The organism is Candidatus Electronema sp. PJ (assembly GCF_048287395.1).
Lineage (GTDB): Bacteria > Desulfobacterota > Desulfobulbia > Desulfobulbales > Desulfobulbaceae > Electronema.
Genome location: NZ_JBLWEO010000080.1, coordinates 1 through 52,972, shown reverse-complemented (window position 1 = coordinate 52,972; position 52,972 = coordinate 1). Strand labels below are relative to the sequence as shown.

Here is a 52,972-nt window from a genome sequence, read left to right as displayed (position 1 = left end):
CCCTCAAGAGATACCATAATGACTCCATAGGAGTCAGCAGAGTATCTCATATAGAGTCATTAGAGTGTCTCCACCAGAGTCACTCTAATGACTCCACTGGAGTCAGCCTAGTGACTCCACCAGAGTCAGCGTAGTGTCTCCGCTGGAGTCACTATGGTATCTCCGACAGAGGGTGCCTGCGGGCGGCGGCAAGCAAGAAGATACTTTGCCCGCCCTGCGCCTAAACTTGCTTGCCCAATCGCACTGAAGCGAATACCATACAGGAAAAGCAGAGGCATGTGCAGGAAAGACCATACGAGGAGGAAAAGATATGCAGGCTCTGGAAATGCAGGCAGAGGTGACAGCACATCGTGAGATACACCTGAAACTTCCTCATGACATCCAGCACGGCACAGTCAGGGTGATTGTGCTCTATGAGCAGGCGGAACCGCCAGCGCAGGTGCCGACTCAGCGGCAGTTCGGCCAGTTCAAAGGGCAGATAAAGATCAGCGAGGACTTTGACGATGCGCTGCCCGATGCGTTCTGGTCAGGTGATGCCGCAACGCTGTCCTTGCGCTATATCTTGACTTCTCGAGCTTGTCTCTGTGATAATTAACTATTGCCCGCTGTTTATCAGTAGTTAATCACACAAGGTGAAATCATGAAACCAAATGACTTTTATGTCGGCATAATCCATTTCTTCGCTATTCTTGTGCCTGGATCGATCGCATCAGCACTCCTCGTCCAAGAACTGCATAGAGAGTTCTTTTTTATGTTTAGTGTTGTCCTACAGCATCAGGCCGCAGTGTGGATATCCTTCCTTATCTGCTCCTATTTTATTGGCCACTTGATATTCCTTGTTGGCTCATGGCTGGACATGCTCCATGATCGCATCAGAAAAAGCTTATATAATTATTGCCAGAATGATCAGAATCTCTTGGCAGGAGTATTTAACGGCATCTTGAAATTGAAAGCCAACCAAGCTGCGTATGAGCGTCTCGAGGCGATCAGAGATACTTTCTTGCAAGCTGCTAAGACTGGAGCTATGAATCCCATCCAATGGGGAAAGGCTGTACTGCTGATGAAACATCCTGCCGCACTTGATGAAGTGAACCGGCTTGAGGCGGATTCCAAATTTTTTCGCAGCATGGTTGTTGTCTGCCTGCTGGCCGCAGCTCTGTTTTCCTGCTCTACAAACTGTCATTGCTCATCTCCAGCCTTGCTCGTGGCGGCGTTGTGCTACATCCGATATGCTGAACGTAGGATCAAGTCAGATTCACATACTGCATTCTATATCATCACGATGGAGAGCATAGGTTCTTTGAAGCCGCCATCGCCACAGACATCAGCTTGATCGATCTGAGTGCCTGCGCCTATGGTACTGCGAAGCATGGGTGCAGCGGAAAGGGAATAAGGAATGAGGGGCGTTAGCTCATAAAATACAAAAGGAACGACACCATGCTTCCACGCATCAAAGATATTCTTCACACCGCCCCGGCGGAGCAGCTCATTGAGGTGCAAGGCTGGGTGAGAACCTGCCGCGACTCCGGCAGCTTGTGCTTTATCGAGGTGACGGACGGCTCCTGTCTGGCTGGTCTGCAAGTGGTGGCCGAGCCGAATCTGACCAACTACGAAAGCGAAGTGCGCCGCCTGAGCACGGGCTGTGCGGTCAGGGTCTGCGGCAGGCTGACTGCTTCGCCTGCGAAAGGCCAGGCCGTAGAAGTGCGGGCGGAGAGCCTGACTGTGGTCGGCCCAGCAGACCCAGAGCGCTACCCGCTCCAGAAGAAGCGGCATAGTGTTGAGTTCCTGCGCTCGATCAGCCACCTGCGACCGCGCACCAACTCCTTTGGGGCCGTGGCGCGCATCCGCTCCGAGCTGAACTTCGCCATCCACCGCTTCTTCCGCGAGCAGGGCTTCTTGCAAGTGCACACGCCTGTCATCACCACTTCGGACTGCGAGGGCGCAGGCGAGATGTTCACGGTCACCGCCCTGACAGCGGAGCAGCTGCGCGGCCCGGAGCCGTTCAGTCAAGACTTCTTTGGCCGCAGGGCGGGCCTCACGGTGAGCGGCCAGCTCCAAGCCGAGATATTTGCCCTCTCGCATGGCCGCGTGTATACCTTTGGCCCCACCTTCAGGGCGGAGAACTCCAACACCGCCCGGCACTTGGCTGAGTTCTGGATGCTGGAGCCGGAAATGGCCTTCTGCGACCTTGCCTGCGACATGGCCGTGGCCGAGGCCCTGATCAAGGACTTAGTTGCAACTGTACAAAGCAATTGCGCCGAGGAGCTGGAGCTGTTTGAACGCTTTGTCAGCAAGGGGCTGCTGCACAAGCTGGAGGCGGTGCAGGCGCAGCCCTTTGCCCGCATGAGCTACACCGAGGCCGTGGAGGCACTGCATCAATCAGGTAAGAAGTTTGAGTTCCCGGTGCAGTGGGGCAATGATCTGCAATCAGAGCATGAACGCTTCTTGTGTGAGGAGCTGGCGGGCAGACCGCTGATTGTCACGGATTACCCCAAGCAGATCAAGCCGTTCTACATGCGCCTGAATGACGACGGCACGACCGTGGCGGCGATGGACATCCTCGTGCCAGGCATTGGTGAGCTGGTGGGCGGCAGTCAGCGCGAGGAGCGCCTGAAGCTGTTAGAAGGACGAATGCGGGCGGCTGGCCTTGATCTGGAGGAGTACAGCTGGTACTTGGACTTGCGGCGGTTCGGCTCTGTGCCGCATGCCGGGTTCGGTCTCGGCTTTGAGCGTCTGGTGCAGTTTGTCACCGGCATTGGCAACATCCGCGACGTGATTCCCTTCCCCCGCACACCCGGCAGTGCGCCCTGTTAACGTCGACCTACGGCTTCTTCTTGCCCCGCACGGGCAGCACGTGGAAGCTGTTGAGCTGAAAGGCGTAGCTATCTACGCCAGTTAGGATGCTGACATAGATGGCGTAGTCTTCGTAAAGGTCGCCTTCGGTGGATGACCAGTAATAGAAGGACTGCATACCCGTAAAGGCTTGGCCTGCCTGACAAGGCTCCTTTTGCGAGGACTCCTTGGCAATGGCGAGGAGTTCTTCACGGGTAGGCAAGCGCCAATCGCCTTCCTTGGAGCTATCCTTAAGGCCGCAGAAGCCGTTAGCCAGTTTACTGACTGCGACACTGGCATCAGGCCAGGAGCGACTATTCCTATTACCACTGCGATCTCCCTCAAAGAAGGTGCTGCAGTTGGCGTTTTTCAGCCAGATCAGACCAGTACGGCTGTCAGTTAGAGTGCCGTCTCCGTTGTCCTTAAAGCGAACAGGCAGCTGCTTGTCATCAGCCTTTGCCTCAGCTCCGTTGCTTTCAATAGAAGACGTTGTTTTCCTGGCGATCAGCTCCTTAAGCGGCGTGATCCAGTCAGAGGAGGCTGCGGAGGTGGCCCAAAAGGGCAGCAGCAGGATAAGCACCGTAGAGATTCGGGAGGTCTTTTGCATTCTTGTCATCCTAACTTAAGGTTCAGACGGCAGAAATGTAGCTTAACCGGTTAGAGGCATTTTTCAAAGGAGAAAAATCTGTTTCCTGCTTGGCTTGCAAAAGCAGCATGAGACAGTTATGCTGATCCAAAGAACAACTTCTGACTGCAAAGGAGGATATCATTTCCATCGTTGGTAGCACAGCCGGTCTCAAGAGCAGCCAGCTCCGGCAGCTGGAGCAATTGCTGCGCAAGCGGAGCAGCCCGGAGGAGGTGATCGGGCGTGAGCTGGCCCGCACTCTCGCAGTCTTGTCTGCTGAGTTGAACCGGCAGCTTGGTCTGCTCATCCAGCGGTCAGGCGAGACCGAGACCGTCATTGTTGGCACGCATGACCGGATTGAGATTCCGGTGCTCGAGCGGGTGCGCACTAGCGGAGGTCGCCTCTGCGGGCTGCGCTGTGTCCACACGCATTTCAGCGCGTCCGGCCCAGATGATGAGGACATCATGGACATGGTCTGTCTGCGCTTGGACATGATGTCTGTGCTGACTCTCCGCGATGGTCAGCCTGATCTCTTGCATACCGCTCATGTTCTGCCTGGCAGTGAGAAAGGCTGGCGGCGGCTGGAAGCGGTGCCTCCTGTTGCGCCGCAGCCTTCCTGCCTGGCTCTGATTGAGAGCATTGAGGAGCAGCTTGCCCGCAGCCAGCTACTGCGCGAGGTAGATAAGGGCCAAGAGCGAGCCATCTTGATCTCGGTTAGCACGGGTTCCAAGGCGGAAGCCGCAGACTCCATGCTGGAGTTAGCCGAATTAGCCCGCGCCGCCAAGGTACAGGCTGTGGAGCGCGTCATTCAGCACCGCAAGAACGTTGATCCCCGCTTCATTCTCGGCAGCGGCAAGCTGATGGACATCATGCTGATGAGCATCAGCACCGGAGCCAACCTGCTGATCTTTGACCAGGAGCTGACTCCCTCGCAGGTGCGCTCAATCACCAGCCGCACTGACCTGCGCGTGATTGACCGCACCCAGCTCATCCTCGACATCTTTGCCTCCCGCGCTTTGTCACGCGAGGGCAGGCTGCAAATCGAGATGGCCCAGCTCAAGTATCTGCTGCCCTTCCTGGCCAGCCGCGACGATGCCCTTTCCCGGCTTACCGGCGGCATCGGCGCACGTGGCCCTGGTGAGACCAAGCTGGAGATCGACCGCCGCCGCATCAAAGACCGCATTGCTCGGCTGGCTGATGAGCTGAAAGCCGTAAGCAGCCAGCGGTATCACCGCCGAAGCAGCCGCCGCAAGAACGAGGTGCCCGTGGTCTCGCTGGTGGGCTACACCAACGCGGGCAAATCGACTCTGCTCAACACCCTGACTGGCTCGCACATTCTTGCCGAGGACATGCTCTTTGCCACCCTTGATCCCACCTCGCGCCGCTTTCGGCTGCCTAGCGGCACTGAGGCAGTGCTGACCGACACCGTGGGCTTTATCCGCAACCTGCCTGCCGAGCTGCTGAAAGCCTTTGCCTCAACCTTGGAGGAGCTGTCTGAGGCAGACCTGCTCCTGCATGTGATTGACCGGGCCAACCACGCTTGGAAAGAGCAGGCCGAGGTGGTGGATGAGCTGCTGCGTGAGCTGGCCCTGGAGCAGCTTCCCTGCTTGCGGGTCTATAACAAGATGGATATGCTGGAGGATGCGCACGTGCAGGCCGAGGACGGCTTCTGCGTCAGCGCGAACAGCCCGGCAAGCCTGGCCGGGCTGCTGAGGGAGATTGAACAACGGCTCTTTCCTTGTTGACAGTGGCAGTCCTGGTGGTTACATTTGACCGATCAATACAACAAACATGGTGAATGTATTTGTCTGTTGAGACAAAGGCAAGATCAATAACTAACCTTCTTGACTCTATCTAGCCGTGTACAGTGAGGAAGGAAGATTTCAGAGTGCAACTACACTCTGGATTGCGGTCTAGTAAACCGCTAAAGGTGCGGAGCTTGTGAGGACAGAGTGCAGGAGTACTCTTGTACCTTAATTCAGTGGAATGGTAAAACTCATGAACCGTGCTGCTGCTCAAGGCCATTCGCGGTAAGCCGAGGGCCGCGCTATGCAACGGCGCGTTATAAATGCCAACCTAATAATAGTTGGCGGTGCCGCCATCTCTTTCATATGAGGTTTATATGATAAAGATGACAATGGAAATCCGAATTAGCTACAAGCAAATAGTGCAAATCATCGTGCTTTTGCTCACGCTTCTTCGGTAGTTCTGAAAACCGGCCCCGAAAGGGGCCGGAACTTCTTCTGGGTTTCGTTCTCAACCCAGCCTACCTCTCGCCCTCCCTGCTGCTCCCGGAAAAACATCAAGCGAGCTTTTTCTAAAACATCGCTCGATGTCATCCTACGCCCTCGCTCGATGTCGTAGTACGCTCTCGCTCGATGTTTTTTCTGAGATCGAGCGATGTCTTGGTACGAGATCGAGGGAGGTTTTCCTACGGCATCGAGCGATGTTTTCTGACGACCTCGCTCGATGTTTTTTCCCGACTTCGAGAGAGGTTTTTTCTGCGCACGGACGTTGCCTGCATTCCTGCACTTCAGTCATAGATAATGCTGCTGTGCCGCTCCAGCTCCTTCTCTGTCTCTTCATCCAGCTCCGCTGCCAGCTCGTGAATCTTGTGCTCTTTGCCGCAGCTCTCGCAGCGGAGACGGACTTGGCGGCACCGCCTGACCACCTCGATCTTGTCATGGCCGCATCGCTTGCACTGCATGGCGGGCCTCTCAGCCGATAAGCTGGGTTCGGGTGAACACGCTGTGCAGCGGATAGCCAGCCTGAGCCAGCACTTCCGCGCCGCCTTCCTCGCGATCAATCACGGTCAGCACCATCCCCACCTTGAAGCCCTCTTTCTCCACCCGCTCAATCACCTTGAGCAGCGTGCCGCCGGTCGTGACCACGTCCTCCAGCAACGCCACGGCACAGCCCGGCTGAAGGTTGCTCTTGCCTTCCAGATAATTGCCTGTGCCGTGCCCCTTGGCCTCTTTGCGGACAATAAAGGCCGGAATCGGACTGCCCGCTAGATGGCTGACTATAGATACAGCCGTCACCAGCGGGTCTGCACCCAGGGTCATGCCGCCTACGCCGCTGATTGGCTGCGGAGCCTGTTGGATCAGCGCAAAGAGCAGCCTGCCGCAGAGATAGCCGCCTTCCGCATCCAAGGTGGTCTGCTTGCCGTCAATGTAGAAGTCCGAGGTTTTGCCTGATGTAAGCGTGAACGTGCCCTGGCGGTACGACTTGGCCAAAAGTAATTCCTTAAGCCGCTGCCGTTCAACATGCTGCACCGCAGCGTGGCCCACGCTGCGGAATATCTCTGGCAGCAGGGCGGCTGCCTGAGAAACTGGCACCCACTTTCTTTCCCTGTCCTTCTCCCAAGTGTCGGCCTCGCCGTTTTCTGTTGCCAAATAAAAGGTGAAGCGGACGGTCTTGTCGCTATTTGCAGTATCCTCTAGTGCTGCCAGCTGCTCCCCGATCTTGACGCAATAGCCAGACTCCTCCACGCATTCCCGGGCAGCTGCTTCTGGCAGAGACTCGCCTTTTTCCACGCTGCCAACCGGGAAGACCCAAAAGCCTGGCCGCTTGCGAGAAGTGACCAGGAGTACCAGCGGCTCTGCGCCTGACACCTGCTTATAGACCACTACTCCGGCTTTCTCTTTTACCGATTTCTTTGCCGATTTCATTACTCTTCCTTCTGGAAAATGCTGCGGTTGTGAGAGGTATTCTTGGAGTTCTATCTGTACCAGAACCTCTGCCTGAAAAGCAAGGACTGATTTGCACTTTGATGCGGTGAGCCTATCTCGCAAACGAAGTAACAAGCACTGCTTACGAAGGGCAACAGCGAGGAGTAGCAGTCGCTACGAGAGGAGTTGTACCGAGTTGCAAAGGAGTTCGGCTTGGCCAAAGAGGAGTTTTGCCGACTAAAACTCCTTTGCAAGTCGGCCAAACTTCTTTCCGGCTTGGCAACAAAGGAGTTTGGTTCAGCCGCACTCCTCTGTTGCTTGGTAAGAAAGGAATGCGGCTTGGCAAAACTCCTCTGCAAGTCGGCCACACTCCTTTGTTGCCAAGTTAGAAAGGAGTGTGACCAAGCAAGTTTTCAGTTGATCAGCGCAGGGCTTTTCTTTTTTTCTCTATCTGTTCAACAATATCTGCAACAGAAAGGTTATCGAGCCATTCGTGCCGTTCTTGGGTATAATCGCCATGTCCTCGTTCATATTGCTGTAGAGTTTCATTTTCCTTCGCGCAAAATATAGCGAAAGGCTTGGGTATTACTTTCACTGCCCAAGATTTCTTCTTCCTTTTCTTCATTAGTTAGCCGTCTGCGAGGGAAAGCTTATGCAGCCTGCAACGATCTGCTGCTACGTTTCGAGATCAGGGGCTTCTTGATCCATTTCTTTATCTGCTTCAGCAAACACACCGGTGAGATAAATACGTGTTAACAGATAACCACCAAGCAAGCCAACAATCATATGCAGAATGATAATCGCGGTGATCATCTGCTGAATGCCAACAATCTTCTCTAGCCCTTGAGCGAAATATCTTGAAATGTCTCGCAAGTAGATCTGCGTGTTATGGAGCTGAGTTAATCCTGCACCAACTAATATTTTGGTGAGCCAATCAGAGACAACTTCTAAATTCGTGTTAACGCGATATCTTGATTTATCTCCTGCCGCTTTGCTTTCTTTGCTAGATTCATCCCTTTTCCTTTTCTGATCTGTCTTTTCTGGGTTACTAGGGCCAACTCTCGGGATGCCAAACATGAATCCTACAAACGCGCCAGCAAATGCCGATGCCCAACCAAGCATAGTCAGGAGCGAAAATATCCTTAATTTAGAAAATACTATTGGTACTGCAAGGGAAAAGAGCAAAATAAAAGCGGTGTACGTTGTTATGATGAGAATGAGATATCCTATAAGACACGCAGCATGGCGATGTTTTACCGGAAGCGCAAGAAATATTGCCTTGATCTCCGAATAATTCATATCAATTCACCTGTTATGCTTGATACAGCATGGCTCAAACAAGAAGAAGTGTTCGTGTTCCGCCCGCAGTTTTTCCTCTGCGGACGGAGTTTACCTTAGCTCCTACAACTCCAGCACCGCATCAAACAGCTCCTCGTTAGCTCTGATCTTCTCTGCGCTGCCAATGGTGGCCCGGAAGCTGTCACTGATGAGTTGCTCAAACAAAGGGGCAAGATCGCGTAAGGCTTCGGCCTCAGCGTCAATAACCTGCGCAAGAATCTGCTGCCGCTGCTCTGGCGTGATGCCACTGAGGTAGGCATCACGGACCTTCACGCCCTCAGCAGCCGGTGAACGCAGCGGATTTAAGCTGCCATAGGCCCCGATAATCAGTTGATCCAGTTTAGCCCTGCTCAAATCCAAATCCTTAACAGCTGCGGCAATGGCATCATAGGCGGCATAGGTCTTGCTCACTTGGGGGTCGCGGTAACTGACCACTGCGAAGTTGCCTGTCACCGGATGAAATTGAACAAAGCAGCCATAAGCACCGCCGAGCTGGCGCACAGTGTTCCACAGGTAGTCCCGTGACAGCCAGGTTTTGAGTACCTCGAAGGTACCGTTGTACTGGCTGGGTTGGGCAAACAAGTTGCAGCCTTGCACGTTATAGACCACATCCGCAGAGGTGGTGAAAGCCTGAAGACAGGCAAAGGGCGGGAAGAGCAGCTCCGTAGCTTGCAGGGCCGTGCCGCTTAAGCTCTTGCTGATCTCGCCTGCATAGTCTTTGACCTTGCCAATATCCGTACTCGAGCCAGTGACGGCAATGGTTAAGCCCACAGGCTGCAAGACTGCCTGGCGCAGGGCCGCTAATTTGCCCAAGAAGTCCTCTTCTAGCGCATCATAATTGGCAGCTAGTTCTTTGAGCTTGAGATAAGCAGTGCTGCCACTGACCTGCTCGTTGATCTTGCCAGCCCGACTGAGATGAGAAAACACATGGGCGGCGGCAAGCTGATAGCCTTCGCTCTGCACAGAATGTTCAGCCCAGGTGAATTCCCGCAGGACAATCTCCTTAATCCTTTGTCGGTTGCTGAGATTGAGATCAACAAAGACCTCGCGCACGAGGTCCAAGGCTTGGGGCAGATAAGCTGATAAGGCCTTGGTCTGAAACCAGAGCAGAGAGCGCAGCGGCACTGTTGGATCGATATGACTATAAGTAGAGAAGCTATGGGTAAAGCCACCAGTCCAGATGTTGATGTCTTTAGCAAAGCGAACATAGTCACGCTGGCTGGTGCCGATCTCAGTGGCAATGGTGGCAAAGAGATCAAGGAATGGCAGCAGATCAAGACCAAGGGTTGAGCAGTCTAAGCCGAATTGGATATAGGTGATACCGTTGGTCGCCAATTCGCTGCTGAGACACGTTACGCCACGGCATTCTTCAGGGCAGACGCTGTGTATTGGCGGCTTGCGCTCTAAGTCCTGGCGCGACAAACGCGGTAAGAGAGCCAGCTGCTCCTCGCTGTTGGCAGTCTGTTGCAACTGCATTAGCTCCTGGGTATGGCTAATCAGGGCTGCTATCTGCTGCTGGTCAAGGGTTTGGGCATAAGCTGCTAACCTGCGCTGCTCTTGCTGCTGGGTGCGGGCGGCTTTATCTGGATCTGGCTTCAGGGTAACACTTGCAAAGGCCGGGTTGTCCAGCAGCTTACTCTTGATCAGTTGCTCAAAATACCCCTCCTCCAAGGCCTTTTTGCGGATAGAGGCGAACAGCTCCTCGATCTCCAAGGCAGCAAAAGGATCTGCCCCGTACTGAAGTGCCGACAAGGCCTTGCCGATCAGATCTAAGCCACGCTGGGCATGAGTTAATTCTTCACGTACAGAAAACTCATAATGATTCAGCTCAGAAAGTACCAAATCATGCTCAAGGCCTTGCTCGGCAATCTTGCTTAACGTTTGGCGATGTAGGTCTAGGAAGCGGTCGCGCTTGTCTGGATCAGAGCCAATCAGATAGGTCAGCATTAAGGTCTTGCTGCCAGAATCAGTAATAAACGTACCGCCGAAATCCTTGCCCAAGCCCGCCTCGACAATCGCTTTCTTCAGCGGCGACGCATCTGAATTGTAGAGGATGTTGGCAATAATCTGAAAGGCGGTGTTCAGTTCTCGTTCCTGTACCGTACCAACCGCTGTCCCTACCGCCAAATAGGTTTTGCCCTTCAGTTTGCTGCCTGGCTGTACGGCATAGGTATCTTCTTTAAACACTGGCTCCGTAATGCTGCGGCCTGGCACGATCTTGGCCTTTTCGCCTGCGCTGGTGTAGTTGCAGAGAAAGTTGTCCTGCACCGCTGCCAGTTCCTGGCTAAGATCAGCATCACCATAAAAGAACAGCATTCCATTTGAGGGATGATAATGTTTGCGGTGAAAGGCGACAAACTGCTCGTAGCTCAGATCAGGAATGCAGGCTGGATCGCCGCCTGATTCATGGGCATAGGTTGATTCAGGCATTAAGCCGCCAAAGATGTTATGAAAGATAGAGCGAATAGGATCACCAAAGGCCCCTTTCATCTCATTTAAGACCACACCCTGGAATTGCAGTTCTGCCGCCTCACTTTCCTGGTGATAATGCCAGCCCTCTTGCTCAAAGGTGCTACGCGGCAGGAGTGGATTCAGCACCACATCACAATAGACATCCATGATGCTGAAATACTCGCTCAAATTGCGGGTGGCGAACGGATACCAGGTCGTATCAGCACCGGTCATCGCATTGAGAAAGGTCATCAGGCCGCCCTTATGAATCTCGCCAAAAACATCATGCACAGGATATTTCTTTGATCCCATCAGCACTGAATGTTCCAGGATGTGAGCCACGCCAGTTGAATCCTCTGGTACGGTCTGGAAGGCAAAACAGAAAGTCTTATTTGGATCGCTGTTCTTGATTGCCAAGGCCGGGGTGCCAAGCACCTGATGCTCGAACAGATACACATCTGAGCTGATGTCAGCAACATGCTCCTTGCGCCGGAGAATAAAACCGTGATGGATGGAACCAAGGGCAAAGTCTGTCATGGGAGAAATATTTTTTCGGGTTGGGGTTAGGGCTGGTACTGCTTCCGATGTGGCAGGCCATGTCGAAGAGACATGGCAGGCCATGTCAGAGTGTCCTAAGCATTATGGACGAAGTGTCCTAAGCATTATAGTCTTCCTGGCTTGTAGGGCCTGGTCTGCTGGTTGAGAGGATTTTGGCAGCGGTGAAAATGATCAACATCTATTGTCCTAGAATTTCTTCTGAGAATCAAGAAGAATAGTCACTGGCCCGGAATTGATCAAGCTGACTTCCATCATCGCTTGAAATTCACCGCTGGCCGTGCTGATACCGTAGCCCTTGATCACTTCGATAAAGTCGAGGTAGAGCTGTTTGGCACGCTCTGGAGGCGCGGCTTCAGACCAAGAGGGGCGGCGGCCTTTCCGGCAGTCACCGAGGAGAGTAAATTGCGAGACAATCAGCATCGCACCGCCCGTATCGAGCAGGGAGCGATTCATCAGCCCTGCTGCATCGTCAAAGATCCGCAGGTTAATAATCTTATCTGCCAACCAGTTGATATCTTTTTGTTCATCAGCATTATGTACGCCCAACAGCACGAGCAAGCCTGCGCCAATAGCCCCAGTTGTATGGCCTGCTACGGTCACGCTGGCAGAACTGACCCGCTGAATTACCGCTCGCATGATTCCTCCTCCAGTAGAAGTTCAGCTTTGTTCTGAACAGCATAGAGTATGCTGCTAGTAAAAGGCAAGCCTGATTTTTCCAGGTTGGCAAGAAGCAGGGGACAGAGTATATTCGGAACTTTTCCTCATTGCTTGCCGCAGCTTTTTAGAATGATAATTTCCCAGACAGTGGAGTGTTCCATGAGCGACCTAAAAAAGATGTACACCACCATCCTCGGCGATTCTTTCCCGATGGAGATGACTATTTCCTTTGGCAACCAGACGTTAGTTTATCGCAAGCGGACTTGGGCCATTCCTATGGAGGATGGCACTGTTGATGAGCGAGGCCTACGTTACGGCGAAAACCCAGATCAGGAAGCAGCGTTATATGAGCTGGTCAATGGCAACTTAGTCCTGGGTGATTGCAAGTTTATTGAGCCAGGCAAGGCCCTAGTCAGCGGTATCAAGGTAGAAGACATGCTCCAAGTGGGCAAACATCCTGGTAAGATCAACCTGACAGACGTGGACAATGGCCTAAATATCATCAAGTACCTGATGGATAAACCCGCAGCCGTTATTCTCAAGCATAATAACCCCTGCGGTGCCGCAATTGGCACGACTTTAGCTGAGGCCTACAATCGGGCAAACCGGGCTGATCGCCTTGCGGCCTTTGGTGGCGCGGTAGTCATCAATAGGCCGTTAGATAAAGACACGGCCACCTTAATGAGCCAGAGTTATCTGGAAGTAGTGTGTGCCCCTGAGTTTGAAGCAGGCAGTTTAGAGATCCTGGCTAAGGCCAAGAACCTGCGGGTTATTCGTATCGATGGCATTCAGCAGCTCGCGCAGTTTGAGCGATATCGTTTTGTTGACTTCAAGTCCCTAATAGACGGCGGCATCATTGTGCAACAGTCTGCCGTGAACGCTATTCGCACGGTTGCAGACCTCAAGCCAGCAGTAGCAACCTGGAAGGGCAAGGAATATCGCTGTGAACGCCAACCCACACCACGTGAGTTGGAGGATATGCTTTTTGGCTGGGCCGTAGAACATGGCGTGACCTCCAACTCAGTCATTTACGTCAAAGATGGCTGCACTGTTGGCATAGGTACAGGTGAACAAGATCGAGTGGGCGTGGCAGAGATTGCCATTCACAAGGCGTATATCAAATACGCAGACATCACTTGCTTTGATCGGTTCGGGATTCCCTATGCAGATCTGGCTTTGGCAGTAGAACAAGGCCAACGGAATGCCGCAGATAAGGCCGAGATTGATGCAAAAGTGCAAGCAGATCGGGCGGGCCTGCCTGGCTCAGTGATGATTTCAGATGCCTTCTTCCCTTTCCGCGATGCCGCAGACGTAGGCATCAAAGAGGGCATCACCGCAATCTTACAAGCAGGTGGTTCAATGCGGGATTATGCTTCTATCGAAGCCTGCAACGAGGCCAAGCCGCAGGCCGCCATGATGTTCACCGGCTGCCGGGCGTTTAAGCACTAAGATCGGCTGATTTCACTCCTTTTTGGCTCGATAACAAAGGAGTGCGGCTGACTTGCAGAGGAGTTTTGCTTGGCCAAACTGCTTTCCTGCCAACTTGCAAAGGAGTCTTGCCGAGTAGAACTCCTTTGCTGCCGAGCCAGAAAGGAGTGTGGCCGACTAAAACTCCTTTCCGGCTCAACAGAACTCCTTTCTGGCCGAGTACAACTCCTCTTCTGCCGACTCAAACTCCTTTGCAAGTCGGCAAAACTCCTCTCGTAGCGACTGCTACTCCTCGCTTTTGTCCTTCTCAAGCACGGTATCTTGGCTAAAGTGCTGGTCATCTTTGTTAGGAAAATCAGTAATGAAGTGCAACCCGCGTGATTCCTGGCGCAGGCCGGCACTGCGGATGATTAACTCGGCGATCAGGACGATATTGCGCAGTTCAACCAGATCGGGCGTGAGGAGGTAGTCGTGAAAATGCTCTGTGGTTTCAGCCAGAATTGGGGCCAGCTGCCTGGTTGCCAGTTGCAGCCGCTTTCGGCTGCGGACTATACCGACATAATCCCACATCAGCTGCCGCACCTGGTCCCAGTTGTGGCTGATCAGCACGTTTTCTTCGATGGAACGGGCGAAACCCGTGCGCCAAGCCTGTACTTTCGGCAGAGACTGGGTGTGCAGTTCCGGCCAGTTATTCTGCACCCACTGCGCTCCCCGGTGCGCAAATACCACGGCCTCTAAGAGTGAATTGCTGGCGAGTCGGTTTGCGCCGTGCAAGCCGGTACAGGCGGTCTCACCCAAGGCCAGCAGATTGCCCACCGAGCTACAGCCCCAGGCATCAACCTTGACCCCGCCGCACATGTAATGGGCTGCTGGCACGACCGGAATAGGCTGGCTGCTGATATCTACGCCGTATTTTAAACAGGTGCCATAGATGTTGGGAAAGCGTTGTTGGAGGAATGCCCGGCTTTTATGCGTGATATCAAGATAGACACAGTCTGCGCCACTCTTTTTCATCTCCGCGTCAATGCCGCGTGCTACTGCGTCGCGCGTGGCTAAGTCGCCCCGGTTGTCGTACTGCTGCATAAAGGCGAGGCCTTGCTGGTTGCGCAGAATGCCGCCTTCGCCGCGCACCGCCTCAGAGATGAGAAAATTCTTGGCCTCGCGGTTGAAAAAGCAGGTGGGATGGAACTGGACAAACTCCAGATTGGCCACTTGCGCCCCAGCTCGCCAGGCCATGATTACACCGTCGCCCGTGGCGATGTCTGGGTTGGTGGTATAGCGATAGACCTTGCCGCAACCGCCGCTGCACAGCACTGTCACCTTGGCCCGCCAGGTTTCAACCTCGCCAGTGCTGCGCTTGAGGACATAAGCTCCGAGGCAACGGTCTTGCCCTTCTTTCCGGCCCGTGGCCTTGGACTCTAATAACAGATCAATGGCCATGTGATCTTCCAGCACCTCAATCTGCGGGTTGGCATAGACCTGAGCGAGCAGGGCTGTTTCGATCTCCCGGCCTGTGAGGTCTTTGGCATGGGCAACTCGTCGGGCAGAATGGCCGCCTTCCATGCCCAGATCAAATTCCTCGCCTTGCGCGCCGTGCTGAAAGTTTACGCCAAGGGTGACAAGTTCCCGTACTCGCTCTGGTCCTTCGGTTACTACGAGGCGAACGATCTCTTCATTGCAAAGACCATCGCCAGAAATGAGCGTATCGTTGACATGATCCTCTAGTCGGTCTTCCGCCGAAAGCACGGCGGCCACGCCGCCCTGGGCTAAGTTCGTGGCCGTGTCTGCTTGCTTCTTTTTGGTGATTAAGGTGACGCAAGCAAAAGAGGCAACCTTCAGGGCAAAGGAAAGCCCAGCCACGCCACTGCCAATGACTAAGATATCTGTGGTAAACATAGCTGCTCACTCAGCCTGCTGTTTCATTGTTCTGCTCTGGTGCTACTGCGGTTTGCTGCTGCGTCACCAGCACCTTATCTACCCGGCGGCCATCCATGTCCATTACTTCAAAACGCAGATCACCCCATTCAAACCACTGCCCGGCTGTGGGGATGCTGCGGATCTGCGCCATGACCAAGCCGCCCACAGTCTGATAATGGCCGTGTTCTTCCTCTGGCAGCTTTTCCAAATCAAAGATTTCCTTGAGTTCATCAATGGACAAGAGGCCGTCAAGCAGCCAGGAACCGTCCTCGCGCTGAATCGCCTGCGGTTCTGAAGGCTCTCCAGCAGAGGAAAAGGGAATATAGCCGGTAATATCCTCGAGAATATCGTTGTGGGTGATCATGCCGTGGATGCCGCCGTATTCATCGGCGATGAGGGCGATATGCGTCCGCATCTGCTTGAACAGTTCCAGCACTTTGAGGGCAGACATGCTTTCTGGTACAAACAGCGGCGGTTGCAGCAGTTCTTTCAAATCAAGCGGCTTCCCGGAAAGGCTTTGATTGAGCAAGTCTTTGGCCCGCACAATGCCCAGCACATTGTCGAGACTATCCTTGATAACCGGGAAACGGGAATGCTGACAGTTTGCCACCTTGCCCCGGATGTCTTCAGGTGTGTCATCTACATCGAACCAGACAATCTGGGTGCGGGGAGTCATGAAGGCACTGATTCGCCGTTCATCCAACCGCAGCACATTTTCAATCATGTCCTGCTCGCTTTCCTCGAACACCCCGCTCTCTGTGCCTTGTTCGATCAGCACCTTAATCTCTTCCGGGGTAATGGATGGTTCGGTGGAGGGTTTGATCCTTAACAGCCGGATAACGATCTCGGTGGAGACACTAAGCAGCCGCACAGCCGGACCAGCGGCGGCGGAAAGGGCGCGCATCGGCCCGGCCAGATTGGCGGCTATTTTTTCCGCGTTGTTGAGTGCTAACCGTTTCGGTACTAGCTCACCGATGATCAGGGAAAAATAGGTGATAGTCAGCACCACGAGGACAACAGCGGCAGTGTCGGCGTAGGGGGCGAGAAAGGGAATCCAGCGGAGATACACTGCTACGGTCTCAGCCAGCGTGGCTCCGCCGAACGCGCCTGCTAAGATGCCCACCAAGGTGATGCCGATCTGCACAGTGGCAAGAAACTGATTCGGATCGTTCGCCAGCTCCAAGGCAGCACGGGCTTTGACACTGCCTGCTTCAGCAAGCTGTTGCAGACGTGCCTTCCGAGCTGAGACAACGGCGATCTCAGCCATCGCAAAAACACCGTTAGCGACCAGCAAAAGAAAGATGATCAGAATTTCCCACGCAGAACTGCTCAAAGCGATTCTCCTTGCTCAAACTCAGGATGTTTGTTACAGGCTCTCCAGCCAATCAAGCCTGCAAACAGAGGAAGATAGACAATCTTGCGTGAAAATATAGCAAGTTCTTGCGCAAGTGACCAGAATAAATTCACCGCAGCCCGGGCTACAGTAATTCTTGTTGACAGCTTTTCTTCGACCTGCTTACATTACCGCCTAATAGTGATGCCCTCAGTTTTTACGATCTCGGCAAGGAGCAGACGGCAATGAGAAAAAAGTTCAAACTGCGCAAGACCCCGTTTATTCTGCTCTGCTTCTTTCTCCTGCTTTGGCTGATCGGGATTGGTCTGCATGAACCAAGCCGGGTGCTGGAGCAGGCCAAATCCATCTGCCTCAGCTGCATTGGCATAGGATAACCTATGAGACTCGCACGAAAATGGTTTCAGGCCATCTGCTTTTTTTTGGTAAACGGTTTCTGGGGCTTCCCCTTTACTGGCACCATCTATCAAGGGCCGATGAAGATCATCTGCTCACCTGGCCTGAACTGTTACTCCTGCCCATCTTCCACGGCCTTTTGCCCTATCGGTGCTCTCCAGCAGCTCTTGCTCAACATTCGCTTCTCCATTCAGAGCGGGCAGTATTACTTCGGCGGCTTTGTCCTTGGCTCTATCGGCATGATCGGGGCAGTGTTTGGGCGCTTTGTCTGCGGCTGGGCCTGTCCCTTTGGCTTTTTTCAGGAGTTGCTATACAAACTGTCGTCTCGTAAGCTCTCTATCCCTAAACTGTTCAACTGGCTCAAGTATGTTATTTTTTTTCTGCTGGTTATCCTCTTTCCACTGATTTTTGTCAGTAAGGCAGGTATGGGCCAGCCGTGGTTCTGCAAATACGTCTGCCCAGCAGGCACTTTTCAGGCTGGCATTCCGATGCTGATTCTTGACCCAAATCTACGCGGGGCAATCGGCTGGCTTTTTGTCAACAAGCTGACCATTGCCCTTGGTTTCACCTTCTGGTCGGTATTCTCTTCCCGACCCTTTTGTCGAGTTGCCTGCCCACTGGGTGCCTTCTATGCCCTATTCAGTCGCTGGCAGCTGATCAGGCTTCAGCTCAACGAAGAGAACTGCACTGAGTGCGGGGCCTGTCATAAGGTGTGTCCAGTGGAGATCAAGTTCAACGAGACTCCGAACAGCGGTGAATGCGTCAATTGCATGAAGTGTATGACCGAAGCCTGTGCCTTTGATGCTATTTTTGTTGAGGTAGCTGGCTTTCCAATGTTTGGCCCTGATTTAGGCAAAACCAACAAATGCCTCTTGCCGAGAAGAAAAATCTGAACTAAAGAGTCTGTTATGCCCAAAATGTCCTCCCATCTTTTTCTCTCTGTCCTATTTTTCCTGCTGACGCTGAACGCAGGAGTAGTCTTGGCCGAAATGGCTTCTGTCAGCCGCGACAACGTAAACATCCGCTCTGCTCCTGGCATGAAAGAACAAGTGCTGTGGAAGCTTGGCCAAGGCTTTCCTTTGCGGGTATTAAAACGTTCCGGCAAATGGCTCCAGGTGCGCGACTTTGAAGGCGAGTCAGGCTGGATACCCAAGTCTGCTGTTAGCAAGGAAGGGCACATGGTGGTCAAGGTGAGGAAAAAGGTCAGCCTGCGCAGTAGCCCAAGCGTCAATAGCAACATCGTCGCCAAGGCCGGTTATGGGGTGGTGTTGAAAACGCTGGGGAAAAGAAAAGGCTGGGTCAAGGTCGGACAAGGTGGCGTGACCGGCTGGGTGCGGGAAGATCTGCTGTGGGGATTCTGATGTGACAGTCTCTGCGGTCAACGAAAGAACCCGTTCCTTTCCAGGAACGGGTTCTTTGTACTTCATGGCGGAGAGAGAGGGATTTGAACCCTCGGTAGAGTTTTACCCCTACACTCGCTTAGCAGGCGAGCACCATCGGCCACTCGGTCATCTCTCCGGGATATGTCGATCTTGGCGGAGGAAGTAGGATTCGAACCCACGGTGCTTTCGCACAACGGTTTTCAAGACCGCCGCCTTCAACCGCTCGGCCATTCCTCCAGCTTCTCGCAACACTGGATATACCATGCAGCATAACTCTTGTCAACAATCTCCTGCACCTGATTCGCCATGAATGCTGATACCAGAACCTCCTCAGACGACCAGGAACTTGCCCTCCAGGATCTTTCCTGCTTATATGAAATTACCAGAAATCTTGCGGCTGCGACTGATCTTCAGGATGCCTTGGACAAGGTGGTCGGCATTCTGGCAGAGATGAAAAAAATGCAGAACGGTACTGTCACTATTGTTAACCCAGTGACACGCGAACTGGAAATCGAGGTGGCCTGTGGGAGTACAGCCGCAGCCCGGAAAAAAGGTCGCTATAAATTAGGTGAGGGCATTACTGGGCGAGTGGTAGCTATTGGTGAGCCAGTGATTGTCCCTCAAATCGCCGAGGAACCGCTCTTCCTGAATCGTACCGGGATGCGCAGTGAGGAGCAGAAGCGGAAAAGCTCTTTCATCTGCGTGCCAATCAAGGCAGCAGTGGAGACCGCAAGCAAAGGCCCGCATCTTGCCGCAGAAAGCCTGGCCATTGGTGCCCTGTCCGTTGATCGCTGCTATACAAAAGAATTCGGGCCGCAGTCGGAACAAGACCTCCGCTTTCTCACCATTGTCAGTGCCCTAATTGCCCAAACCGTACACCGCATCCAGAGCGTTAGTCGCGAAAAGGAAGCTCTGTGCCGGGAAAACCAGCAGCTCCGACGCGAATTGTCAGCCAAAAACCGGATTGAGGAGATCATCGGTAATTCCTCAAGGATGCAGGAGGTCTTTTCGATGGTGCACCGGGTGGCGAATTCTAATGCCACAGTGCTCCTACGCGGCGAATCTGGCACTGGCAAATCAATGGTGGCCAAGGCCTTGCATTATAATTCAAGCCGGGCCAAAAAGCCCTTTGTAATCGTCAACTGCTCGGCTTTGCCGGAAACCTTGCTCGAAAGTGAGTTGTTTGGGCATGAGAAGGGTGCCTTCACCGGCGCAGGAGAACGTAAGACAGGCCGCTTCGAGCAAGCCCAGGGCGGCACACTCTTTCTTGATGAGATCGGCGAAATCAGCACCACCGTGCAGGTTAAGCTGTTGAATGTGATTCAGGAACGCACGTTCCAGCGACTGGGTGGTGCAGAGCTGCTCAAGGCAAACATCCGCCTTGTTGCGGCCACCAATCGTGATTTGGAGATGGCAGTACGCGAAGGTCGCTTCCGCGAAGACCTGTACTATCGCCTCAACGTCTTTCCCATTTACCTGCCGCCCTTGCGCGAACGCCGCACCGACATACTCCTCTTGGCTGATTACTTCCTCGAACAATATAGCCGCGAGAACGGTAAGAAGATTGAACGCATCTCCACATCCGCGATTGACCTGCTGATTAAATACCACTGGCCAGGCAATGTGCGCGAATTGCAAAACTGCATGGAACGGGCTGTGTTGATCTGCGATTCGAGCACGATCACCTCGGTGCATCTCCCACCCACCCTGCAAAGCGCGGAGAGCGTCGGCGGCAGCGGTAGTCCGTTCTCCTTTACCCAGGCTGTGGAGAACTTCGAGCGTGATTTGATTATTGATGCCCTCAAGCAGTGCAATGGCAACCAAACCAAGGCTGCGGAACGCTTAGACACCAGCTTGCGGATCATTAACTACAAGATTCATAATTACGGGATTGACCCAAAGCAGTATAAGGTGAAGTGAGGGGGATTCTCGTTTAGGCATGGAAGTATAGTTGTTGGCACGTACATCTAGAAAAACAAAATTGGGGGCAAAATAATGCTTGAAGATTTACTTCTAAAAGTGGTTGCCGGAGTAATTGGCGCAGGAGTAATGTATTTATTACAGCGAGTCTATGGGTTTTTGGTTGAAAATAAAGCTCCTTATACAGGAACTTGGTACTCAAAAATTTCAGATGGCTATGGCTCGATAATAAAGCAAGACACTTGGATCATCAGGCAGCGTGAAGATACTCTAACCGGTTTAATCAAAAGAACATTTCCTGTTGATCAGAAGCATAGGCAATGGAAGTTTAGCGGCAAGATGCGAGGACACGATTTTATTGGTGTATTTTGGGCGGCAAGCAACGACATTCGAAGCTATGGCAGCTATGTTTTACGACAAACGGGCGATGATAAATTTGAAGGATATTATCTCTCTATGCAAAGAACAGTCAGTGACGACAATGGAACTATTACAGAAGTGCTTCATCCCGTCCAAATTTCTCTCCATCGAATCAGACACTAGCGGTGAGTACGCTGAATGTACCCAGAAACTACTGGACAAGAGCGCGGTAGTTTTTAATGATTTTATGGCCATACATAAAAAAGCAGGCTCTCGTTGTTTAATAGCGCGTCGTGGCAAATAAAAATCGGTCTGTCGATTTTTTAAATCCAGCCATTGATTTTTAAACGCGGAGCCTTGATTCTAAAAATCGGGCTATGGATATTTAAAACTGGGCCGAAGATTTTTTAAATCGAGCACTTGATTTGAAAAATCATGGCTTCGATTTAAAAAGGCAAACTGCCGATTTTTTAAGCAGAGACGGCAGCGATAATGGTCTGCACCACGAAAATACCGCAAAATCACACAATGCCAAGCTATGTTACGGGATTGACCCAAAGCAGTATAAGGTGAAGTGAGGGGCATGGTGCCAGTTAACCTTTGCATGAGAATACGCTGATGACACAAGAAATCATAGTAAGAGACGAAAAACGTGCTGATATTGCTGCCATCTCTGAGGTCACTATGGCGGCCTTTAAGAGCTTGGAGATCAGCCACCATACAGAGCAGTTCATCATCGAAGCCCTGAGAGCTGCCAACGCCCTTACTCTGTCGCTGGTCGCGGAAATCCAGGGCCGAGTTGTTGGGCATATCGCGTTCTCGCCTATAACCATTTCAGATGGCAGCCCAAATTGGTACGGCTTAGGTCCAGTTTCGGTATTACCAGAGTACCAACGGCGCGGTGTTGGTAAGTCCTTGATTCGAGAAGGGCTGGCCCGATTGCACAATCTCAAGGCCAAAGGATGTTGTTTGGTGGGACATCCGCAATACTATAGGAAGTTTGGCTTTGAGAATGTTGTTGGTCTTGGCCTCGAGGGTATTCCTGTAGAGGTGTTCTTCGCGCTTACATTTAACGGACACTTTCCCCAAGGCAATGTCCTCTTTCATGAAGCGTTCAGCGCAACTGGCCAACAATAACCTCCTGCGCCTGCTTGTGAGTGTGCAGGCTGGGTATAGCATTTGGGCTGCTGCTTTACCCTCCCGCATCTCCCCCAAAAACATCCTAGATAGTATCGCCAATACATCCTAGCATGTTTCAGTAATACCATCTAGCATGTTTCGGAAAACATGCTAGCATATATCGGTGGTACATGCTAGATAGTATTCCCAATACATGCTAGCATGTATTTCGCCACCCTTCTCCTGGCTGCACATTCGCAGCCATCTTCAGGCATCGCAGCTATTTTGTTGACAAAGAGCAGGCCAGTATGGTGCGTTCTATGCACCTTTGTCAGATAAGACGATACAGCTTGTTCAGGCAATCTGATAAGACAAATCAAGGTAAAATATATTTATATCAGGAGTAATTATTATTCATCTATCTATAAAATATACTTTTACTTTCTCATTGACTCTAGGATCGAAAGGTGTTAGCATTTGTTATGAATAATAATTGGTAAGCAGTTCAGTGTGAGCTGTGTGGTCATCCTGTTAAGTGGATAACCAGTAATATATCCATCATCAGTCTGATGGATATAATGTGCCTAAAACAGCACTCAAAGAAAGGAGAAAAAAGATGAGCAAGAAAGTTTTAGCAACATTTGTCCTTGAACTGTTGATGGTTGGCGTTGCCAGTGTATCTCAGGCAACTACGATTAATGCTAATTTAACTGTAGATAATGGGTTTGAACTCTACATTAGCACAGATGACTGTCAGCTAGGTACACTTATCTGTAGCGATGATTCCTGGTACGATCATGCAAACTGCACCATTCCGCTCACGCCTGGTGTAACTAATTACCTTCATATTGTAGGTAGTGACTGGGGTGTAATTGCCGGTGTTCTTGGCGACTTCAAGCTATCAGATGATGGTTTCTCGTTTAGCAATGGCACACAGTCTCTGTTAACTAATACTACTACAGATTGGCAAATATATATTGATGGCTTCTGTGGAACTGCTGGCACGATAACAAGTCAAGGTGCTAATGGTGCCCAACCGTGGGGTACGTTCTCAGAGATTGATCCTACAGCTCAATGGATATGGACTAACGGAGGGTATGATTTAAATACCTCGCGCTACTTCTCAACGGTTATTACCCCAAATAATCCTCCAGTTACCGTAAAAGAGGTTCCACTAACCGGTATCATCACAACCAGAAACTGGGAATATGAAAATGACGAGGCCCAGTTTAAGCTGACTGGGATGCAGGCTGTCAAGGATGATGCAGCGGTGGCTATAACTGATGGTCTTGATATGACTATTGCCTTTGGTGCAACCTGTGACAATCCAATCTACCAGAAGACAGTATCTGCCAGCGAGCTGAATACAAGCAACTCTAATCAGCTGCGATACACGGAAGGAAACCTGGATGTAGTACGGTGTATCTACAGCACAGGACAATGTGTTATAAATATCAAACCCGAAGAACTCAAAAGCCTTACTGACGGTGATGGAAACATCCTTGATGATCTTTGTAGTGGGCCAATGACTGTTTGTCTGACTGTGGGCAATACGACATATACCAACTCTGGTACATGGACACAGTATGACAGCGGTAGTGGCAGCTGGACGAAGTGCAGAAAGGATATTGCCACAGAGACGAATTAACTGTAACTAGGTAGGCAATACAATCTGACAAGCAGCCCGGATGACATGCAGCAGCATCCGGGCTGCTTCTTTTACCCCCTCCCTCCATCTCTCCCAAAAACATCCTAGATAGTATCGCCAATACATACCAGTATGTACCACCAATACATACTAGTATGTTTTAGAAAACCATCTAGTATATACCGACTAAACCATCTAGTATGTATTGGCAATACTATCTAGTATGTTTTCCGTCGTCCTTCTCCTTGCTTGCTACTATGAACATTCTCCTCCATGTCTGCTGTGGGCCTTGCGCTGTATATCCGCTTGATTTCCTGCGGCAGCAGGGACACGAAGTGACAGGTTGGTTTCATAATCCTAACATCCACCCATACAAAGAGTTTCGGCGGCGCATTGAAGCCTTAGAAGACTTTGCCCGGCAAAAGCGTTTCCGGGTGGAGATCGACCGCACCTATGGCTTACGGGAATTCCTACGCCAGGTGGTTTTTCATGAGGACAGCCGCTGTGGCCTCTGCTACGATCTGCGCCTGCTGCCAACCGCGCAACGGGCCGCAGAGCACGGCTTTGCGGCCTTCACCACAACCCTATTGTATTCCAAATACCAAAACCACAGCTTGCTGCACAGTAAGGGCATAGCTTTGGCAGAGCAATTCGGCATCAGCTTTTACTACCACGATTTTCGCGCTGGCTGGCAACAGGGGATTGAGGAATCCATTGCTCTGCATCTCTACCGCCAACCCTACTGTGGTTGTATTTACAGCGAACAGGAACGGTACGAGAAAAAGATGCGGAAAAAGACCGACCTTACTGCCTCCGTGCCAACATCGCTGTAAAAAGTGTTTGCTGCTTCTTCCTCTCAGGAGCCGATGCGTTTATAATTGCACAGGCTGGAGCAGCAGGGTACTGTATCGCAACTACCTTGCGCTTCCTTCATCATCTTGCCCTTGATGGTGAACACCTTCTCTCAACAACTTGCACCCTCGGAGTTCCGCTATGCAGGCGTATCCTACTGCCCAACTCTCTTGTGGAAGAGGTTTGTCTCACCGCTTCCTTCTCCCCATTATTCTGCTGCTCCTTGCGGTATTATTGCCAGCGCACTGGGTCTCTGCTAAGGATACAGCGACCAAGCCTGGCCAAATTGTCTTCCTGCCGTTTACCGTAACAACGCAACCACCGCAAGAGCATCTCCGTACTGGTCTCACCAATATTCTGGCGACCCGTTTATCTGAGCGCACTGGCCTGACCGCAGTGCATGGTGCAGACAAGACCAGCGGTTTGGAGGAAATGCTGCATCAGGGTAATCAGCAGGAAGCCAAGAAGATGCTGAAGAATATGCAGAGTGATTATCTGCTCTTCGGTAGCCTTGAGCAGCAGCAGAGCGGTTATACTATCGTCATTCATGTCTTTAGGAATGGCAAGAGCAAACCAGCCACCTTTACCCGCACCGTCACAGCGTTAGACAGGGCACTTCCGGCCTTAGATGAGTTGGCCAGTGAGATTGTAGATAAAGTTTTCCAGCAAAAGGCATTGCAGGCAGAGACTGATTCTCTTCCTTTGCCAGCAGACAAGACCGGCATGGATGGCTTTCAAACCGCACACCCTGACAAGGCCTGGCGAGATGGTCTCTATGCCCTTGGCCAGGAATCAGCAGCCTCCTCATTAGCAGGGAACGGGCCATTCAAAATATTTAATGCCCAGAGTAGTGGCGAGATGGCTATCTCGCTGCGAGCTATGGATGCCGGTGATTTGGATAGCGATGGCCGGGAAGAGCTGGTCTTGCTTGAGCAGGGTAGGTTACTCCTTTGCCGCTTCAGCTCAGATCGTTTTCAGCAGATTGCCGAGCTAGCCTTACCTGGGCATCTCGCCTATCATGCGGTGTATCTGGCCAGTCTTAATAAGAACGACCATCGATCGCAGATATATATCTCGGCCAGTAATGGGAGCATTCCTTCCTCGCTTGTACTCGCTTGGGATGGCAAGAAATTCTTTACCCTGCATGAACAGATCCCATTCTATCTCCGCCCGGATATTGATTCCGCAGGCAAGCCTGTACTGCTTGGGCAGTCAGGCCAAGGCATTTACCGGATGAGCTTTAACCAAGAAGGCACTCTTGACCGAACTGAAGAAGTGGATGTCCCGCAAGGCATTAGTCTCTATGATTTCATCCGTGCTGATCTGGATCAGGATGGTAGGCGGGAGTTTATCGCGCTCACTAACGAGAACAACCTCCTGATTCTTGATCAAGAGGGCAAACCGCTCTGGAAGAGCACGGAGATCTATGGGGCAAGTCGGGATGCCCTGGGTACGTTAGCCAGCAGACGGCAAGCAGAGTTGGATCATCCTTACGACCGTGAGCGGCTGTATATCCATACCCGTCTCATCGCCCAAGATGTAACCGGTGACGGCAAGCCAGAGATCATCATTGGCCGCAACCGAGTAACCAATGTGGACTATTTCAAAAATCTGCGTTGGTTCGAGGGTTCTTCAGTCGCTGTCCTGAGCTGGGATGGTAGTCAGATGCAGAGCCTCTGGGAAAGTAGCCAGATCCCTGGCTACACGGTTGATTATCAGCTAGTACGCAGTACAGAGCAACCAGGCCGTTTCCGTCTCTTTGCCGCAGAAAGCGATGATAGCGGCAATCCCCTCTATTTTTGGGCCAAGGAGAAGACTGTTATTAGGATGCAGGAGCTGATGAAGCAGTGAGCCACCCCTTGCCGGTGTTTGCAATAATGCGGGGGAATGAGTTGCGATGCACCTGTAGGGGCGAAAGCTCGCTTTCAGCGCACATGGGCTGGGATATCATCAAGGGCAGTTTGGCCGGGAAGGTGCCTTCCCTTTGTTCGTTTTTCTTGAACCTGTGCCCTGTTCAGGCTACAATAAGAAGAAAACAAAGGAGATTCGCTATGAACAAAACCGCGACAGTCCGCGCCCGCCTCGCCCCTGATTTGAAAGATAGGGTGGAAGATATATTTCGTCAGCTCGGCCTGACCACCACCCAAGCCATCACCATCTTCTACAAACAGGTTGAACAGCGAAATGGGCTGCCGTTTAACCTTGTCCTGCCGAATGCAACCACCCGCCAGACCTTTGACGACACCGATGCCGGACGTGATCTGATTGCCTGCGAGAATGCCGATGACATGTGCAAAAAGCTGGGCATCTGATGCTGAGTCCTGCGTATGCCCGGCAGTTTGAACGGGATATTGAACGAATGCGGAAAAGAGGAAAAAATCTGGAAAAGATCAGATTAATTCTACGTTCGTTGATTGAGGAAAAGCCTCTTGACGCAATTCATCGGGATCATAAACTGATCGGCAGCTGGCAGGGACGGCGGGAATGTCATGTTGAGTCAGACTGGCTGCTAATTTATAAAATTGAGAGCGACCGGATTATTTTTGAACGGACAGGCACGCATTCTGATTTGTTCCAGAAATGAGTGGAAACGAAAACACCTTCTTCCTTGCTCGCTGGCAAAGCAGTTTGGCTTGGCAGAAGAGGAGTGCTGCCGACTTGCAAAGGAGTTATACTCAGCAGGAAAGGAGTTTGGCCGAGCAGAACTCCTTTCTTGCTTGGCCAAAAAGGAGTCTTGTTAAGCCGCAAAGCAGTTTTGCCGACTTGCAAAGAAGTCTGGCTCGCCAACAAAGGAGTTTGACCAAGCCGAACTCCTTGGTAAACGAGCAGAAAGTTTCCCTTAATTGAACATATATTAACCCAAGTTGCTACCTGTTATTGAATAAAATTCCACAGTTCCCCAGCATGAGTTATATTGCTGATGTCAAAGTCAGAACAAACCCATGCGGAGAGGAACTGTGGATATCGAGATCACTGCATTTTACTGCGTCTGCGATGATTTGCTGAAATCTTTGAATTATCAGGATCATTCTCAATGCCGGATGAGTGCTGCGGAAGTCATGACAGCAGCCTTGACAGCGGCGGCCTTTTTCGGCGGAGACCATGAGGAAAGCTGCAATTTTCTCAATGAATACCGATATATTCCCCGCATGATCTCAAAAAGCCGGTTCAGCCGTCGGCTTGCCGGAATCCCGGAATTTGTCTGGCGCGGCTTGGCGGACTGGCTTGCCTCCGCCGCTCACGGGGTAGATTCATTGAAAATTTATATTGCTGACAGCTTTCCTGTCCCTGTCTGCCAGAACATCCGCATAAAACGCTGCAAAATTTACAATGAGGAATGTTTCAGAGGATATATTGCCAGTCAGCGGAAATATTTTTACGGGCTGAAAGTTCACGTTTTAATGAATGAATCAGGAGTTCCTGCTGAAATTGTTCTTTCTCACGGCTCATGCTCAGATATTTCCTCCGCATTTCATGGTTTCAGCCTTCAGATTCCAAGCGGAAGCGTTATTGTTGCTGACAAAGCATATAATGATTATCCCTTGGAGGACAGCCTGATGGAACGAGGCATTCATCTTATGCCGCTCAGAAAGAAAAACTCAAAAAGAAAGCGCGACCGTTTTGTTGAAAACGGCATAAAATTCATTCGGAAGCGCATTGAATCAGCATTCAGCGTGATTAAACAGCGATTTCCAGCACATATTCACGCTGTCACGCATCAGGGGTTTGAACTGAAAGTTTTCCTGTTCGTTTTAGCATACGGAATTGAAAAAGCAATGTTTTAGGTAGCAACTTGGGTTATATTATGCAACTGCGTAACTCATAGTCCTATGAATATCAACGGAAAACCTTGGCGCACTATTTGGCTTGAACCGGACAGCCGCACAGTTAGCATCATTGATCAGACCCAACTGCCCCATCATTTCGAGATTGTCCGCCTGACCACAGCTGACGAGGCGGTACTGGCCATTCGCAACATGCTGGTACGCGGCGCACCGCTGATCGGTGCGGCAGCAGCTTACGGGGTTTTTCTCGGCCTACTGGCGGATAGCTCTGATGCCGGACTAGGGGCGGTCTGCGCCAAGCTGGTTCAGGCCAGGCCGACAGCAATCAATCTGCGCTGGGCAGTGGAGCGGATGAAGACGGTTCTGGCCCCGTTGCCACCACAAGAGCGGCTCGATGCAGCTCGCGAAGAGGCAGCGATGATCTGCGAGGAGGATGTGCGCCTCAACGAGGCGTTGGGCAAACACGGCCTGCGGTTGATTGAGGAGCAATACCAGCGAAAAGGTCGCCCGGTCAATATTCTCACCCACTGCAACGCGGGCTGGCTGGCAACTGTGGATTGGGGCACTGCCTTGGCACCGATCTTCAAGGCGCAGCAGGCTGGCATTCCCCTGCATGTCTGGGTGGATGAAACCAGACCCCGCAATCAGGGCGCGCATCTCACTGCCTGGGAGCTGGCCGCAGCCGGCATTGACCATCATCTGATTGCCGACAACAGCGGCGGCCACCTCATGCGGCAAGGCCAGGTTGATCTCTGCATTGTCGGCACTGACCGCACTACAGCCTGTGGTGATGTCTGCAACAAGATCGGCACCTACCTGAAGGCTCTGGCCGCAGCGGATAATGGCGTGCCTTTTTACGTGGCCCTGCCTGGTTCTACTATTGACTGGACGCTAGAGGACGGCCTGGCGATTCCGATTGAGGAGCGGGCCGAGGAAGAAGTGCTGTGGGTTACTGGTTTGACTGAGGATGGCCAAGTGCGACGCGTGAGAATTGCGCCAGAACAGACGCGCGCCGCCAATCCGGCCTTTGATGTGACACCAGCCCGGCTTGTCACCGGGCTGATCACTGAGCGGGGTATCTGCGCAGCCAGTAAAGAGGGGTTGCTGACGCTGTTCCCCTCGCAGTCACTTGGTTAAAGTGGCCTTGTGCGCAGTTGTTGTCTGCTAGTCGCGGCTACCACCAAAGAAACGGAGCAGCATCAGGAAGAGGTTGATGAAGTCAAGGTACAAAGCCAGCGCACCGATGATTGCACCTTTCTGCACTGCTGCGTCACCTTGACTCATGAAGCCCTGTTGCTCGCCCATGCTCTTGATCTTCTGCACGTCATAGGCAGTCAGACCGACGAAAACAATCACGCCGATTAGCGAAATCGCCCAATGCAGGGTGGAGCTGGCCAAGAAGATGTTGACTATTGAGGCGATGAGGATGCCGATCAGGCCCATGAACATGAAGGCACCCAAGCCAGCAAGGTCGCGCTTCGTCACCATCCCATAGATCGCCATCGCCAAGAACATCGCCGCACTGATCAGGAAGGTGCCTGCGATGGATGCGCCACTGTAGATCAGAAAAATCACCGACAGCGTCAGGCCGTTGAGCAAGGCATAGGCGAAGAACAACCCTGTCGCTGTGGCTGTTTGTATCTTGTCAATCCGCGCAGAGAGATACCAGACCAAGCCAAGTTCGGCAAGGATCAGCACGATGTACAGGGGACTTTGGGCAATGCTCAAGGTCAAGCCGGTGCTGGCAGTCAACCAGGCAATTACGCCAGTCAGCCCCAGGCCAACAGCCATCCAGTTGAAGACCTTGGCTAAGAAAACCGTTGACGCTTCCTGCCGGGCCTTAACGGCAGTGATGGCAGTGCTTACATATTTTGTTTCCATATTGTACAGCCCTCCTCGTGAAAATGGGTTGCAGATGATGCGCTTCTCTATCTCACGTAATAGTAACCACTCTACTGGAACAGGGCAAGAAATTCAGGAGGCCAACCAATGAAAATCGCAGTGAGCGGCAAAGGCGGCGTGGGCAAGACGACTATCATGGCCCTGCTTGCCGGGGAGCTTCGGCGACAGGGCCGGGATGTCTTGGTGATTGATGCTGATCCCAGTCCCCACATGGCGCAAACCTTGGGAATAGCTGAGACCGGAAAAGTCGTCAAACCGATTGCCGAGATGGGCAAACTGCTCGCAGAACGCGCTGGCAAGAGCGAAGGTTCCCCCTTTTATAACCTTAACCCAGAAGTAAATGACCTGCTGCGGGATTTCATGCTTAAGCAGGACGGCATCCGCCTGATGATTCTTGGCGCAGTGCAGACCGCCGAAGGTGGCTGCGCCTGTCCAGAGAACCACGTTCTCCGTAAGATGCTGAAGAAGATGCTGCTCACCGCCCAAGAGGTGGTGTTAGTGGATATGGAGGCTGGGATTGAGCATCTTGGCCGGGGAACAGTAGCAGGCGTGGACTGCCTGCTGATCGTGGTGATTCCTTCCCAATCAAGTGTGCGCACGGCCCTGAAGATCAAGCAAATGGCCGAGGCTGTACGCATTCCCCAGGTCTGCTTTGTCGGCAATCTGCTCCAGTCGCTCGACGACCAGGCTTTCCTGACCCACGCACTGGGCGAAGAGCCAATTGCCTTTTTCCCAGATGCGGCAGCCATACGCCAGGCCGAACGCTCGGAGCAGCCGGTGCTGGCGATCAGCGAAGGACTGGAGGATGCCCCCCGCTTGCTCCTGGAAAAGATCCTTGCTGGCCACTCTCTCGCCAGCAGGTAACACCTTCTCCCCAAGCCTGGGCATTCATCACATCACTGACCACGGCTTGGGCATAAAGATCTGGCTGTACAAATCCAAGGCGTAACGGTCAGTCATGCCCGCGATAAAGTCGCAGACCAAACGGTGCAACCGCTTTTCCTCGGCAGCACTCACTGGTTGGCGGCGCTTGGGACAGACCGGTTCTGACCCAACCGGGAACTCATGTTCTAAGAAGAACAGATACAGCTCACTGATCAGCCGCTGTGCCTTTTCAAACTCGCTGTGTACCAGTTGGTTGCGATAGACCTTCGCGTAGAGAAAGCTGCGCATTCCACAGATCACCTCTTGCATCATCGGGCTAAGGCGCAGACGACCCTCGTCCTTCTGCAAGGTCTCGGTAATCAGATCGCGCATCATGGCCGCAATGCGGCGATCAGGCCGATCACCCACGACCTGGCGGAGATGCTGCGGTAGATCGCTCTCTCGAATCATCTCGGCGCGGATGGCATCGTCCATATCATGGTTGAGATAGGCGATAATATCTGCCACCCGCACTGCCTGGCCTTCCAAGGTAGCGGGCAACTCCCGTGCGTCGTTCGGCAGGATATCCTTGTAGCCTTTGGAGTGCTTTACGATGCCGTTGCGCACTTCCCAGCTGAGGTTCAAGCCTTGACCACTGTTCTCAAGGAAGTCCACAACTCGTAGGCTTTGGATGTAATGCCGGAAGCCACCTGGATGGAGACGGTTGAGGGTGTATTCACCTGCGTGACCAAACGGGGTATGACCGAGGTCATGGCCCAAGGCGATAGCCTCGGTCAGGTACTCATTCAAGTGCAAACAAACTGCGATGGTGCGGGCGATCTGGGAGACCTCGAGCACATGCGTGAGGCGAGTTCGATAATGGTCGCCAGTGGGGGCGAGAAATACTTGAGTCTTATGCTTGAGACGACGGAAGGTCTTGGAGTGGATAATCCGATCCCGGTCCCGCTGAAAGGCCGTGCGCAGCTCGCAGGGTGGCTCATCCCGCATTCGGCCTTTTGAGCGATTGCTGAAGCAGGCATGGACGGATAAGACCTGCTGCTCTTGCGCTTCAAGCTGCTGACGAATATCCACGGCAACGCTTCAGGCAGCAGCGAAGGAGGAAGCAGCCAGCATCTGTGTACGCAGGCTTTCCTCCTGAGCTTGAAAGACCATGTTGAAACAGGTGTTCGCGGTGCTGGTGGCTGGTAACGTATAGGTGCCTGCTGCGGCCTCACGCCGATACATCACCATTTTCAAGCCGTGATCGCCATTGTGGATATCGTATTGCGGGGCTACCGGACAGCGTTGCCACTCTTCCTGGTGCGCAGCAAAGAAGGCTGGATAGCCGCCGTCCCCCCATTGATGGTACAGGAAATAGACCGTGGCTGGAGCGAGCAACTCAAAGGCCACAATCGTGCCTTTGGGCGTGCGATGCACACCTTGGAAGAGCAGCCCGTTCAGCAGTTCTGGCGGAATCACATCGTAGGTGTAGAGTCGATCCAGATGCTGATAGACCCCTGGTTGCATGAGGGCAAAACTGAAATTGAAGCGGGGAGAGATGGTCATGCGCACGAGCTGTTCGGCCTGCTGCATCATCTGAGAGTCAGGCAGCCGCTCGCGCCAGGCAGGATTACAGTAACGCCGTTTCACGCGCATCGCCACCGTGAACAAGATGATGAGCGTGGCTGAACCTGCGCCCAAGGACAGATAAAGGAGGCTGTGCATGGAGTTCATAGTATTCATCAGGGCAGATTCGACGGCGTGACCAGAGAACAAGGCTGCTACAAGCAGCGTAAAGCACTGAGATTGTTCTGTCAAGCGATTTCCCGTTCTGGCTACCAGCATGAGCAGGGAAAACTCCATCGTGCTCCTGGTCAGCCAAGCTTTGCCCTTGGATACAGAGATCATCAATGTACAGCTCTAAGATCCGACAGGCAGTGCGGCTGGAACCCTGACAGCCTGCCGATTTCAGACCCAAGCACTTACTCATTCTACGAGCAAGCGGTTGCTCATTGTACGGGCAAGGGGTTGCTCGTGTTTCGGGCAAGGGGTTGCGCATGTATCGAGCAAGGAGTTGCTCATTGTACGAGCAAGAGCTTGCCGATATTTTCGCCAACCATTTGTGAATCACAACCTCAGCTGTGTGCTATGCGCCATGCCAAAGAATCCGCGTGGACGGAAGGTCAAGATCACCAAAATGATCGAATAGGCGATCAGGTCGCGGAAGGTAGAGGGAAAGACCATTGCGGTGAAGATCTCAATCGCGCCCAGCAAATATCCCGCCAAGGCTGCCCCCATGATTGAACCTCGGCCACCGAGAATAGCAGCTACGAATGCCTTCCAACCGAGCAAAACGCCCATGTGTGGATCCAATACCGGGTAGGCTTGGCCGTAGAGGATACCGGCCACTGAAGCCAAGCCTGCCCCAACAGCAAAGGTCAACGGGGCCAGCACATTGACTGAGATGCCCATCAGCGGCACAGCGTGGAACTCATAGGACATTGCCCGCATTGCCATGCCCCAGCGACTCTTCTGAATAAAGGTGTGCAAGCCAAGCATCAGGATGAGCGAGACCACGATGATCAGCACCTTGACATTGGTGAAATACACGCCGCCAACATTCCAGGTCGTTGATTCAATCAGGACAGGGAAGCTTAGGCGCTTAGTACCAAGAATGATCAGGTTGCTGGTCTCAAGAATGATACCGATCATCAGGCCGGTGATAGCAGCAGAGGCCCGTGGCGCGTGGCGCAGAGGCCGATAGCCCACTACTTCCACCAAAACTCCCAGCCAAGCGGTGAGAAACATGGTGATTAGCACTGTAAGGAGAAAGATTGCCCAACCTGGCATGAATGGTCCGAGGAGAGCCAGCAGCAGCGTGGCAATGCCAAAGCCGATGTACGTGCCAGTCATAAAGATATCGCCGTGCGCGAAGTTAAACAACATCAGCACACCATAGACCATCGAGTAGCCGATGGAGATCACCGCATAAAAGCTGCCCCACTGGAGGGCATTGATCAAGTTCTGAAGGAAGTATTCCATAACGCAGCGGCTGGTTTTGTTCAGCTGGGATAGCAGGTTGATTTCAGACAATACAACAAGAATGTACCGCATGAAGGAAGGCAAAGCAAGGCTGGAGAGCAACGTGCGGCAATCAGCTTGTCTTACCATTGAGTGGGTAAAATCACCTGAATGGAAACTCGTAAATCTTCCCATTCAGCTCTTGGTCTGCCTCAAGAATCGCGTAGGTGCAAGGCTGACCGTATCTGCCATTAAGCTGAAAGGAGCCGGGGTTAATGATCAGCTTGCCTGCCGTGTGATGGCAGACTGCATTGTGGGTATGGCCGTAGATCAGACAGTCTGCTTCTGGGAAGTGCTTAATCAGGCCTGGTTCAATGTCCATGCCGTGTCTGCCAAACTGGTTGCCATGCGTGAGGCTTATCTTAAAGCTGCCCAGCTCAAAGGTAAGCTGCTCTGGCAGGGCAGAGTGCGTAGAGAGGTTGCAGCAATTGCCGTGGATAGCGTGGACTGTTTTGCCCCGAAAGACATCGAGAGTAAAGACATCAACGATGTCACCCGCATGGATGATAACCTCGCAGTCAGCAAAGCAGCGACGGACAGCAGTCAAGAAATCTGAGCTGATGCGGGTAAGGTGGGTGTCGGAAAGAATGCCTGCCTTAATCATGATGCACGCTGTAGAATGTTCAGAGAAAAGGAATCCTCATGCCGTTTCTCAGTTTAAAGGAACAGCCTGCCCTTGACAAGGAAAGGTTGCAAAAAACAGGGGTATCTCGTAACATGCAGCCCTGTGTGCGCCCATTACGGAGCAGCATCTCTTCAACATTTCATCGAGGACAAGCCAATGTCATATACAGCAGCAGATCTCCGCAAAGGACTGAAGGTTCAGATCGACGGCGAGCCGTACATCATCACTGATTTTGAGTTTTCCAAGCCAGGCAAAGGCCAGGCACTCTATCGCACCAAGATGCGAAGCCTGATCTCTGGCAACCAGCTGGTTAACACCTACCGCTCCAATGACAAGTTCGATAAGCCGGACTTGGAAGAACGCAAAATGCAGTACCTCTACGCTCAAGGCGACGAGTATCACTTCATGGATACCACTACCTTTGAGCAGATTGCCCTGACCAAAGAGCAGTTGGGTGACAACGTCCATTTCCTCAAAGAGAGCATGGAAGTAGTTGTGCTGTTCTTCGGCGGTACACGGCCTATTGACGTATCCATTCCTAACTTTGTCAACTTGAAAGTAACTCAAGCTGATCCTTGGGCAAAAGGCGATACCGCAGGCACAGATACCAAGCCAGTTACTGTAGAAACTGGCTATCAGGTGCAGGTGCCGCCCTTTGTTGTTGAGGGCGACATCATCCAGATCGACACTCGTTCAGGAGCATATCTCACCAGGGTCAAAGAATAAAGTCCGCAAGGAGGACAACATGGCAAAGCCCCGCATCCTGCTCAATCTGTTTCATCCGAACTTTGAGCATTCCAGAGGCAACCAAATGCTCGCCGGAGAGGCTAAGAAACTCTCAAACCTCACCTACCGCAATCTGTATCAGGAGTATCCTGATTTCAAGATTGATGTGACGAAAGAGCAAAAGCTGCTGCTAGAACATGATCTGATCGTGTTCCAGCATCCTTTCCGTTGGTACAGCTGTCCAGCATTGTTCAAGGAATGGCAGGATCAGGTATTGCAATACGGCTTTGCCTATCCTCCAGGCGTGGGTGATCAGCTCAAGGGCAAGTTCTGGCTTGCCGCAGTCACGACCGGTGGCCATCAGGATGCCTACCGCTCTGGTGGGCGCAATAATTACACCATGAGTGAGCTATTGCGCCCCCTTCAGCAAACTGCTAACCTCTGTGGCCTGACGTGGCTGCCGCCTTTTGTCATTCACAACGTCTTGCCCATAAGTATGAATGGAATCAGTGACGAGGAGCTGACCAAGCGGGCAGCGGAGTATTTTGCTCTCCTGGACAGCTTCACCGGGTGATGCAACAAACTGGGCATCATTTTGTTTACGGTACGCTCAACGACTATCTCACAGGCGTAGAACTACCAGATACGGACGATGAGCGTTACCGGCAGAGCTTGGCTCGCTTGCTTGTTGAGGAAAAGGGCTTTACCAAAGAGGAGCTGGAACCTCGGCTTACGATTGAGACCTGGTTTAACAGGAGCTTTGTCCGCTCGGTGATTGATCTGACCGTCTCGCTTAATGGTCAGCGCAGGCTACTTCTTCGTTATGGGCCAGGCTCTTTGGTAACGCGCGAGAAACCGGCTCTAGCGGCAGCACGGGTGCTGGACGCATCCTGCTGCCTGCCGCTGGCAGTCGTGACAAACGGGCAAGATGCAGAACTCTTAGAAACCCACAAGGGTAAAGTGCTGGCAGTGGGCATGACCGCGCTGCCTGATCGGACGCAATTGGCCGAATTAGTGGCACAGCATTCACCACGCCCGCCGCTTACTGGCCTGGAACGAGAGCGGAATCTGCGTGTACTCAATGCCTTTGATGTTGAGGCTTGTTGCCGGGCAGCAAAATGTAGGCTGCCGTAACTCAACCGTTGAGCCAAAGCTCTGCCTGCTGCCTAGCTTCCTTCCCCTGCTTATAACTTTGATTTGAATTTTCCCATGAATAAACCAGCCATCACCGCTGTGATTCTTGCCGCAGGCAAAGGCACGCGGATGAAGTCGGCCCAGGCAAAGGTGCTGCACGAGCTGTACTGTAAACCCATGCTGCATCATGTGCTCGATGCTGTTGCTGCGGCTGGCATTACCCAGCCAGCCGTCATTGTTGGGCATCAGCGGGAACAGGTGTTAGCTTCTTTACAAAATTATCGCGTCAATCCGGTAGTGCAAGAGGAGCAATTGGGCACTGGACACGCAGTATTGTGCGCAGAGACGGCCTGTGCAGCAGCTGACTTGATCATGATTCTTTGTGGCGATACGCCCTTGATCCGACCAGAAACCCTGCGAGCGATGATCGAGCAGCATCAGAAAACACAGGCGGTACTCACCCTGATGACGACTGAGCTGGACAACCCTTTTGGTTACGGCAGGATTATCAGTAACGATACAGGCCACGTCCTGCGTATTGTTGAGCAGAAGGATGCAGATGAAGCCCAGCGAGCAATTCGGGAGATCAACGCTGGCATTTATGTCGCACAGGCAGACTTTCTCTTTGCAGCGTTGCGTCAGGTAGGAACGAACAATAGCCAAGGCGAGGTATATTTGACTGATATCGTCGGCATTGCGGTGCAGCAGGGAGTGCGAGTGGAGAAATTCGTTCACCATCCTGCCATTGATGTGCTGGGCGTGAATTCGCGCGTGGAGTTGGCGCAAGCGCACGCTGCCCTGCAACTGCGCCGGAATCACGAGCTGATGCTGTCAGGGGTAACGATCTACTCGCCAGAAACGGTTCTGGTTTCCCCGGCAAGCACGCTGGAGCAGGATGTTATTCTTCAGGCTGGGGTGCAGATTAAGGGTCGCTGTGCCCTTGCTACAGGCGTAATTCTGGAAAGCGGGGTTGTGTTGCAGGATTGCACGGTGGGCAGCAAGGCCGTGATCGGGGCGCACAGTGTCCTGCGCGGCTGCACCGTAAGAGAAGGGGAGCACGTTCCGCCGCTCACTAAGCAGTGGGTATAAGCAGCAGATTCAGGCTTTGCTGCGTGGCAAAGCCGTAATCTCTTCAACGCTCAGGCCAGTCTTCTGGGCAATAGTCTGGGCATCGAGTACGTCTATCAGCTTTAGGGCAATCTCGCGGGCTTTCTTGCGCTCTCCCTGCATGAGACCATGTCTGACTCCCTGCTTGATGCCTTGCTTCACGCCTTTTTTCACGCCAAGGGTATAGGAAGAACGCAGCATCGTGGAGCGATGGCGCAGGTCTTCCTGGTACCGTTCATAGGCAAAGCGTTCTTGCTCTGCAAGAGCCATGAAGTCTAACACCTGCCAGGCCTTAGCTAATCCTTTTGCTTTGAAGTCTTCTCGGATCTCTTCGTTCTTCAGGAAATAGATCCACTCATCCAACCCATCCCTGGGTGGCTCATTGAGACCGTTGACCTTGATCAGATAGTACTCAGGGAAGATTTGGCGGAACTCGTGCTTCTGATAGATCTCCTGCTGATCTTCGGAAAGCTGCAAAACATCTTGCTTGTGTAAACCAAGGAAGGAAGTGGAACCGTGATAGACATAATCTTCCCCTTGGCCCAGATCATAATAGAGGATGTTGACCGAGATGACTTTGACTATCTCTGCATAGGGCTTGCTTTCTTGGATATGCTCGGTAATGACCTTGGAAGTACCGCAGAGGATTCGTTGCAGGCAATCTGATTCCCGCTCATATTGGATCTCAATAATAACAACTTCTCCCTGCTTGTTCTTGACCAGCAGATCAACCCGGTTGAACTTTTTCCGCCGGTCTTTCTTCTCGTTTTCGCTCTCCAGGATTTCAAAGATATGGATGTCATCTCTGAGTAATTCACTGAGAAAACCTTCCAATATCTCGAAGTTCTCCTTGCTTACTAAAAGGTTCCTCATTGCCCAGTCAAAACTAATCAGTCTTTTTCGGCTCATGGTCTCCTCCTCTCTGTAAGCTTCATCCTAACGACCTTGGCGCACTACTTCAAACATAATTAAAGCGGCTGCAACCGAGGCATTCAACGAATTAAACTCGCCAGGCATGGGGATGGTGACGAGAAAATCGCAGCCCTTGCGCACCAAGGGCCTGATACCCTTGCCTTCACTGCCAATAACCAGGCCAACTTTGCCGCTAAAGTCGGTCTGATAGATCGACTGCACCTGCGGCTCGGCCACAGCCCCGTAAATCCAGAAGCCGTGTTCCTTCAACTGGCGCAAGGCCTCGGCCAGATTGACCACCCGGGCAATGTGCAGGTGGGCAACCGCGCCCGCAGAGGTGCGGGCCACGGTTCCAGTCAGTGGTGCGCTCCGTTCACTGGTTAAAACCACCGCCTGAAAGCCCGCAGCTAAGGCAGAACGCAAGATAGACCCCAAATTACGGGGGTCTTGGATGGAATCCAGGAGCAAAATGCGCTGCGGCTCAGTTGCCAGCAGCTCAGGCAGCGACATCAGCTGGGCCTCAGTTTGCCGGGCCACAATCCCTTGATGGCGGCAGTCGCGGGGCAGGCCCATGCGCTCCAAGTCAACAAAGCGAATGCGCACTTCAGCAATGCGGGCCGCGTCGATGATCTCTTGCAGTCGCCCACCTGCCCTGCCTTTTTCGATCATGATTTCACAAAGGCTGCGCGGATTGCTGCGCAGGGCCTCAGCAACGGCGTTAATGCCCCAGAGCAGGCTGTCATCCGGCTCTTCTACGGGCTTGGGCGCAGGCCGCTTTTTCTCAGGGTGGAAAGGTTTCTTGGGTTGTGCGTTCATAGCGTGTTGAGGAGATGAGAGAACCTTGTTGCGCCTACCCAGCAGGAAGCAGCAGGCTGTTCGCTCCATCTTAGGCAGGTTTCCGCACTTCGTAAATAGATTTCGGACATCTAACTGCTGTTTTGCAACATCCGTGAACAGCTTTTGGACGTGCAAAACCTCTTCGGGAACGTTCAAGATAAGATATTGGACGTGTAAAATCTCTTCGGGAACATCCAGGATGAAAATTTGGACATTCGGTAGCTGTTCATGAACGTCCACGAACAGCTTTTAGACGTGTAAAACCTCTTCAGGAACGTCCGCAAGTCGCTCGCGGATGTTCTCTGCTCGGCCAGGAACGTCCGCAACCGAGCAACGAACCTTCCCGGCTCGGCTATGAATGTCCCTGACCGAACAGGGAACGTCCATTGCTTGGCCGAGAACATCCGCTACCGAGCCAGGAACGTTTGTTGTTTGGCCGTGAATGTCAGAAATCTGACTGCGGATATTCGCGCACAGGCAAAACACACTGTAGGGGCAATTCATGAATTGCCCCTACGCTATTTTCTCCTTCGCGGCAAGGGGTAGCAGGCTGGCGGTGTATTTTGAGTAGAGGGCAAAGAGGAAGGCGACAAGCAAGGCAAGAGAAGGATGCTCAGATTATCGAAATCCGACCCTCTTACTCGGCCAGCTTTGCTTTCAATCTCGCGTGGTCTTCCTGAAATTTCCTCAGATCAGGATGCCCGCTGGGGAGCTTTGCCTTCATGCTGACCAGAGCGCATTCATACAGCATTTCCGCTGCCTCGTAGCGACCCAACTCTTCATACAGCCCAGCCAGCCAGCTCATAGATGCTGCTGTCTCAGGGTGCTCAGAGCCATAGGCCTTCTCGTTGATCGCCAACGAACGCCGCAAGAGCTGCTCCGCTGTGTCGGCATCTCCCAGTGCATACGTCACGCCGGCCAGAGAGAGCATATTCGCGGTGAGCGATGGATGATCTGGGCCGAGATTTTTCTCCTGAATGGCCAGCGCTCGCTCAAAGAACGGCTTGGCTGCCTTGTCATGCGCCTGCTTAAGATGCAGTACGCCCAGATTTTTCAGAGTAACTGCCACATGCGGATGCTCTGGGCCGAACAGTTGCTCATAGATTGCCAAGGCACGCTGCAAGAGCGGCTCTGCTGTTTCGTTGCGACCCTGCCCATGATAGACCAACGCCAGATTGTTCAGTGCTGCTGCCACAGATTGATCCACTGGGCCATGCGCTTTTTCATAAATCGCCACCGCACGCTGCAACAGCGGCTCTGTTTCCGCAGAGCGGCCTTGCGCTTCATACAGCTCGATCAGATCATCCAGAACTGATGCCACTTCAGGATGGTCTTTGCCGTGCGTTTGTTCCGTAATCGCCAACAAACGCAAATAGAGCGGCTCCGCTTCCGCAGGGTGGCCTTGCGTTTTGCAGAACGAAGCCAGACGATTCAGAATACTCGCCACCTTAGGATGGTCTTTGCCGAACGCTTGCTCGCAGAATGCCAGCTCACGCTGCATATCTTTCACTGTTCGCTCGTACAAGTCCTGTGATTCATTTGCTCCGGTCAGCTTGTTCATGGCAGTCACCATTTACGTGTGTTCTTGGCTCAAGTTTTCTTATAATCTTGCCTGTGTGCACTGCAACAGCGGCTACGGATGGTCGCAGCCTGGTGGAACATCCTGTAGGGGCAAAAAATTTTTCGCCCCTACGCCGTCTTCTTCCTTCTCCCCGTCTTTTTCTCCTTCGCCGCGAGCGGCAACAGGCTGGCGGTGTATTTTTGGTAGAGATCAAAGAGGAAGGCAACGCGCGCAGCCTCGGCGGGGATACTGCTGTTGGATTACCGTAGAAGAAACTGGCGTTATGCCACCGCGCCAGCTCCAAACTCAATCTTCAGCGGCACACCGACAGCAAGGCTGGCGCGGGCCAATGTTGCCAAAGTCACGCTGGTGTCGTCTTCATTCAAAAGGCGATTAATGGCCGCCCTGCTGGTGCGCATCCGTGCTGCCATCTCGGTTTTCGTGATGTGCTTTGCCTGCATGGCTTGCTCTAGCTGCCAGGCGATAACTCGTTTCAGAGCTGCCGCAGTCACTTCCTCACGAATGCCTTCCTCGTCAAGGAACTCGTCAAAATCGCTGCCAACATGTGGATTCGTCATAATTTAGTTCCTCCTCTCCAGCTGGGCTTTGCGGGTCTTGGCCGCATCAAGCTCGGAGTGCGGCGTTTTCTGCGTCTTTTTGATAAAGGCGTGCAAAAAAATCATTTCTTTTCCGCTGACCGTGAAGAACACGCGCACTGTCCGGCGTTCAAGATGACAGCGGATTTCCCAAAGGCCGGTTTCCATTTTCCGCACCAAGGGCATCCCCAGCGGCCAGCCGAACTGCACTTCCTTGATGTCAGTGCCGATGATCTTACGGTCTTCTGCCGACAACTCACGCAGAAATTCCCGGACTGGCTCGCCGCCCTTTTCTGTGCGGAAGAATTTGACCGACAAAATAGGTTCATTCATGGGGCTATTGTATCAAAAAAGATACCTCTGTCAATCGCCTGCCTACAAATTCTCGTAGCCGTCGTGCTGCGCGATGGTCGCAGCCTGGTGGAACATTCTGTAGGGGCGAAAAATTTTTCGCCCCTACACAACCTTCTTCCTCGGGCCCGGCTTTTTCTCCTTGGCTGCGAGCAGCAGCAGGCTGGCGGTGTATTTTTGGTAGAGATCAAAGAGGAAGGCAACGCGCGCAGCCTCGGCGGGAAAGCTGCTTTTGCCATAAGCAGCGTCCACGGCCTTGTCCAAAGCGCGGTGCGCCTTGAGCAGCACGGGCGGCATGGTCAGCGGGTCGTAGAGATCGGCGAGCGAGGAGTCCGGGAACTGGGCGCAGTATTGTTTTCGCCAATCCTGCTCGCTACTCATCAGACTGACAAGCAGGGTAACTGAGCAGGAGAGTTACAATCTGCGCTGGCGGCAGCGTTCAGCAATGATGATGGATTTCAGGGCCAGCACTGCCTGCTCAAGCTGGTCGTTGATGATCAGATAGGTGTAGGTAGGAGCAGCCTGCATTTCTTTTTCCGCATTGGCCAGGCGGATGCGCAGGCTTTCCGGGCTTTCTGTACCGCGCCCGCGCAGCCGTTGTTCCAGCTCGGCCAAGGAAGGTGGGGCGATAAAGACGGTTACAGGCTGAGCATTGTGCCGCACTTGCTCTGCGCCCTGCACGTCTATGTCCAAAATGACATCTGTGCCTGTAGCGAGTCGCTTTTCCACCTCTTGCCTTGAGGTGCCGTAGAGATTGCCATGCACTTCAGCCCATTCAAGAAAGCCAGAAGGCTCTTGATCGCGGAGAGCCTTGAATTGCTCCTGGTTGACAAAGTGGTAATCGCGCCCATTCCCTTCGCCAGGTCGGGGCTGGCGGGTGGTATGCGAGACCGAGAAGGCCAAGCCGGGCAATTCAGCCATTACCTGCCGGACAATAGTGGTCTTACCGCAGCCAGACGGCGCAGAGAGCACCAACAGAATGCCTTCACTCATGGTCTTCCTCCAGATGGAGCAGCCGGGTAGGATTCGCCTGTTCTTTGTCCAAGGCGGCGAGCCGCTGGCTGATGGTTTCTGGCTGCACTGAGGTCAGGACAAGGTGGCCGCTATCGAGAATAATGATGCCCCGGGTGCGGCGGCCTTCAGTCACATCAATCAGCCGCTGCTCCTGCTTGGCCTCTTCCTTGAGCTTGCGGATGGGTGAAGACCCAGGATTGACTACAGCCAAGATCCGGCTGATTTTTACTGCGTTGCCAAAGCCAATGTTGATGAGCCGGTTATCCATAGCTTATTCGATGTTCTGTACCTGCTCGCGCAGTTTCTCAATCTCGTTCTTCATCTCTACGCCGAGTCGGGCAACAGCCGCGTTGGAAATCTTGGAAGCCAGGGTGTTTACCTCGCGCAGGAATTCTTGGAGAAGAAAGTCCAGCCGACGGCCAACTGCCTCGTCGCTATCGAGGAAGCTACGAAATTGACTGATGTGGCTAGTCAGTCGCACGACCTCTTCAGTGACATCAGCCTTGTCAGCCATGATCGCTGCTTCCTGGGCTAGCCGGGCAGGGTCAATATCCATGCCAGCAAGCAACCGCCTAATCCGGTCTTGTAACTCCTGCTGCCGCTGTTCTACAATTTGCGGGATTGCATTCGCCACCTCGCGCACCAGTGCGGCAAACGAATCCAAGCGGCTATTCAGTTCTTCCTTCAGGCTCTGGCCTTCCTGCTCACGCATTCGGTCGCAATCAGCCAAGGCCGCCTGCACAGCTGCTTCGATCAGCGGCCATTCCTGCTCTACGTCTGGCTGTTGCTCCTGCTGGACAATAATACCGCGCTGGGCCAGCAAATCATGCAGACTGATCTGGCAACCAAGGCCGAGCTGCTCGTTCAGCTGGAGTAAACAGCGGTGGAACTGGCGGGCTAGTTCCATATCCACAACCAGCAACGGGGTAGCAGAGAAATTACCTCGGAAGGTGACGGTAATTTCCACCCGTCCCCGGTCAAGTTGTCCGGCAACCGTCTTCTTAATCCGCTCTTCTAACCCGGCAAAGACCGGCGGAAGCATCACGCGCTGATCAAGAAAGCGATGATTGACCGTGCGAATCTCGGCTACCCAGCTTTGCTCGCTTGATTCTCCCCGGCCAAAGCCGGTCATGCTGCGGGGCCGCATCACAATCCCTCCACAGTTAAAGCCGCAAGCAGTTCCTCTCGACTGGCCGAGGCTGTACCCAGCTTGCCAACGACAATTCCCGCAGCGTGATTCGCGATAATTGCTGCCTCAGTCATAGAACAACCCGCAGCCAGAGCCAGCGAAAGAGTTGCCGCCACGGTATCACCTGCGCCAGTAACATCATAGACTTCTTTGGCCATCGTGGGAATGTTGACCAGTTCCTGCTCGCCCTCCAGCAGGGTCATACCAGCCTCACCACGGGTGATTAATACCGCGCCGCAGGCCAGCGCATCCTTGATTTGGCGGGCCGCAGCCAGTAAGCTCTGCTCATCAATGATGTCAATGCCGCTGATCTTGGCTGCTTCAAAGTTGTTCGGGGTGATAACCGTGGATCCGGCGAATAAGACCGCGTTGACCGGCTTGGGATCCACAATCAGGGGGAGTGGGCGGCCTTGGCGACGCAAATCAGCCAGGAGCTGATGCAGCCGCTGCATCAGCGGTTCGCAAACCACCCCCTTGGCGTAGTCAGAAATCAGCACGGCATCAAAATTGGCCAAGCTGTTGTCTAAATAGGCCAGCAGTTCTTGTAAAGTTTGCTCGGAAGGAGGGCCGACTTTCTCCCGGTCATAGCGCACGACCTGCTGCCGCTGGGCCACAACGCGGGTTTTGATCGTGGTGGGCCGGTTGCCTTTGATCAGGCCGTCAATGGGCGCACCGGCGGTCTGCATTAAGGCGAGCAACTCCCTGCCCATCACGTCATCGCCAATGATGCCGCAAAGGGCGCATTGCCCGCCTAAGGAGATGATGTTGCGCACCACGTTGGCACTGCCGCCAAGGAGCAGCTCTTCTTTGGTGACATTGACTACTGGCACCGGGGCTTCCGGGGAAATCCGCGAGACTGTGCCCCAGATGAATTGGTCAAGGATGACATCGCCGATCACCAGGATGCGGGCATCGGCAAAAAGGTCAATTTTGTCGTGCAGCATGAACAGTAGATCTCCTGCATAGAAGGGTTGCGTCCATATAACAGTCAGCAGGTTGCCGCAAAGAACGAACCGTTTTTTCCTGAGCTATCAAGTGCTTTTCAGCATCTTGCGCAGTTCGCGACAGACCTTTGCAACGAAGGAAGCAAAGAGTCCACCTCGTTTATCAAGGAGTTTGGCTCGGCCAGAAAGGAGTTGTACTCGGCAAAAGAGGAGTTCTGCCGACTCGCCAAGGAGTTCGGCTTGGCCAGAAAGGAGTTTTGCCGACTTGGAAAGAAGTTTGGCCGACTCCAACTCCTTTCTTACTCGGCAGAACTCCTCTTTTGCCGAGTACAACTCCTTTCTGGCCAAGCCAAACTCCTTTGTCAGCGAGTAAAAAAGGAGCATTACCTTGCCCAAAATCTAGTCAAGCTCCAGCAGACGGTCTGCCGTGCGTTCCGCAGCAAAGACCAAGGACTCCAAATCAAGAAAATCGAGCACATGCTGGTCAAAAAGCACTTTCACTTTGGCGGTAAAACGGTCTTCTGCCACTTCGTCCCAGAATAACAGCAAGAGAGAAACGCAGGGTAAAACCGGGATGAGGAGGCTGACATCAGCACTTTGGTTGGCAGGCACTGCGCCAAGGGTCATGCCGAGTTCAACCAGCCGCCCAGCCCTACCTGTGAAATGTTCCGCCAGGCGTTCTTCGCAGTAGGTGGCTAAGGTGCGGACTTTAGAAAGAGAATTCGGCAGGCTTTCCATGCCAACCCAGGTACCATCCGGCTTTCTGCCCCTGCCGACGCTGCCGAGCGAGACGTAATTGTACAGCAGGATCTCGTCTCTCGGATCAGCTGGCTGCTTCTCGTTGATGAAACAGTTGGTCGCGCCTAAACGTACTGGCTGGGCGAGATAAGAGAAGCACAGAAGGTCTGGAGCCGCCGCTGACCAGATTGCACCGAGACGGGAAGCCAGGTTTGGCAAATCCAGTTGGTGCATTTTAGAGCGCAGATGGATGGCCAAGGCCGTGTGCTGCGCATCTTGGCGGTGTTCCAGCGCATCTACTACTGCCCCACCGAGTAATTCTGCTGGCAGATTTTCCCGTTGTAGGTAGGGGCAGAGATCAGCCCGGACACCAGCCTTGGTTACTGCCGCTGCAAAGGCCAGGCAGGCAGGATAACCGCATTCCCCGCAGTTAGTACCGGGTGTGTGCCGCAGGAACTGGTAGGGATTCATCTGCCCACCAAGAAATTACTTCAGCTTGGCGTTGAGACTGGTGGTGACTTCGCTGGTGATATCAACCGCATTGTCGAAATACAGGACAGCGGTGTTTGGCAGGACAATCGCATACCCTTTAGCCGCAGCAACTTGGCGGACAATGCCCTCCAGCTCCTTCATGATGGGAGCCAGGTATTTATCCTGGAGGCTTTTCATCTCCATATTGGCGTTGTCCTGCTTGGCATCCAGATCGCGGCGCTTCTTCTGAAATTCAAGAACCTGTTCTTGCTTCTTGTCGTCGCTCCAAACCGAGGCCTTTTTCTTCATTTCATCTTGAAAGGAAATGAGATGCTGTTTATCACCTTCAAGAGAAGATCTCAGTTCCTTCATCCTCTTTTCGATTTTCTCTTTAGCAGCTAGACCTGCTGAAGATTTGGTCAATACTGTTTGAATATTGAGAACAGCGATTTTCATTTCCGCCGCAGTAGCAGAAGCGGTTTGCAGCAGCAAAAAAAACAGGGCCAAAACAGCCGCAGCGCGGCCTGACTGAATCTTCACAGTCAATCTCCTTTTGAGTAAATGAGTAAAAGAATGATTCCGAAACGGAGCAGAAAGAATGACCGGGATGGCGGAAAAGAGCAACTGTCGTCAGGCTCCCCGGCATCCCGGCCCGGAAAGCCTGAAACCTCTACACGGAGCAGATCTTATTCAGCAAAGACGAAATCAGCTCTCCGGTTCTGCGCCCAAGACTGCTCGTCTTGGCCAAAAACCAGCGGCTTCTCTTCACCCCAGCTGACCGTGGCCAGCCGATCAGCCTCAACACCGAGATTGATGAGATACTTCTTGGCAGCATTAGCCCGCCGTTCGCCCAGGGCCAGGTTGTACTCTCTGGTACCACGTTCGTCACAGTTACCCTCGATCCGTATCGTTTTTGCTTTGTTCTCTTTGAGGAAATCACCGTTATGCTCGATCCGGCTGACCTGATCACCCTCAATCTTCGAGGAGTCGTACTCGAAATAAACCGGCAGCATCGGCCCGGAGGTGCGGCCTTCGGCGAAATTACCCTGGCCTTCCTGGCCTGTTGGACTGGTCAGTGGTTCGGACGGGCCAGGGGTCTCGCCGGTTGCCGCCGCATCTTGGCCGCCTGCGGCAGCGGCTGCTGCATCATCGGCAGGCTTCTTCTTGCCGCAGCCGGTCAGGGAAAAGGAGGCGGCCAAGGCCAGAAAAACACACAAACACAATTTGTTACTCACTTGCATCTTCATCTCCATACTTGGGTAAGTATTTCATCAGGAATAGTTCTCCGTATCCTACCAGAACAGGGGGGGAATTCAACATTTTTCTGTGGAAAAAGGAATTCCCTTGCAAAACCTGGGCCACCCATCTACTCTTAAAAGGTTCAAGGAGTCGGGTTTTGTCGTGAAAACAAGACCTGGCAGGCAGCGTATCATTTTAGCCGAGCAGCAAGGAAACCGTGAGTCCCCAAAAGTCAGTCAACGTTGACAGCGCAGAGAAGCTGATCTGCACGAGCAGATTCGGTACTTTTTTCGGCGTGCCGCAGCAGATTTTCGATCGCGTCTGGCAGGCCCTGAGCAGACCAGACAGCAGGCCAGTGGCCTATGTTTCTATGGAGATCGGCGCAGACCCGGATATCTTTCATCCAGTGCAGGACTTCCTTAAGGATCAGGCCTGCACAAAAAGCGAGAATCCAGCTTGTCTGCGCCTTCTGGAGAAATACCTGCGTGGCCCTCGCAAGATACCCAACTATAGCGGCGGCCTCGGTGTATTAGCTGGCGATACCCTGAAGAGCTTTGCTGACTTACACATCCCAGTCTTTGCTGTTTCTTTGCTCTACCGGGAGGGCTATTTTTCTCAGCTTGTTGATTCGAGAGTCGGCCAGATCGACCAAGCCACTCAGTGGAATCCAGAGAACACGCCGACCCTGTTTCGGCTGGAAGACCCAGAGCAGCCAGGCCAGCCACTGGAGCTGACCGTGCCCTTTTTTAATGAGTACGATCATCCCACTGAGGCCAAAGCCCATGTCTGGATGAAGATGGAGATCAGCGAGGAACTGGATTATTTTGTGCCAGAATTCCTCCTCGACTATTCTATTCCCTCCTCTCCGCCTTGGGTGCGTGAGGCCGGGCTACGCCTCTACAATGCCAAGTCAGCGATCATGAAGGCCAATCAGCGGCGGATGCTCGGTTCCTGCATTCTGCCGTTGACTGAGCGGCTGGGTCTGACTCCGCACACCATCCATCTCAACGAACAGCATGGCGTAACGGTGACGCTGCACCTGATCCTCCGCCAGATAGAGAAAACCTTAGGGCCGGATTGCCGCAATCGCATGAATGATAAAGACATTTTAGCAGCAGCCGACGAGGCAGCCAAGCATATTGTCTATACGATTCACACGCCGGTTAAGGCCGGACATGACCGCTTTGCCCGCTCGCTATACACCGGCATTAGCCATGCTACTGGTTGCCGCATCCTGGACCTACTGGCCAATGATTCGGAATCGCCGCATGAATACAACTTCACCGCCTTTGCGATGCGAGTCAATCGGGCGGTGAACAGCGTCAGCCGTCTCCACCGCGATGTAACCCGAAAGCAGTTTCCAGAATTTGCGGGCAAGATCAGAGCCGTGACGAATGGTGTCCATCATCTCACCTGGATCAGTGAGGCCAGAGCGCGAGTCTTTGACAGAACCGACGAATTGCTCGGCTGGCGTGACGATCCAGGCATCTTTGGCGAGGCACGGATCGAGGACGATCCAGGGTTTCTCAGTAGATTGAAGCAGGCCTGGGAGGCAGACAACCGCATCCTCGTGAGCTATGTCAACCGGATGCTGGCTGAACACCGCACCTTGGCCGACGAAACGTGGATTGATCCGCCCAACTATTTGTCACACCTAAGACAAGGCGAGGAAAGCCTGCTCAGTCCAGGTACCTTCACTGTTGGCTTTGCCCGCCGCTTCTCGACCTACAAGCGGGCTGATCTGATTTTCGAAGACATCCCAGCGTTGGCTGACATCCTGTTGCAAAACAACTGGCGAATCAATTTCCTCTTTGCCGGCAAAGCACATCCACAGGATGAACCAGGCAAGTCTGTTCTCAAGCTGATCTTGGATAACCAAGAGGAGCTGTATACGCGGAGCAAAGGCCTTGCTCGACTGGTCTTCATCCCTGGCTACGATATGCGCATTGCCCGGATGATGGTCTCTGGTGTGCATACTTGGCTGAACAGCCCGAAGAGGCCTCTAGAGGCCTCTGGTACCAGTGGCATGAAGGCGGCAATGAATGGCGTGCCTAATCTGAGCGTAATGGACGGCTGGTGGGTAGAGGGCTATCATGAAGGGCAAACAGGCTGGAAGTTCGGTTATGAAGGCCCACTCACGGCTGACAGCCTCAGTGAAGCCCCAGAGACCCTCCTTTACGCCGAGGATTCACGCTCCTTCTATGAGCTACTGCCTAAGGTACTGGAGTTGTTCTATAGCCGCCCGGACGAATACCTCCAGGTTGCAGTGAACAACCTCAAGCTGAATGTGCCTATCTTCAATACGCATCGAATGGCAGCGGAGTATGTCCGCAAATATGAGATGCAGCTCGAACCAGAAACCGAGGCTCGTGTCCTTGGCTTTGCCCGGCTGTACAAAAGCGATTCCTGCGACTGGATTGACCCGCAGGCTCAACAGGTATAGATTGAAAGGAGAATACGATGGCCCGCCATATCAATCCGAGTGGCTCAACCAACAAGGCTATAGACGCACTCGACCGCAAAAGGGAGCGGGAGCGCCGTTTCATCCTCAGCAAGGCCAGGGACAATGCACCTGAACTGGCAGTTAAGTTAGTCCAACGGCTCCTCGATGCCCACATCATTGAGATCAATGACGTACAGTCAGTGCAGGAAAGCATGGAGCGGCAGCTGCGTGAACCAGCAGAGCTGGAGGAGTTTGAGATCCGTCTCAAGGTGGCTGACATCCGCACCCTCGTGCCAGATCCCAATATTCTCACGCTGTATCTGACTGCGTATATCATCAATGAGTTGATTGATCATCCAAAGGTGCAGGACGTGTTTGGCAGTGATCTGGATGTGTACAACGCAGTAGATTCTGTGCTCGCGAAAATCAGATCAGGTGCAGAGGACTAATGGGTAAAGACAAACGTCCCGCGCTGGTGTTTGCTAACAGTCGGGGCGAGATCATGGACTATAACGGCCTGGAAATGGCCGGAAGAAGTGCAGACCAGTTCTACCGGCTCGAGCCAGAGGAGCTGATTCCCTTACCCGAGGGCAGCGAGCTGTTTGTTTTACCCGGCAGACTGCCGATTGGGATTGAGACAGAAAGCGGTGAGCCTGAGTTGCTGGCTGAGAACCCTTATGATGGCAGCAGCGAAGTCTCTGCTGTAGCCGCTTTCATGGCACCAGCACACACTGCGATCTATTCCGCTGCCTATCAAACACGGGAGAAGGCCTCGCTCCTACCACTTTTTGCCTATACCGCTGTAGGCTGGCTTGATGACCACTTCGTTGTCGCTGCCTTCCGCAGTGACAGCGACATCCGCCAGGATCCCAAAGGCTTTGATCAAAAGCTGATCAACAAAAAGACCGCAGCCAAGCTCAAGAAATACCCGCATAATCGCCTTATTCAACATCTGGGCAAATGTTGCCTGACGTACGCCTGCCCTGCTGCTCGTAACTACTTCCTTGGCCGTTGGGAAGCCCCCTTACCGACCTCGCCCTGTTGCAACGCAGGCTGTATCGGTTGCATCTCCCAGCAGCCCAGTGGTTGTTGCCCTTCGACACAGGATCGCATTCACTTTGTCCCTAGCACGACAGAGTTGCTCGAAATTGCGGTGCCGCATTTGCAAACAGCAGCCAAAGCAGTGGTCAGCTTTGGCCAAGGCTGCGAGGGCGAGCCGCTGCTGCAAGCTCCCACGCTTGAGTCATCCATCCGACAGATGCGAGCGCAAACCAACAAGGGCACCATCAACCTCAACACCAATGCCAGTTTACCGAGCGCAGTTGACCGGCTCGCCGCCGCCGGATTAGATTCGATCCGCGTGTCGATGAACTCAGCTCGCCCAGAGATGCACCACCGCTACTACCGGCCTAAGGGCTTTTCCTTTGCCGAGGTACGGCAGACCATTGAGGTGATGAAACGGCATGGTCGCCATGTTTCGCTTAACTATTTTATTCTGCCCGGCTTTACTGACGACCCAGATGAGTACGCTGCCCTGTGTGAGCTGATCGCTGCCTGCCCACCTGATTTAATCCAGCTCCGCAATCTGAATATGGATCCTGAGCATTACCTGAAGACAGTCGGCCATGCACCGCGTAAGCCTGCCTTGGGAATGCTGCGCTGGCTCCAGTTGCTCAAGGAGCAGTTCCCTCAGCTTCAATTCGGTTATTTCAATCCGGCCTTACGCTGAACAGAACGCAGCCCAAAGCTCTCCCCAGCAAGATTTATCAGTGTATGCAACGCGCTTGTTCTATCATGAAAACGCTCCTCCTTATCTGGGGAACGTTCTGCGCTCTTGGCGTAATCTTGTTCACGGGCACACTTGCCTACAAGTTAGGGCTGGATAATAAGAACAGCAATGCCATAGCCTCAAAGTATGATGTCCGCTACATATTGATCTGGTGTGGGTTAGGTGAAGAACGCATCAAAGAGGTGCTGCACAGTTATGTTTCTGCCCGCGCTTTTAGCGGGGATCATTTTGATGCACATGCGATACGCCTCTCGCAGGTTAAAGAAGCAGAGTTAACAAGAAACGAGGCTGATGACGGCTGGTTTCGTGGTGATCAGGCTTCTGGCGCAGTCAAAGATGCAGTTGAATTTATTGAGGCATGGGTACCTTCTGAGGAAGCCCCCTGGTTTCCAGCTGTGAAAGAACTGCGCAGCCCGGATATATATGTTTTCCCTTATACCATTCATTACGACAACACCCGCGTGACTGATGCAGAATTAATCTTTGTCCGCCCCAAAGATAATATGCTCTTTTTCGTGGGAATAAAGACATGAAATCAGCAGGATCATCTCCCCTGATGCTCTGTAATCTCCTCCGCATGTCTTTCCCTCAGAACCTATTCATCATCTTTTATCCTGAGTTTGCTTGGTAAACATCGTGCTCCAAGGGCAACCGGAAACGTGGCCGCTTTCAGGTCTCGACTGCACGTTTACTGTTGCCTGATAGGTGGCCAGAAAAAAGCATTCTCGTGCTTGATAAAAAACCTCGAGCGATCTCATCGGAAAACCTCGCTCGAGGTTTTTCCGGGAGCACTGAGGCTCCGCACTGCTTCCTATCTTCATTCGTATCGCTTACTAGACCTCTTGCATAAGTCATCTTCTGTTCTGACTTTCTTGAACACCTTGATCAGGCCGCATCCTTTAAGATGAACGATATCGCCTTATTCTGAGAGAAGCACCTGCTTGACAGGACGATTTTTTGTTGTATCTGGATTGATGTGGCGGCTGCTTTCCAAGCGGGTCAGCCAAAGCCAGTCAAACGACCGGATAAATTTAAGATTTTCAAGGCTTGCGTACCATGTGTCAAACAGAATGAACTCTGGCGTGAATCCGCGCTCCGCAGCTGTCTTCAGCATGGACAGAAAATGATCATTCTTTGTCAGACCGTCAGCAGATTTGTT

56 protein-coding genes, 2 tRNA genes and 3 pseudogenes are annotated in these 52,972 nt (G+C 52.8%); 29 read left to right on the top strand and 32 right to left on the bottom strand.

What is annotated here, in order from left to right; all coding sequences use genetic code 11:
* The first annotated feature begins 310 nt into the window (after positions 1 to 310).
* The 3 genes from ACNKIB_RS12885 (at position 311) to asnS (ending at position 2,814) form a co-directional block, all read left to right on the top strand.
* Positions 311 to 595, top strand: coding sequence for a hypothetical protein (locus ACNKIB_RS12885; protein ID WP_417910969.1), 285 nt, complete (start codon positions 311 to 313; stop codon positions 593 to 595).
* Positions 596 to 640: 45 nt separating this feature from the next.
* A complete protein-coding gene (locus ACNKIB_RS12880) occupies positions 641 to 1,333 on the top strand; it encodes a hypothetical protein (RefSeq protein ID WP_417910968.1) in 693 nt (230 codons plus the stop codon).
* A gap of 104 nt (positions 1,334 to 1,437) precedes the next feature.
* Complete coding sequence (asnS, locus tag ACNKIB_RS12875) at positions 1,438 to 2,814, top strand: asparagine--tRNA ligase (protein ID WP_417910967.1); 1,377 nt, start codon at positions 1,438 to 1,440, stop codon at positions 2,812 to 2,814.
* Between the two features lie 7 nt (positions 2,815 to 2,821).
* Here asnS and ACNKIB_RS12870 read toward each other — a convergent pair whose 3' ends face one another.
* Entirely contained in the window at positions 2,822 to 3,439 is a 618-nt protein-coding gene (locus tag ACNKIB_RS12870; protein WP_417910966.1) for a DUF1566 domain-containing protein, read from the bottom strand.
* 221 nt (positions 3,440 to 3,660) lie between these two features.
* Here ACNKIB_RS12870 and hflX point away from each other — a divergent pair, with 221 nt between their 5' ends.
* Entirely contained in the window at positions 3,661 to 5,202 is a 1,542-nt protein-coding gene (gene hflX / locus ACNKIB_RS12865) for a GTPase HflX (RefSeq protein ID WP_417910965.1), read from the top strand.
* 788 nt (positions 5,203 to 5,990) lie between these two features.
* Here hflX and ACNKIB_RS12860 read toward each other — a convergent pair.
* The 3 genes and pseudogenes from ACNKIB_RS12860 to ACNKIB_RS12850 all read right to left on the bottom strand — a co-directional run.
* Entirely contained in the window at positions 5,991 to 6,164 is a 174-nt protein-coding gene (locus tag ACNKIB_RS12860; RefSeq protein ID WP_417910964.1) for a dual CXXC motif small (seleno)protein, read from the bottom strand.
* A gap of 10 nt (positions 6,165 to 6,174) precedes the next feature.
* A complete protein-coding gene (pyrE, locus tag ACNKIB_RS12855; protein WP_417910971.1) occupies positions 6,175 to 6,732 on the bottom strand; it encodes an orotate phosphoribosyltransferase in 558 nt (185 codons plus the stop codon).
* A gap of 51 nt (positions 6,733 to 6,783) precedes the next feature.
* Positions 6,784 to 7,128 (bottom strand): annotated as a pseudogene (locus ACNKIB_RS12850) (NUDIX domain-containing protein); the annotation flags it as partial.
* A 186-nt stretch (positions 7,129 to 7,314) separates the two neighbouring features.
* Between ACNKIB_RS12850 and ACNKIB_RS12845 the strand changes: the two are divergent.
* Complete coding sequence (locus ACNKIB_RS12845; protein WP_417910963.1) at positions 7,315 to 7,698, top strand: hypothetical protein; 384 nt, start codon at positions 7,315 to 7,317, stop codon at positions 7,696 to 7,698.
* Positions 7,699 to 7,803: 105 nt separating this feature from the next.
* On the opposite strand, the gene ACNKIB_RS12840 is transcribed toward ACNKIB_RS12845, so the two are convergent.
* The 3 genes from ACNKIB_RS12840 to dtd all read right to left on the bottom strand — a co-directional run bounded on the left by ACNKIB_RS12840 (position 7,804) and on the right by dtd (position 12,111).
* Positions 7,804 to 8,427, bottom strand: a complete 624-nt coding sequence (locus ACNKIB_RS12840) for a hypothetical protein (RefSeq protein WP_417910962.1) — start codon at positions 8,425 to 8,427, stop codon at positions 7,804 to 7,806.
* A gap of 102 nt (positions 8,428 to 8,529) precedes the next feature.
* Positions 8,530 to 11,538: an insulinase family protein gene (locus tag ACNKIB_RS12835; protein WP_417910961.1), complete on the bottom strand. Its 3,009-nt coding sequence runs from the start codon at positions 11,536 to 11,538 to the stop codon at positions 8,530 to 8,532.
* Between the two features lie 123 nt (positions 11,539 to 11,661).
* Positions 11,662 to 12,111 carry a D-aminoacyl-tRNA deacylase gene (dtd, locus tag ACNKIB_RS12830; protein ID WP_417910960.1) on the bottom strand — a complete coding sequence of 150 codons (450 nt, stop codon included), beginning with the start codon at positions 12,109 to 12,111 and terminating at the stop codon, positions 11,662 to 11,664.
* Between the two features lie 180 nt (positions 12,112 to 12,291).
* Between dtd and ACNKIB_RS12825 the strand changes: the two genes are divergently transcribed.
* Together ACNKIB_RS12825 and ACNKIB_RS12820 are read left to right on the top strand one after the other, a co-directional pair.
* A complete protein-coding gene (locus tag ACNKIB_RS12825; protein ID WP_417910959.1) occupies positions 12,292 to 13,581 on the top strand; it encodes an IMP cyclohydrolase in 1,290 nt (429 codons plus the stop codon).
* Positions 13,582 to 13,650: 69 nt separating this feature from the next.
* Positions 13,651 to 13,839, top strand: coding sequence for a hypothetical protein (locus ACNKIB_RS12820; protein ID WP_417910958.1), 189 nt, complete (start codon positions 13,651 to 13,653; stop codon positions 13,837 to 13,839).
* Positions 13,840 to 13,845: 6 nt separating this feature from the next.
* Here ACNKIB_RS12820 and nadB read toward each other — a convergent pair whose 3' ends face one another.
* Both nadB and ACNKIB_RS12810 read right to left on the bottom strand, forming a co-directional pair.
* Positions 13,846 to 15,456 (bottom strand): L-aspartate oxidase, encoded by a 1,611-nt coding sequence (nadB, locus tag ACNKIB_RS12815; protein WP_417910957.1) that lies wholly within the window; start codon positions 15,454 to 15,456, stop codon positions 13,846 to 13,848.
* Between the two features lie 10 nt (positions 15,457 to 15,466).
* Complete coding sequence (locus ACNKIB_RS12810) at positions 15,467 to 16,810, bottom strand: hemolysin family protein (RefSeq protein WP_417910956.1); 1,344 nt, start codon at positions 16,808 to 16,810, stop codon at positions 15,467 to 15,469.
* Positions 16,811 to 17,055: 245 nt separating this feature from the next.
* Between ACNKIB_RS12810 and ACNKIB_RS12805 the strand changes: the two genes are divergently transcribed.
* Genes ACNKIB_RS12805 through ACNKIB_RS12795 form a run of 3 tightly spaced genes read left to right on the top strand, consistent with a single transcriptional unit; the run spans position 17,056 to position 18,585 of the window.
* Positions 17,056 to 17,205 carry a hypothetical protein gene (locus ACNKIB_RS12805; RefSeq protein WP_417910955.1) on the top strand — a complete coding sequence of 50 codons (150 nt, stop codon included), beginning with the start codon at positions 17,056 to 17,058 and terminating at the stop codon, positions 17,203 to 17,205.
* 3 nt (positions 17,206 to 17,208) lie between these two features.
* Positions 17,209 to 18,117 carry a 4Fe-4S binding protein gene (locus ACNKIB_RS12800; RefSeq protein WP_417910954.1) on the top strand — a complete coding sequence of 303 codons (909 nt, stop codon included), beginning with the start codon at positions 17,209 to 17,211 and terminating at the stop codon, positions 18,115 to 18,117.
* 15 nt (positions 18,118 to 18,132) lie between these two features.
* Positions 18,133 to 18,585 carry an SH3 domain-containing protein gene (locus ACNKIB_RS12795; protein WP_417910953.1) on the top strand — a complete coding sequence of 151 codons (453 nt, stop codon included), beginning with the start codon at positions 18,133 to 18,135 and terminating at the stop codon, positions 18,583 to 18,585.
* A 65-nt stretch (positions 18,586 to 18,650) separates the two neighbouring features.
* On the opposite strand, the gene ACNKIB_RS12790 is transcribed toward ACNKIB_RS12795, so the two are convergent.
* A tRNA-Ser gene (locus ACNKIB_RS12790) sits at positions 18,651 to 18,742 on the bottom strand.
* Between the two features lie 15 nt (positions 18,743 to 18,757).
* Positions 18,758 to 18,843, bottom strand: a tRNA-Ser gene (locus ACNKIB_RS12785).
* 69 nt (positions 18,844 to 18,912) lie between these two features.
* Here ACNKIB_RS12785 and ACNKIB_RS12780 point away from each other — a divergent pair.
* The 10 genes from ACNKIB_RS12780 to mtnA all read left to right on the top strand — a co-directional run bounded on the left by ACNKIB_RS12780 (position 18,913) and on the right by mtnA (position 29,427).
* On the top strand, positions 18,913 to 20,526 hold the full coding sequence (locus ACNKIB_RS12780; protein WP_417910952.1) for a sigma 54-interacting transcriptional regulator: 1,614 nt from the start codon (positions 18,913 to 18,915) through the stop codon (positions 20,524 to 20,526).
* Positions 20,527 to 20,601: 75 nt separating this feature from the next.
* A complete protein-coding gene (locus ACNKIB_RS12775; RefSeq protein WP_417910951.1) occupies positions 20,602 to 21,069 on the top strand; it encodes a hypothetical protein in 468 nt (155 codons plus the stop codon).
* A 435-nt stretch (positions 21,070 to 21,504) separates the two neighbouring features.
* A complete protein-coding gene (locus tag ACNKIB_RS12770) occupies positions 21,505 to 22,023 on the top strand; it encodes a GNAT family N-acetyltransferase (protein WP_417910950.1) in 519 nt (172 codons plus the stop codon).
* A 598-nt stretch (positions 22,024 to 22,621) separates the two neighbouring features.
* A complete protein-coding gene (locus ACNKIB_RS12765; protein WP_417910949.1) occupies positions 22,622 to 23,653 on the top strand; it encodes a hypothetical protein in 1,032 nt (343 codons plus the stop codon).
* Between the two features lie 257 nt (positions 23,654 to 23,910).
* Positions 23,911 to 24,486 carry an epoxyqueuosine reductase QueH gene (locus tag ACNKIB_RS12760; RefSeq protein WP_417910948.1) on the top strand — a complete coding sequence of 192 codons (576 nt, stop codon included), beginning with the start codon at positions 23,911 to 23,913 and terminating at the stop codon, positions 24,484 to 24,486.
* Between the two features lie 202 nt (positions 24,487 to 24,688).
* The gene (locus tag ACNKIB_RS12755) at positions 24,689 to 26,356 is read left to right on the top strand and encodes an FG-GAP repeat domain-containing protein (protein WP_417910947.1); all 1,668 of its coding nucleotides are present in this window, start codon (positions 24,689 to 24,691) and stop codon (positions 26,354 to 26,356) included.
* Positions 26,357 to 26,556: 200 nt separating this feature from the next.
* A complete protein-coding gene (locus ACNKIB_RS12750; protein WP_417910946.1) occupies positions 26,557 to 26,817 on the top strand; it encodes a type II toxin-antitoxin system RelB/DinJ family antitoxin in 261 nt (86 codons plus the stop codon).
* Complete coding sequence (locus ACNKIB_RS12745) at positions 26,817 to 27,089, top strand: type II toxin-antitoxin system YafQ family toxin (protein WP_417910945.1); 273 nt, start codon at positions 26,817 to 26,819, stop codon at positions 27,087 to 27,089. Before ACNKIB_RS12750 ends, ACNKIB_RS12745 begins: the two co-directional genes overlap by 1 nt.
* Positions 27,090 to 27,462: 373 nt before the next feature.
* Positions 27,463 to 28,290 (top strand): IS982 family transposase, encoded by an 828-nt coding sequence (locus ACNKIB_RS12740; protein ID WP_417910944.1) that lies wholly within the window; start codon positions 27,463 to 27,465, stop codon positions 28,288 to 28,290.
* Positions 28,291 to 28,335: 45 nt separating this feature from the next.
* On the top strand, positions 28,336 to 29,427 hold the full coding sequence (mtnA, locus tag ACNKIB_RS12735) for an S-methyl-5-thioribose-1-phosphate isomerase (protein WP_417910943.1): 1,092 nt from the start codon (positions 28,336 to 28,338) through the stop codon (positions 29,425 to 29,427).
* Between the two features lie 27 nt (positions 29,428 to 29,454).
* Here the strand turns inward: mtnA and ACNKIB_RS12730 are convergent, their stop codons facing one another.
* Positions 29,455 to 30,171 carry a Bax inhibitor-1/YccA family protein gene (locus ACNKIB_RS12730; RefSeq protein WP_417910942.1) on the bottom strand — a complete coding sequence of 239 codons (717 nt, stop codon included), beginning with the start codon at positions 30,169 to 30,171 and terminating at the stop codon, positions 29,455 to 29,457.
* Between the two features lie 108 nt (positions 30,172 to 30,279).
* Here ACNKIB_RS12730 and ACNKIB_RS12725 point away from each other — a divergent pair, with 108 nt between their 5' ends.
* Positions 30,280 to 31,056, top strand: a complete 777-nt coding sequence (locus ACNKIB_RS12725) for a P-loop NTPase (protein ID WP_417910941.1) — start codon at positions 30,280 to 30,282, stop codon at positions 31,054 to 31,056.
* 27 nt (positions 31,057 to 31,083) lie between these two features.
* Here the strand turns inward: ACNKIB_RS12725 and ACNKIB_RS12720 are convergent, their stop codons facing one another.
* From ACNKIB_RS12720 to ACNKIB_RS12705, 4 genes are all read right to left on the bottom strand, one after another.
* The gene (locus tag ACNKIB_RS12720) at positions 31,084 to 32,148 is read right to left on the bottom strand and encodes a deoxyguanosinetriphosphate triphosphohydrolase (protein ID WP_417910940.1); all 1,065 of its coding nucleotides are present in this window, start codon (positions 32,146 to 32,148) and stop codon (positions 31,084 to 31,086) included.
* 9 nt (positions 32,149 to 32,157) lie between these two features.
* Entirely contained in the window at positions 32,158 to 32,874 is a 717-nt protein-coding gene (locus ACNKIB_RS12715; protein ID WP_417910939.1) for a hypothetical protein, read from the bottom strand.
* Between the two features lie 309 nt (positions 32,875 to 33,183).
* Positions 33,184 to 34,098: a branched-chain amino acid ABC transporter permease gene (locus ACNKIB_RS12710; RefSeq protein WP_417910938.1), complete on the bottom strand. Its 915-nt coding sequence runs from the start codon at positions 34,096 to 34,098 to the stop codon at positions 33,184 to 33,186.
* A gap of 142 nt (positions 34,099 to 34,240) precedes the next feature.
* Positions 34,241 to 34,741, bottom strand: a complete 501-nt coding sequence (locus ACNKIB_RS12705) for a metallophosphoesterase family protein (protein ID WP_417910937.1) — start codon at positions 34,739 to 34,741, stop codon at positions 34,241 to 34,243.
* Between the two features lie 177 nt (positions 34,742 to 34,918).
* Here ACNKIB_RS12705 and efp point away from each other — a divergent pair, with 177 nt between their 5' ends.
* The 4 genes from efp (at position 34,919) to ACNKIB_RS12685 (ending at position 37,711) form a co-directional block, all read left to right on the top strand.
* A complete protein-coding gene (gene efp, locus ACNKIB_RS12700) occupies positions 34,919 to 35,488 on the top strand; it encodes an elongation factor P (protein ID WP_417910936.1) in 570 nt (189 codons plus the stop codon).
* Positions 35,489 to 35,507: 19 nt separating this feature from the next.
* Positions 35,508 to 36,062: an NAD(P)H-dependent oxidoreductase gene (locus ACNKIB_RS12695; protein WP_417910935.1), complete on the top strand. Its 555-nt coding sequence runs from the start codon at positions 35,508 to 35,510 to the stop codon at positions 36,060 to 36,062.
* The gene (locus ACNKIB_RS12690) at positions 36,062 to 36,622 is read left to right on the top strand and encodes a type I restriction enzyme HsdR N-terminal domain-containing protein (RefSeq protein ID WP_417910970.1); all 561 of its coding nucleotides are present in this window, start codon (positions 36,062 to 36,064) and stop codon (positions 36,620 to 36,622) included. The genes ACNKIB_RS12695 and ACNKIB_RS12690 overlap by 1 nt, the downstream gene beginning before the upstream one ends.
* Positions 36,623 to 36,697: 75 nt before the next feature.
* Complete coding sequence (locus tag ACNKIB_RS12685; RefSeq protein WP_417910934.1) at positions 36,698 to 37,711, top strand: bifunctional N-acetylglucosamine-1-phosphate uridyltransferase/glucosamine-1-phosphate acetyltransferase; 1,014 nt, start codon at positions 36,698 to 36,700, stop codon at positions 37,709 to 37,711.
* 9 nt (positions 37,712 to 37,720) lie between these two features.
* Here the strand turns inward: ACNKIB_RS12685 and ACNKIB_RS12680 are convergent, their stop codons facing one another.
* The 15 genes and pseudogenes from ACNKIB_RS12680 to pal form a co-directional block, all read right to left on the bottom strand.
* Positions 37,721 to 38,638 (bottom strand): Rpn family recombination-promoting nuclease/putative transposase, encoded by a 918-nt coding sequence (locus ACNKIB_RS12680; RefSeq protein ID WP_417910933.1) that lies wholly within the window; start codon positions 38,636 to 38,638, stop codon positions 37,721 to 37,723.
* Positions 38,639 to 38,665: 27 nt separating this feature from the next.
* A complete protein-coding gene (rlmB, locus tag ACNKIB_RS12675; RefSeq protein WP_417910932.1) occupies positions 38,666 to 39,457 on the bottom strand; it encodes a 23S rRNA (guanosine(2251)-2'-O)-methyltransferase RlmB in 792 nt (263 codons plus the stop codon).
* Positions 39,458 to 39,727: 270 nt separating this feature from the next.
* Positions 39,728 to 39,982: a hypothetical protein gene (locus ACNKIB_RS12670; protein WP_417910931.1), complete on the bottom strand. Its 255-nt coding sequence runs from the start codon at positions 39,980 to 39,982 to the stop codon at positions 39,728 to 39,730.
* A 133-nt stretch (positions 39,983 to 40,115) separates the two neighbouring features.
* On the bottom strand, positions 40,116 to 41,039 hold the full coding sequence (locus ACNKIB_RS12665) for a tetratricopeptide repeat protein (protein ID WP_417910930.1): 924 nt from the start codon (positions 41,037 to 41,039) through the stop codon (positions 40,116 to 40,118).
* Between the two features lie 281 nt (positions 41,040 to 41,320).
* On the bottom strand, positions 41,321 to 41,617 hold the full coding sequence (locus ACNKIB_RS12660; protein WP_417910929.1) for a helix-turn-helix domain-containing protein: 297 nt from the start codon (positions 41,615 to 41,617) through the stop codon (positions 41,321 to 41,323).
* A gap of 3 nt (positions 41,618 to 41,620) precedes the next feature.
* Positions 41,621 to 41,968 (bottom strand): type II toxin-antitoxin system RelE/ParE family toxin, encoded by a 348-nt coding sequence (locus ACNKIB_RS12655; RefSeq protein ID WP_417910928.1) that lies wholly within the window; start codon positions 41,966 to 41,968, stop codon positions 41,621 to 41,623.
* A gap of 123 nt (positions 41,969 to 42,091) precedes the next feature.
* Positions 42,092 to 42,331 (bottom strand): annotated as a pseudogene (locus ACNKIB_RS12650) (type IIL restriction-modification enzyme MmeI); the annotation flags it as partial.
* A gap of 69 nt (positions 42,332 to 42,400) precedes the next feature.
* Positions 42,401 to 42,979 carry a guanylate kinase gene (gmk, locus tag ACNKIB_RS12645; protein ID WP_417910927.1) on the bottom strand — a complete coding sequence of 193 codons (579 nt, stop codon included), beginning with the start codon at positions 42,977 to 42,979 and terminating at the stop codon, positions 42,401 to 42,403.
* Positions 42,972 to 43,268 (bottom strand): DUF370 domain-containing protein, encoded by a 297-nt coding sequence (locus ACNKIB_RS12640; protein ID WP_417910926.1) that lies wholly within the window; start codon positions 43,266 to 43,268, stop codon positions 42,972 to 42,974. The genes gmk and ACNKIB_RS12640 overlap by 8 nt, the downstream gene beginning before the upstream one ends.
* Before the next feature lie 3 nt (positions 43,269 to 43,271).
* On the bottom strand, positions 43,272 to 44,147 hold the full coding sequence (locus ACNKIB_RS12635; RefSeq protein WP_417910925.1) for a YicC/YloC family endoribonuclease: 876 nt from the start codon (positions 44,145 to 44,147) through the stop codon (positions 43,272 to 43,274).
* Positions 44,147 to 45,133 carry a D-glycero-beta-D-manno-heptose-7-phosphate kinase gene (rfaE1, locus tag ACNKIB_RS12630; protein ID WP_417910924.1) on the bottom strand — a complete coding sequence of 329 codons (987 nt, stop codon included), beginning with the start codon at positions 45,131 to 45,133 and terminating at the stop codon, positions 44,147 to 44,149. Before rfaE1 ends, ACNKIB_RS12635 begins: the two co-directional genes overlap by 1 nt.
* An 87-nt stretch (positions 45,134 to 45,220) precedes the next feature.
* Complete coding sequence (locus ACNKIB_RS12625) at positions 45,221 to 45,529, bottom strand: hypothetical protein (RefSeq protein WP_417910923.1); 309 nt, start codon at positions 45,527 to 45,529, stop codon at positions 45,221 to 45,223.
* A 3-nt stretch (positions 45,530 to 45,532) separates the two neighbouring features.
* Entirely contained in the window at positions 45,533 to 46,342 is an 810-nt protein-coding gene (locus tag ACNKIB_RS12620; RefSeq protein WP_417910922.1) for a DUF3786 domain-containing protein, read from the bottom strand.
* A 15-nt stretch (positions 46,343 to 46,357) separates the two neighbouring features.
* Positions 46,358 to 46,882, bottom strand: a complete 525-nt coding sequence (locus ACNKIB_RS12615; protein ID WP_417910921.1) for an OmpH family outer membrane protein — start codon at positions 46,880 to 46,882, stop codon at positions 46,358 to 46,360.
* Between the two features lie 146 nt (positions 46,883 to 47,028).
* A complete protein-coding gene (gene pal, locus ACNKIB_RS12610; RefSeq protein WP_417910920.1) occupies positions 47,029 to 47,583 on the bottom strand; it encodes a peptidoglycan-associated lipoprotein Pal in 555 nt (184 codons plus the stop codon).
* A gap of 215 nt (positions 47,584 to 47,798) precedes the next feature.
* Between pal and glgP the strand changes: the two genes are divergently transcribed.
* The 4 genes from glgP (at position 47,799) to ACNKIB_RS12590 (ending at position 52,346) form a co-directional block, all read left to right on the top strand.
* A complete protein-coding gene (gene glgP / locus ACNKIB_RS12605; RefSeq protein WP_417910919.1) occupies positions 47,799 to 50,024 on the top strand; it encodes an alpha-glucan family phosphorylase in 2,226 nt (741 codons plus the stop codon).
* Between the two features lie 17 nt (positions 50,025 to 50,041).
* Positions 50,042 to 50,473 (top strand): hypothetical protein, encoded by a 432-nt coding sequence (locus ACNKIB_RS12600; protein WP_417910918.1) that lies wholly within the window; start codon positions 50,042 to 50,044, stop codon positions 50,471 to 50,473.
* On the top strand, positions 50,473 to 51,753 hold the full coding sequence (locus tag ACNKIB_RS12595; protein ID WP_417910917.1) for a radical SAM protein: 1,281 nt from the start codon (positions 50,473 to 50,475) through the stop codon (positions 51,751 to 51,753). Before ACNKIB_RS12600 ends, ACNKIB_RS12595 begins: the two co-directional genes overlap by 1 nt.
* Before the next feature lie 65 nt (positions 51,754 to 51,818).
* Positions 51,819 to 52,346, top strand: coding sequence for a hypothetical protein (locus tag ACNKIB_RS12590; RefSeq protein WP_417910916.1), 528 nt, complete (start codon positions 51,819 to 51,821; stop codon positions 52,344 to 52,346).
* Positions 52,347 to 52,732: 386 nt separating this feature from the next.
* Here the strand turns inward: ACNKIB_RS12590 and ACNKIB_RS12585 are convergent.
* Positions 52,733 to 52,972: pseudogene (locus tag ACNKIB_RS12585) on the bottom strand (IS701 family transposase); the annotation flags it as partial.

Coding starts and splice junctions, on each gene's coding strand:
- ACNKIB_RS12885 (WP_417910969.1), top strand. CDS start 311: ATGCAGGCTCTGGAAATGCAGGCAGAGGTGACAGCACATCGTGAGATA.
- ACNKIB_RS12880 (WP_417910968.1), top strand. CDS start 641: ATGAAACCAAATGACTTTTATGTCGGCATAATCCATTTCTTCGCTATT.
- asnS (WP_417910967.1), top strand. CDS start 1,438: ATGCTTCCACGCATCAAAGATATTCTTCACACCGCCCCGGCGGAGCAG.
- ACNKIB_RS12870 (WP_417910966.1), bottom strand. CDS start 3,439: ATGCAAAAGACCTCCCGAATCTCTACGGTGCTTATCCTGCTGCTGCCC.
- ACNKIB_RS12860 (WP_417910964.1), bottom strand. CDS start 6,164: ATGCAGTGCAAGCGATGCGGCCATGACAAGATCGAGGTGGTCAGGCGG.
- ACNKIB_RS12840 (WP_417910962.1), bottom strand. CDS start 8,427: ATGAATTATTCGGAGATCAAGGCAATATTTCTTGCGCTTCCGGTAAAA.
- ACNKIB_RS12835 (WP_417910961.1), bottom strand. CDS start 11,538: ATGGCCTGCCATGTCTCTTCGACATGGCCTGCCACATCGGAAGCAGTA.
- dtd (WP_417910960.1), bottom strand. CDS start 12,111: ATGCGAGCGGTAATTCAGCGGGTCAGTTCTGCCAGCGTGACCGTAGCA.
- ACNKIB_RS12825 (WP_417910959.1), top strand. CDS start 12,292: ATGAGCGACCTAAAAAAGATGTACACCACCATCCTCGGCGATTCTTTC.
- nadB (WP_417910957.1), bottom strand. CDS start 15,456: ATGTTTACCACAGATATCTTAGTCATTGGCAGTGGCGTGGCTGGGCTT.
- ACNKIB_RS12805 (WP_417910955.1), top strand. CDS start 17,056: ATGAGAAAAAAGTTCAAACTGCGCAAGACCCCGTTTATTCTGCTCTGC.
- ACNKIB_RS12800 (WP_417910954.1), top strand. CDS start 17,209: ATGAGACTCGCACGAAAATGGTTTCAGGCCATCTGCTTTTTTTTGGTA.
- ACNKIB_RS12795 (WP_417910953.1), top strand. CDS start 18,133: ATGCCCAAAATGTCCTCCCATCTTTTTCTCTCTGTCCTATTTTTCCTG.
- ACNKIB_RS12780 (WP_417910952.1), top strand. CDS start 18,913: ATGAATGCTGATACCAGAACCTCCTCAGACGACCAGGAACTTGCCCTC.
- ACNKIB_RS12775 (WP_417910951.1), top strand. CDS start 20,602: ATGCTTGAAGATTTACTTCTAAAAGTGGTTGCCGGAGTAATTGGCGCA.
- ACNKIB_RS12770 (WP_417910950.1), top strand. CDS start 21,505: ATGACACAAGAAATCATAGTAAGAGACGAAAAACGTGCTGATATTGCT.
- ACNKIB_RS12765 (WP_417910949.1), top strand. CDS start 22,622: ATGAGCAAGAAAGTTTTAGCAACATTTGTCCTTGAACTGTTGATGGTT.
- ACNKIB_RS12760 (WP_417910948.1), top strand. CDS start 23,911: ATGAACATTCTCCTCCATGTCTGCTGTGGGCCTTGCGCTGTATATCCG.
- ACNKIB_RS12750 (WP_417910946.1), top strand. CDS start 26,557: ATGAACAAAACCGCGACAGTCCGCGCCCGCCTCGCCCCTGATTTGAAA.
- ACNKIB_RS12745 (WP_417910945.1), top strand. CDS start 26,817: ATGCTGAGTCCTGCGTATGCCCGGCAGTTTGAACGGGATATTGAACGA.
- mtnA (WP_417910943.1), top strand. CDS start 28,336: ATGAATATCAACGGAAAACCTTGGCGCACTATTTGGCTTGAACCGGAC.
- ACNKIB_RS12730 (WP_417910942.1), bottom strand. CDS start 30,171: ATGGAAACAAAATATGTAAGCACTGCCATCACTGCCGTTAAGGCCCGG.
- ACNKIB_RS12725 (WP_417910941.1), top strand. CDS start 30,280: ATGAAAATCGCAGTGAGCGGCAAAGGCGGCGTGGGCAAGACGACTATC.
- ACNKIB_RS12710 (WP_417910938.1), bottom strand. CDS start 34,098: ATGGAATACTTCCTTCAGAACTTGATCAATGCCCTCCAGTGGGGCAGC.
- ACNKIB_RS12705 (WP_417910937.1), bottom strand. CDS start 34,741: ATGATTAAGGCAGGCATTCTTTCCGACACCCACCTTACCCGCATCAGC.
- efp (WP_417910936.1), top strand. CDS start 34,919: ATGTCATATACAGCAGCAGATCTCCGCAAAGGACTGAAGGTTCAGATC.
- ACNKIB_RS12695 (WP_417910935.1), top strand. CDS start 35,508: ATGGCAAAGCCCCGCATCCTGCTCAATCTGTTTCATCCGAACTTTGAG.
- ACNKIB_RS12690 (WP_417910970.1), top strand. CDS start 36,062: ATGCAACAAACTGGGCATCATTTTGTTTACGGTACGCTCAACGACTAT.
- ACNKIB_RS12685 (WP_417910934.1), top strand. CDS start 36,698: ATGAATAAACCAGCCATCACCGCTGTGATTCTTGCCGCAGGCAAAGGC.
- ACNKIB_RS12680 (WP_417910933.1), bottom strand. CDS start 38,638: ATGAGCCGAAAAAGACTGATTAGTTTTGACTGGGCAATGAGGAACCTT.
- rlmB (WP_417910932.1), bottom strand. CDS start 39,457: ATGAACGCACAACCCAAGAAACCTTTCCACCCTGAGAAAAAGCGGCCT.
- ACNKIB_RS12670 (WP_417910931.1), bottom strand. CDS start 39,982: ATGAATTGCCCCTACAGTGTGTTTTGCCTGTGCGCGAATATCCGCAGT.
- ACNKIB_RS12665 (WP_417910930.1), bottom strand. CDS start 41,039: ATGAACAAGCTGACCGGAGCAAATGAATCACAGGACTTGTACGAGCGA.
- ACNKIB_RS12660 (WP_417910929.1), bottom strand. CDS start 41,617: ATGACGAATCCACATGTTGGCAGCGATTTTGACGAGTTCCTTGACGAG.
- ACNKIB_RS12655 (WP_417910928.1), bottom strand. CDS start 41,968: ATGAATGAACCTATTTTGTCGGTCAAATTCTTCCGCACAGAAAAGGGC.
- gmk (WP_417910927.1), bottom strand. CDS start 42,979: ATGAGTGAAGGCATTCTGTTGGTGCTCTCTGCGCCGTCTGGCTGCGGT.
- ACNKIB_RS12640 (WP_417910926.1), bottom strand. CDS start 43,268: ATGGATAACCGGCTCATCAACATTGGCTTTGGCAACGCAGTAAAAATC.
- ACNKIB_RS12635 (WP_417910925.1), bottom strand. CDS start 44,147: ATGCGGCCCCGCAGCATGACCGGCTTTGGCCGGGGAGAATCAAGCGAG.
- rfaE1 (WP_417910924.1), bottom strand. CDS start 45,133: ATGCTGCACGACAAAATTGACCTTTTTGCCGATGCCCGCATCCTGGTG.
- ACNKIB_RS12620 (WP_417910922.1), bottom strand. CDS start 46,342: ATGAATCCCTACCAGTTCCTGCGGCACACACCCGGTACTAACTGCGGG.
- pal (WP_417910920.1), bottom strand. CDS start 47,583: ATGCAAGTGAGTAACAAATTGTGTTTGTGTGTTTTTCTGGCCTTGGCC.
- ACNKIB_RS12600 (WP_417910918.1), top strand. CDS start 50,042: ATGGCCCGCCATATCAATCCGAGTGGCTCAACCAACAAGGCTATAGAC.
- ACNKIB_RS12595 (WP_417910917.1), top strand. CDS start 50,473: ATGGGTAAAGACAAACGTCCCGCGCTGGTGTTTGCTAACAGTCGGGGC.
- ACNKIB_RS12590 (WP_417910916.1), top strand. CDS start 51,819: ATGAAAACGCTCCTCCTTATCTGGGGAACGTTCTGCGCTCTTGGCGTA.